46 protein-coding genes (2 of these 46 cut by a window edge) are annotated in these 57,671 nt (G+C 63.4%); 18 read left to right on the top strand and 28 right to left on the bottom strand.

Annotation, left to right across the window (positions count from 1 at the left end; all coding sequences use genetic code 11):
- The 4 genes from ACEN9T_RS06965 to ACEN9T_RS06950 form a co-directional block, all read right to left on the bottom strand.
- A protein-coding gene (locus tag ACEN9T_RS06965) for an ATP-binding protein (RefSeq protein ID WP_413705897.1) crosses the window boundary here: on the bottom strand, positions 1 to 274 show its 5' portion. The gene continues 1,451 nt to the left of window position 1, outside the view; 274 of the gene's 1,725 nt are visible here — the first part of the coding sequence; it begins with the start codon at positions 272 to 274; its stop codon lies beyond the left edge, outside the window.
- An 8-nt stretch (positions 275 to 282) separates the two neighbouring features.
- Entirely contained in the window at positions 283 to 1,542 is a 1,260-nt protein-coding gene (locus ACEN9T_RS06960) for a hypothetical protein (RefSeq protein ID WP_413705896.1), read from the bottom strand.
- Positions 1,543 to 1,630: 88 nt separating this feature from the next.
- Positions 1,631 to 3,478, bottom strand: a complete 1,848-nt coding sequence (locus tag ACEN9T_RS06955) for a DEAD/DEAH box helicase (RefSeq protein ID WP_413705895.1) — start codon at positions 3,476 to 3,478, stop codon at positions 1,631 to 1,633.
- Positions 3,450 to 3,797 (bottom strand): hypothetical protein, encoded by a 348-nt coding sequence (locus tag ACEN9T_RS06950; protein ID WP_413705894.1) that lies wholly within the window; start codon positions 3,795 to 3,797, stop codon positions 3,450 to 3,452. The genes ACEN9T_RS06955 and ACEN9T_RS06950 overlap by 29 nt, the downstream gene beginning before the upstream one ends.
- Before the next feature lie 500 nt (positions 3,798 to 4,297).
- Between ACEN9T_RS06950 and ACEN9T_RS06945 the strand changes: the two genes are divergently transcribed.
- Genes ACEN9T_RS06945 through ACEN9T_RS06930 form a run of 4 tightly spaced genes read left to right on the top strand, consistent with a single transcriptional unit; the run spans position 4,298 to position 7,649 of the window.
- Positions 4,298 to 5,671, top strand: a complete 1,374-nt coding sequence (locus tag ACEN9T_RS06945; RefSeq protein ID WP_413705893.1) for a hypothetical protein — start codon at positions 4,298 to 4,300, stop codon at positions 5,669 to 5,671.
- Between the two features lie 8 nt (positions 5,672 to 5,679).
- A complete protein-coding gene (locus tag ACEN9T_RS06940) occupies positions 5,680 to 6,426 on the top strand; it encodes a metallophosphoesterase family protein (protein WP_413705892.1) in 747 nt (248 codons plus the stop codon).
- 2 nt (positions 6,427 to 6,428) lie between these two features.
- Positions 6,429 to 6,701, top strand: a complete 273-nt coding sequence (locus ACEN9T_RS06935) for a hypothetical protein (RefSeq protein WP_413705891.1) — start codon at positions 6,429 to 6,431, stop codon at positions 6,699 to 6,701.
- A 24-nt stretch (positions 6,702 to 6,725) separates the two neighbouring features.
- Positions 6,726 to 7,649, top strand: a complete 924-nt coding sequence (locus ACEN9T_RS06930) for an ADP-ribosylglycohydrolase family protein (RefSeq protein WP_413705890.1) — start codon at positions 6,726 to 6,728, stop codon at positions 7,647 to 7,649.
- A 70-nt stretch (positions 7,650 to 7,719) separates the two neighbouring features.
- On the opposite strand, the gene ACEN9T_RS06925 is transcribed toward ACEN9T_RS06930, so the two are convergent.
- Positions 7,720 to 8,244: a hypothetical protein gene (locus tag ACEN9T_RS06925; protein ID WP_413705889.1), complete on the bottom strand. Its 525-nt coding sequence runs from the start codon at positions 8,242 to 8,244 to the stop codon at positions 7,720 to 7,722.
- Between the two features lie 375 nt (positions 8,245 to 8,619).
- Positions 8,620 to 10,950, bottom strand: a complete 2,331-nt coding sequence (locus tag ACEN9T_RS06920; RefSeq protein ID WP_413705888.1) for a dockerin — start codon at positions 10,948 to 10,950, stop codon at positions 8,620 to 8,622.
- 381 nt (positions 10,951 to 11,331) lie between these two features.
- Here ACEN9T_RS06920 and ACEN9T_RS06915 point away from each other — a divergent pair, with 381 nt between their 5' ends.
- Entirely contained in the window at positions 11,332 to 12,201 is an 870-nt protein-coding gene (locus ACEN9T_RS06915) for a DUF2242 domain-containing protein (RefSeq protein WP_413705887.1), read from the top strand.
- A 102-nt stretch (positions 12,202 to 12,303) separates the two neighbouring features.
- On the opposite strand, the gene ACEN9T_RS06910 is transcribed toward ACEN9T_RS06915, so the two are convergent.
- Positions 12,304 to 13,836, bottom strand: coding sequence for a PLP-dependent aminotransferase family protein (locus tag ACEN9T_RS06910; protein ID WP_413705886.1), 1,533 nt, complete (start codon positions 13,834 to 13,836; stop codon positions 12,304 to 12,306).
- Between the two features lie 188 nt (positions 13,837 to 14,024).
- Between ACEN9T_RS06910 and ACEN9T_RS06905 the strand changes: the two genes are divergently transcribed.
- The 4 genes from ACEN9T_RS06905 (at position 14,025) to ACEN9T_RS06890 (ending at position 16,821) form a co-directional block, all read left to right on the top strand.
- Positions 14,025 to 14,780 carry an SDR family oxidoreductase gene (locus ACEN9T_RS06905; RefSeq protein ID WP_092974741.1) on the top strand — a complete coding sequence of 252 codons (756 nt, stop codon included), beginning with the start codon at positions 14,025 to 14,027 and terminating at the stop codon, positions 14,778 to 14,780.
- Positions 14,781 to 14,869: 89 nt separating this feature from the next.
- The gene (locus ACEN9T_RS06900) at positions 14,870 to 15,349 is read left to right on the top strand and encodes a carboxymuconolactone decarboxylase family protein (RefSeq protein ID WP_092974738.1); all 480 of its coding nucleotides are present in this window, start codon (positions 14,870 to 14,872) and stop codon (positions 15,347 to 15,349) included.
- A 4-nt stretch (positions 15,350 to 15,353) separates the two neighbouring features.
- Entirely contained in the window at positions 15,354 to 15,758 is a 405-nt protein-coding gene (locus tag ACEN9T_RS06895) for a cupin domain-containing protein (RefSeq protein ID WP_092974735.1), read from the top strand.
- A 55-nt stretch (positions 15,759 to 15,813) separates the two neighbouring features.
- Positions 15,814 to 16,821, top strand: a complete 1,008-nt coding sequence (locus ACEN9T_RS06890; RefSeq protein ID WP_092974733.1) for a bestrophin family protein — start codon at positions 15,814 to 15,816, stop codon at positions 16,819 to 16,821.
- Positions 16,822 to 16,907: 86 nt separating this feature from the next.
- On the opposite strand, the gene ACEN9T_RS06885 is transcribed toward ACEN9T_RS06890, so the two are convergent.
- Positions 16,908 to 17,822, bottom strand: coding sequence for a LysR family transcriptional regulator (locus ACEN9T_RS06885; RefSeq protein WP_092974730.1), 915 nt, complete (start codon positions 17,820 to 17,822; stop codon positions 16,908 to 16,910).
- A gap of 150 nt (positions 17,823 to 17,972) precedes the next feature.
- Between ACEN9T_RS06885 and ACEN9T_RS06880 the strand changes: the two genes are divergently transcribed.
- Both ACEN9T_RS06880 and ACEN9T_RS06875 read left to right on the top strand, forming a co-directional pair.
- Positions 17,973 to 18,371, top strand: coding sequence for a RidA family protein (locus ACEN9T_RS06880; protein WP_027679525.1), 399 nt, complete (start codon positions 17,973 to 17,975; stop codon positions 18,369 to 18,371).
- A 160-nt stretch (positions 18,372 to 18,531) separates the two neighbouring features.
- A complete protein-coding gene (locus tag ACEN9T_RS06875) occupies positions 18,532 to 19,011 on the top strand; it encodes a VOC family protein (RefSeq protein ID WP_092974727.1) in 480 nt (159 codons plus the stop codon).
- A gap of 98 nt (positions 19,012 to 19,109) precedes the next feature.
- Here the strand turns inward: ACEN9T_RS06875 and ACEN9T_RS06870 are convergent, their stop codons facing one another.
- The 8 genes from ACEN9T_RS06870 to ACEN9T_RS06835 all read right to left on the bottom strand — a co-directional run bounded on the left by ACEN9T_RS06870 (position 19,110) and on the right by ACEN9T_RS06835 (position 33,459).
- Complete coding sequence (locus tag ACEN9T_RS06870; protein ID WP_413705885.1) at positions 19,110 to 19,583, bottom strand: DUF4019 domain-containing protein; 474 nt, start codon at positions 19,581 to 19,583, stop codon at positions 19,110 to 19,112.
- 27 nt (positions 19,584 to 19,610) lie between these two features.
- Positions 19,611 to 20,000 (bottom strand): outer membrane protein assembly factor BamE, encoded by a 390-nt coding sequence (locus ACEN9T_RS06865; protein WP_092974721.1) that lies wholly within the window; start codon positions 19,998 to 20,000, stop codon positions 19,611 to 19,613.
- Positions 20,001 to 20,052: 52 nt separating this feature from the next.
- Positions 20,053 to 25,338, bottom strand: a complete 5,286-nt coding sequence (locus ACEN9T_RS06860) for a YadA-like family protein (RefSeq protein ID WP_413705884.1) — start codon at positions 25,336 to 25,338, stop codon at positions 20,053 to 20,055.
- A gap of 908 nt (positions 25,339 to 26,246) precedes the next feature.
- The gene (locus tag ACEN9T_RS06855) at positions 26,247 to 27,557 is read right to left on the bottom strand and encodes a chloride channel protein (protein ID WP_413705883.1); all 1,311 of its coding nucleotides are present in this window, start codon (positions 27,555 to 27,557) and stop codon (positions 26,247 to 26,249) included.
- Between the two features lie 73 nt (positions 27,558 to 27,630).
- Positions 27,631 to 29,565 carry a flagellar hook-associated protein FlgK gene (gene flgK, locus ACEN9T_RS06850; protein ID WP_413705882.1) on the bottom strand — a complete coding sequence of 645 codons (1,935 nt, stop codon included), beginning with the start codon at positions 29,563 to 29,565 and terminating at the stop codon, positions 27,631 to 27,633.
- Between the two features lie 21 nt (positions 29,566 to 29,586).
- Positions 29,587 to 30,372: a flagellar basal-body rod protein FlgG gene (gene flgG / locus ACEN9T_RS06845; protein WP_413705881.1), complete on the bottom strand. Its 786-nt coding sequence runs from the start codon at positions 30,370 to 30,372 to the stop codon at positions 29,587 to 29,589.
- A gap of 40 nt (positions 30,373 to 30,412) precedes the next feature.
- A complete protein-coding gene (flgE, locus tag ACEN9T_RS06840; protein WP_413705880.1) occupies positions 30,413 to 31,624 on the bottom strand; it encodes a flagellar hook protein FlgE in 1,212 nt (403 codons plus the stop codon).
- Between the two features lie 290 nt (positions 31,625 to 31,914).
- The gene (locus ACEN9T_RS06835) at positions 31,915 to 33,459 is read right to left on the bottom strand and encodes an FAD-dependent oxidoreductase (RefSeq protein ID WP_413705879.1); all 1,545 of its coding nucleotides are present in this window, start codon (positions 33,457 to 33,459) and stop codon (positions 31,915 to 31,917) included.
- Positions 33,460 to 33,780: 321 nt separating this feature from the next.
- Between ACEN9T_RS06835 and ACEN9T_RS06830 the strand changes: the two genes are divergently transcribed.
- Positions 33,781 to 34,350, top strand: a complete 570-nt coding sequence (locus tag ACEN9T_RS06830) for an isochorismatase family cysteine hydrolase (protein ID WP_413705878.1) — start codon at positions 33,781 to 33,783, stop codon at positions 34,348 to 34,350.
- Between the two features lie 22 nt (positions 34,351 to 34,372).
- Here ACEN9T_RS06830 and ACEN9T_RS06825 read toward each other — a convergent pair whose 3' ends face one another.
- The 3 genes from ACEN9T_RS06825 to prpR form a co-directional block, all read right to left on the bottom strand.
- Positions 34,373 to 35,719, bottom strand: a complete 1,347-nt coding sequence (locus tag ACEN9T_RS06825) for a GGDEF domain-containing protein (RefSeq protein WP_092974697.1) — start codon at positions 35,717 to 35,719, stop codon at positions 34,373 to 34,375.
- A 239-nt stretch (positions 35,720 to 35,958) separates the two neighbouring features.
- Positions 35,959 to 36,654, bottom strand: a complete 696-nt coding sequence (locus ACEN9T_RS06820; protein ID WP_092975067.1) for an HD-GYP domain-containing protein — start codon at positions 36,652 to 36,654, stop codon at positions 35,959 to 35,961.
- Between the two features lie 113 nt (positions 36,655 to 36,767).
- Positions 36,768 to 38,714, bottom strand: a complete 1,947-nt coding sequence (gene prpR / locus ACEN9T_RS06815; protein WP_413705877.1) for a propionate catabolism operon regulatory protein PrpR — start codon at positions 38,712 to 38,714, stop codon at positions 36,768 to 36,770.
- Positions 38,715 to 38,907: 193 nt separating this feature from the next.
- Between prpR and prpB the strand changes: the two genes are divergently transcribed.
- The 4 genes from prpB to prpF all read left to right on the top strand — a co-directional run bounded on the left by prpB (position 38,908) and on the right by prpF (position 45,089).
- Positions 38,908 to 39,804 (top strand): methylisocitrate lyase, encoded by an 897-nt coding sequence (prpB, locus tag ACEN9T_RS06810; RefSeq protein WP_092974694.1) that lies wholly within the window; start codon positions 38,908 to 38,910, stop codon positions 39,802 to 39,804.
- A gap of 46 nt (positions 39,805 to 39,850) precedes the next feature.
- Positions 39,851 to 41,020 (top strand): 2-methylcitrate synthase, encoded by a 1,170-nt coding sequence (gene prpC / locus ACEN9T_RS06805; RefSeq protein ID WP_092974691.1) that lies wholly within the window; start codon positions 39,851 to 39,853, stop codon positions 41,018 to 41,020.
- A gap of 278 nt (positions 41,021 to 41,298) precedes the next feature.
- Entirely contained in the window at positions 41,299 to 43,896 is a 2,598-nt protein-coding gene (gene acnD / locus ACEN9T_RS06800) for a Fe/S-dependent 2-methylisocitrate dehydratase AcnD (protein WP_413705876.1), read from the top strand.
- Positions 43,893 to 45,089 carry a 2-methylaconitate cis-trans isomerase PrpF gene (prpF, locus tag ACEN9T_RS06795; RefSeq protein ID WP_413705875.1) on the top strand — a complete coding sequence of 399 codons (1,197 nt, stop codon included), beginning with the start codon at positions 43,893 to 43,895 and terminating at the stop codon, positions 45,087 to 45,089. Before acnD ends, prpF begins: the two co-directional genes overlap by 4 nt.
- Before the next feature lie 81 nt (positions 45,090 to 45,170).
- Here prpF and ACEN9T_RS06790 read toward each other — a convergent pair whose 3' ends face one another.
- The 8 genes from ACEN9T_RS06790 to ACEN9T_RS06755 all read right to left on the bottom strand — a co-directional run bounded on the left by ACEN9T_RS06790 (position 45,171) and on the right by ACEN9T_RS06755 (position 54,615).
- Positions 45,171 to 45,479 (bottom strand): putative quinol monooxygenase, encoded by a 309-nt coding sequence (locus tag ACEN9T_RS06790; RefSeq protein WP_092974682.1) that lies wholly within the window; start codon positions 45,477 to 45,479, stop codon positions 45,171 to 45,173.
- A gap of 138 nt (positions 45,480 to 45,617) precedes the next feature.
- Positions 45,618 to 46,754, bottom strand: coding sequence for a collagen-like triple helix repeat-containing protein (locus ACEN9T_RS06785; protein WP_413705874.1), 1,137 nt, complete (start codon positions 46,752 to 46,754; stop codon positions 45,618 to 45,620).
- Between the two features lie 303 nt (positions 46,755 to 47,057).
- Positions 47,058 to 48,620, bottom strand: a complete 1,563-nt coding sequence (locus tag ACEN9T_RS06780; RefSeq protein WP_413705873.1) for a SulP family inorganic anion transporter — start codon at positions 48,618 to 48,620, stop codon at positions 47,058 to 47,060.
- Between the two features lie 126 nt (positions 48,621 to 48,746).
- Positions 48,747 to 49,391, bottom strand: coding sequence for a carbonic anhydrase (locus ACEN9T_RS06775; RefSeq protein WP_413705872.1), 645 nt, complete (start codon positions 49,389 to 49,391; stop codon positions 48,747 to 48,749).
- 383 nt (positions 49,392 to 49,774) lie between these two features.
- The gene (locus ACEN9T_RS06770) at positions 49,775 to 51,808 is read right to left on the bottom strand and encodes a DUF3488 and DUF4129 domain-containing transglutaminase family protein (protein WP_413705871.1); all 2,034 of its coding nucleotides are present in this window, start codon (positions 51,806 to 51,808) and stop codon (positions 49,775 to 49,777) included.
- On the bottom strand, positions 51,805 to 52,887 hold the full coding sequence (locus ACEN9T_RS06765; protein WP_092974667.1) for a DUF58 domain-containing protein: 1,083 nt from the start codon (positions 52,885 to 52,887) through the stop codon (positions 51,805 to 51,807). Before ACEN9T_RS06765 ends, ACEN9T_RS06770 begins: the two co-directional genes overlap by 4 nt.
- 12 nt (positions 52,888 to 52,899) lie before the next feature.
- Positions 52,900 to 53,862 carry an AAA family ATPase gene (locus tag ACEN9T_RS06760; RefSeq protein WP_413705870.1) on the bottom strand — a complete coding sequence of 321 codons (963 nt, stop codon included), beginning with the start codon at positions 53,860 to 53,862 and terminating at the stop codon, positions 52,900 to 52,902.
- A 93-nt stretch (positions 53,863 to 53,955) separates the two neighbouring features.
- The gene (locus ACEN9T_RS06755; protein WP_413705869.1) at positions 53,956 to 54,615 is read right to left on the bottom strand and encodes a TetR/AcrR family transcriptional regulator; all 660 of its coding nucleotides are present in this window, start codon (positions 54,613 to 54,615) and stop codon (positions 53,956 to 53,958) included.
- Between the two features lie 179 nt (positions 54,616 to 54,794).
- Here ACEN9T_RS06755 and ACEN9T_RS06750 point away from each other — a divergent pair, with 179 nt between their 5' ends.
- The gene (locus ACEN9T_RS06750; protein WP_092974658.1) at positions 54,795 to 56,093 is read left to right on the top strand and encodes an MFS transporter; all 1,299 of its coding nucleotides are present in this window, start codon (positions 54,795 to 54,797) and stop codon (positions 56,091 to 56,093) included.
- Here the strand turns inward: ACEN9T_RS06750 and modA are convergent, their stop codons facing one another.
- On the bottom strand, positions 56,094 to 56,867 hold the full coding sequence (gene modA, locus ACEN9T_RS06745) for a molybdate ABC transporter substrate-binding protein (protein ID WP_413705868.1): 774 nt from the start codon (positions 56,865 to 56,867) through the stop codon (positions 56,094 to 56,096).
- 148 nt (positions 56,868 to 57,015) lie between these two features.
- Here modA and ACEN9T_RS06740 point away from each other — a divergent pair, with 148 nt between their 5' ends.
- A protein-coding gene (locus ACEN9T_RS06740) for a hypothetical protein (RefSeq protein ID WP_413705867.1) crosses the window boundary here: on the top strand, positions 57,016 to 57,671 show its 5' portion. Its footprint extends 304 nt past the window's final position; the window shows 656 of its 960 coding nt (coding positions 1-656); it begins with the start codon at positions 57,016 to 57,018; the stop codon falls past the right edge of the window.

Here is a 57,671-nt window from a genome sequence, read left to right as displayed (position 1 = left end):
CGCCCCCTCTCTTGAACTTTCCGTCTCGAAGGGTTCCCAGTGGAAACGCATCAATGATGTAACGACGTTCAAACCTCCCCTTTTCTGGCTCCCTCAACTCAATTGAGAAGCTTTCTATAACGCAAATCAATGAAACATTATCGTTATCGCATACCTTTAGGTACGAACCCACTCTCAATGACTCATCTGCGGCTTGGAAAGACTCCAACTTATCCACTGCGATGCGAACCTGATTCGGAAATACAGCTATCACTTCTGCATTGATGTCTGACATTATTTATCCTAGATAATATTCTGTATCCAGCTAAACGAACCAACCGGTATTTCCACGACATCTCCAGAGATAGCGATAGATTTCTCATCACTACCAGCGAACCGGTAGATAGCTGTCTTTGGATGACCCAACGCGAGCACCGCGTCGAGTTGCTCCACGCTATCCAGCAACGCAAAATTACTCCAACCTAATGATGTAGAGGGACCAATTGATGCCTTCGGATCAAATATCGCCCCGTGAAATTGAAAGCCATCGTTGAATGGAATATTTCTACTGACGAGGTTTCTCTTCACTTCCAGAACTACGCTTTCCGTCATGCCTGCAAGCAGAACAATTGGTACGCGCTTTTCATTTTCAGGTGTTCGCTTATTTTTAGCACGATTGTAATTGTTCGCAATTGCCTTAAGTGCATCCACCAAGTCCCCGATAATCCCACCTGCCTGATAGCAAATAACGAATACATAATGCACAGGCTCACGGTTTAATGCCGCAAAGTGACGCCTTCTCATGGCGGAGCAATACCGTCGCTCCCCGAACGCGTGAAGCAAAAGGCTATTGACCGCTGCTGGCGTTGGCCGCGACGCGGACAAAAGCTCCAGCCGTGTTGAAACGCGATCTTGCGCAGAGCGTCTCGCCGCAACACTAGCCACATGGTAGAGCGCCGCAGGATAGTGGATCTCTCGAACGGCTGATTCAGAAGCATCCAAGGTCGCCTGGAGTTGATTTACAACTAGAGAGCGGTGCGTTTCGAAATCCGAAACCGAGAAGACCTTAAATTTTCTGGCGAATTCGGAAATTAGTCCCATATCAAACCCTTCGTCTTCTGCAACGTTGACGGTTTGGCGTGGCTTTCCTTTCACCAACTTGTATGTTTGAAGTGCTTCGAGAATTTGCCCCTCTGATAACTGCGTCACATCCTGTGCAGGCTTGTTTTTGAAATGCCCGTAGAGCGAGAACTGCCATCTCGGCCTTTCCGGTGGCGCTACCTTCTTCAAACGACGAAGCATCGGAACCACTACCTCGCGCAGAACCTGCTTGGATAACTCAGTGCCCTCGTAGTATTTGCATTGCACACACTGAGTCCATCCGTTCGCGACTACATCAAAGTCTTCCACGCCTTCCACTCGAATAGGCGTGCTATCGCTGCAATCCAATATCGCGCGGATCGTGGCGTCGAATTGAAACAAATAGCCTTTGATCGTCGCGGAGGCGGAGCGCGCTTCATCGAACTCGGGAAGTCCGACTACCGGATCGAGATTGGAATTCACGCGTTTCTCCGTGGCGAATCCATGGCAGCGAAGCGGCGTAACCGATGCTGCATGTTTTGATTCTGGTTGCTATCGCCTGTGATCACTCTCACGCCACCAACCTCCTACAAGCCTCTCCCACCCGCACCCCGAACTCGGAATCCCTATCCGCCGTCATCACCAACTCATTCATCGCCCGCGTCATCCCCACATACAACACGCGCGCCTGTTCATTGGCGTCATGCTTCGCAAGCGGCAATTGCCCCAGCCCGGGAATCGCCACAAAGGGGAATTCCAACCCCTTGCTGCCATGTAGCGTGAGCACGTTCACGCTGTCCTTGTCGTGCTTGCTCAAGCCATTGCTCACAGGAATGTTGGCCGCCTGCAGATGGCTGACCACATCGGCACGCTGCGTCTTGAGGTACGTGAGCACAGCCATGTCGCGCCAGCGTGTGCCGGCTTCGTTTGCCGCGCGCAAACGGTCGGCCACGTAGTCCAGTTCTGCCTTGAAGGTTGGCAAGCGGATGAACTCTGGTGCGTTGCCGTGGCGCCCTGCCGTTTCCGGGGGGATGAGGGGTGCGCCGTCTTCTTCGGCCTCTTCGGCGGTCAACAAGTCATTGGCAAAGGCGTGGGCCACGGCCAGCACTTCGGCGCTGTTGCGATAGTTGAGCTTCAGGATAGTGGTGCGCCCGCGCGCCTGAATGCCGACGCTCGAAAAGCTGAACTTGAGCTTGCGAGACTTTTGATAGATGTCTTGTGCGCTGTCATACATCACCAGCACGGAATTGGTCTCCGGATCGACCATTTGCACGACCAGCCGCAACCATGCAGGGTCGAAGTCGTGGCCTTCGTCGAGCAATAGCGCGCTGTATTGTCCGGCGGGCACCTGACCTCGATTCACACCGTCAATCACGTTCTGAACGAGGACGGCATAGTCTTCGTCACGCCACAGGGTGGCAGGCTTGTCGAGCTGGTACGTCGTTGCCATGTCCGAGCACCAACTGTGGAAGGTGCGCACATGCACCTTTTGTGAAAGCCCCTTGTGCTCGATCCAACCGGTCAACTTCTGCGCAAGCGCGCGGTTGAAACACAGCACGAGCACAGGTTTGGCATGCGCCTGTGCCTGCGCAAGGTACTCGGCCCGATAGCCGAGGATCATCGTCTTACCCGAGCCCGCCACGCCGTGAATGACGCGATGCCCATCCCCCAGGCTGCGGGCAAGCTGCTCTTGCTGCAAATCCATGACACGGATGAGATCGGGAATGGCCGGGCGGGCAGCCTGCGTGGTCGGATCGTCATCAGCCTCGAACAGGCTGCCTTGCCGGCTGACGATGCGCACATCGGGAAACAGATGCCAGCGGATACGGTCGATCTGCGGCAGTTCAAGCAGGCAATGGAACGGCTGGGTGAACATGTCCCACAACCGCTTCTGGAAGGCTTCGGCATCAACCGATTCGGTCATCTCGTCTTTGCAGATGACGAGCCGACCAGGCATCACGTCTTGCATGCCGGAAATCTCAAATTCCTGGCGCGAGATATTGGGCAACACCAGCCCGTGGCCGTAAGGCATGCACAGCTTGCCCGCGTATTTGCTGGTTGCGGGCGCAACCAGTAGCGGATCACGCTTGAGCATGTCCACCGTGGCGGTCATGAACTCGCGCGATTTGAGCAGCGGGTTTACGTCCTTGACGAGCCGACCGTCAAAATCGGCTTCCACCAGCTGAGGGTCGAGCCGAATAATGCTGCCGATTTTCCAGTCCTTGACCTCCAGCGCCAGCAAACCCCGGAGCGGATTCAAGATCAGGAAATCCGGCCGTCTGCGCTTAATGCCGACCGTCACGTCGTACCAGCACAAATAATCGTTCTCAAGAAACGCTTCGAGCCGCCGGGCAAAACGCTTCTCGCCCGAGGTCATACGCCCCAGACAGCTATTCAGACTGGGGATGAGTGTCGCCATACCGGCCCTCTAGATCCTTTGGTTCAACCAATGTGTGTAGTCCGCTGACACCAGGGTCGCGGCGTCGCGCAGCCGATTCAGTGCGGCGCGGTCCATGCCGGTGCCGGGCATCGGCCTGCTGGCTGCGCTCCCGCAGGTACGACAGCACGGCAAAGAAGGCGAGCAGCAGCGCGGGCATCCAGGCCAGCCCGCGCGCCAGCATCCCCAGGCCGCTCAAGATGGGGTTGGCCGCAAACGCGGCTGGGAGGATGTTGTGAAAAATCAGGTAGCTGGCCGCCGAGCCAATCGCCAGCATCCACCACGGCAGCGCCAACAGCACATCGCTGGTGGATGCTTGTTTTCTCCTCCGCCCCATTTACTGCCCCCGGCCTAATGCTTTTAGATATTTAGGACTAGGCGCTTTCTCTGATAATCCGATTCAAATCAGGGCGCCGGTTTTTAATTGGGAAACAGCATAGGCGATGCATCGGGATTGCGCTGCCCCCGTTGGTGGGGTCTTTGGAGGTTTTTTGGGCAAGGGTTGATAAAGATCGAATGTGGGATGCTGATTTATGTTTGGCGAAAATCTGAATTAAGAGTTGGACATATCTGGGGTGCGGTGGTGGGCGGGGCTTCGTGGCCGGGGGTGCAGGGCGTTAAGGGGTATTCGGAGGGAGTGTTTCCTTTCAGATTGGGCTTTGGCGGCGTGGCGTTTTGTACTTACTCGCGCAAAAACTCTCGGGTACGATGCGGCACCGCATTTGTCCACAACGACCGGATGCGAGCAGGTAATCCGGCGCATCAACCAACCCACCCAATAAGAAGACGGCTCAAACGTTGATGAACCTCTACAAGAAATCTCTCCTGGCGCTGGTTTGCGCCATCTCTGTTTCGGCTTATGCCGCAGATAGCGCGCCTTCTGCCCCGGACGCACCATCGCCAAGCCCGGTAAAAAAGCGGAGCAAATGCGATTGCACCGCCATTCAGGAGAAGGCGGTCTCGTCGTTGGGGTTCGACCCGGCATCCGAGCAAGGTCAGATCATGCTGCGGTTTGTGAAGAAGGCAACGTCAAGCAACTCCAAGCTGAGCGAGCGGATACAGAGCTTCAATGAACCGTCCATGGCGGAGGAAAAGCTGTCAGCCGCCGAGCGGCTGCACACCTTGGCGTTGATGAGGACCATGCTCACGGCCACACCCACCGACTGCAAGGTGTATTTGGACGCCATCAAAGAAGAGGGCTCCACGGACTTCATGCACAAGATGTCGCCCCAAGCGTTGCAGGCCATGCTCGACACGATAGAGATCAGGGCGCTGCACGAGCCGTCCGATGACGAAACGGACACCGGAGGCACGATCGAAGAAAAGCTGGAAACCCATAAGTATTTGCGCACGGCGTTCAAGGTCGACGAAAACGGGGTGCGCACGCCTCCACCGACGCAATGCGAGCAGATTCCGTTGATGATCGACCACGTGCTGGCAACGCCGAAGCCGAAGCAGGACCGGGCATCGCTTGCCTTACTTCGCGTGTTGGACCTGCACCCCTCTGCACCGCGAATGGTGTTGCGCCAACCCGAGACGTATTTGAACGAAGCTTTTGACGAGCGCCTCCTGCCGGAATCGATTCGCAGCAGCCTGCCAGCGGATGGCAGCCGGCCGCTTCCGTTTAAACGTGCGGTGTTTGATTTGGAAGTCGTCAGCAAGGGAGAGACAACAACCTCGCAACGATTGACCAGCACGGTCATCAACCGGCGAAACAATGGCGTCTTGGCTGCATTTACGGTTCCCACTGTGGCGTCAGGTGACGTCGACTGGACCGAGCTTGGGCTCGGTTATGGCTTGGCAACACTGCGGTCGCACTTCGTGGAGTCGAGAATCAACGCATCTCAGGCTAACCAGCTGGAGCAAGCCGCGGTCGTGGCGGCAAACACGCCGCTCAAGGAAGGCATGACGCTGCGCGTCCCATTTCCTCAGCCGGACTTCCGGGGCGAAAAAGAGCGTGTGTGCACCGTCGGCAGCGAGAGACAAGCCTCGACCGTTTTTGCAAAGCTGACTGGCGCGGCCATTGACCTGCATTGCAAGATGACCTCTGCTAAAGGTGGGGTCACAGAACTCCATACCGTCTGGTTGACGGACTATCAGCTGGAATCCGTCCTTTCCGTTCAGAACCAATATGGCAAGAACGAGATCGTCATTCATGATGTGAAGTTCGAGTAGGGCATCCCATGAGAATCGCCGCCCTCTCCGATATTCACGGCAATCTGGCCGCGCTGGACGCGGTGCTGGAAGACATTCAGGCCCAGGGTGTCGATCTGATCGTGAACCTGGGCGATATTGCGTCTGGCCCGCTGCAACCGCGCGAAACGGTGGATCGGTTGATGGCACTGAACCTGCCGACCATTCGCGGCAATCACGAAAGGCAGGTTCTTGCGGGCGACCTGTCACGCATGGGCGCGTCGGATCAGTACGCGTTTGAGCAGTTGCGGCCGGATCAGCTCGCGTGGTTTGACAGCCTGCCCGTGCTTCGGTACATCGAAGACGATGTGCTGCTCGTTCACGGCTCTGCCCAGCACGACCAGACCTACTTTCTGGAATCGCTTTCTGAGAAAGGATGCCGCGCAGCCACGCACGATGAAGTGCTCTATCGCGCAGAAGATGCCGACGCCAAGCTCGTGCTGTGCGGCCACACTCATATGCCACGCGCGATGAAGCTGATGGACGGCCGCTTGATCGTCAACCCGGGCAGTGTCGGCCTGCAGGCTTACAGCGATGCCTATCCTTTCCCCCACACCATTGAAACCGGCAGCCCGCATGCGCGCTATGCCATCGTGACTGAACAGGCGGGTGAATGGACGGCCGAGTTCCGTGCAGTTGAATACGCGTGGGATGATGCGGCGGCAATTGCGGAGCAGCGGGGCCGGCCGGATTGGGCGGTTGCGTTGCGCACTGGCAAGGTGGACCCACGGGGCTAGACATGCTCAACGACCTATTGAAACCGTTGCCCGCGATGCCCAAGATGACGCGCGAGCAGTACACGGCGTATCGATGGCGCGTCGTGTGGATGCTGGTGGCGTGGGTCGTGTTTGCGTTCGCGTTCTACATGATCTGGGAACACACGGGCATTGTCGGCCGATGCATCCTTGGCATCATCGGGTATGTCTTCGTGCCGGACTTTGCCCTCATCGAAGACATTTTTACGTCGTATGAGACGTACGTAGCGCCGTACGAGAGGGCCGCAAAAAAGTAGGCCGTTACAAACCACAACAAGCACATGACAACCCCATCCCGCCAAGCCCGCCTGCGCGGCGGCCTGCTTGGCCTCCTGGTCGATGATGCGCTGGGCGTCCCGTACGAGTTTCACGACGCAGCCTCGATCCCGCCCGCCGCAGAGATCGATATGACGCCGCCAGCGGGCTTTAACCGCGCTCACGCGGGCGTACTGCCCGGCACGTGGAGCGACGACGGTGCTCAGGCACTCGCCCTGCTCGATGCCTTGGTTCGCGATCCAACGCTGGACCTCGACGCATTTGCGGCGAACCTGCTGAACTGGTTCCAGCAAGGGGCCTTCACACCCGACGGGAATGTCTTCGATATCGGCTTGCAAACGCGGCAGGCTTTCTACGCCATAGCGGCTGGCGCCAGCCCGTCCACGTCGGGGCCGAGCGGCGAACGCGACAACGGCAACGGATCACTGATGCGTTGCCTGCCCGTTGTCATGGTGGCCGCTTCTCGGGACGAGGCGATCCACCTTGCGCGCAAGCAGAGTCTGCCCACGCATGGCCACATCCGTTCTCAGCTCTGTTGCGCGCTCTACTGCCTGACTGCGATGGGCATTCTGGAAGGTCAGTCCGCAGCCGATGCGGTACGCGCCGCGGAGGACGAACTACTCGAACGCCATGCCGGCACCACGGAAGACACCGAACTGAAGATCGCACTGGACGGCCGCTTCGATGCACCGCAAGGGTCAGGCTATGTGGTGGACAGCTTCTGGTCGGCAATCCACTGCGTGCTGTCAACGCACAGCTATGAGGATTGCGTTAAGCGTGCGGTTGCGCTGGGCAACGATACGGACACCACGGCATGTATTGCCGGCGGGTTGGCTGGGCTGGTGTACGGGGAAGACGCGATTCCGAAGCGCTGGCGTTCGGCGTTGCACGGCAGAGCGATCGCTGAAACGTTGTTGGCGCAGCTCTGACAACAACTGCGCCAGACCCAGGGCCCAACGCATCCGGCACCCAGGGCGACCGACTCAATCAACGCCTTCTTCAGCCGCGCAAATGGCGCATGATGAATTCGTCGTGGGATGGGTAGGCATCGTCCTCGGAATCGGACTGCACCTCCCTCAGCAGTTGCCCGGCCTGCTTTGTTGATACATCGTGACCGGCCTTCTGCATTTCGTCGCGAAAGACTTTTGCGTTAGCGCCGGCTGGGCTTCGCTTCGAACCCAGCACGTACGCCGGGGGAATCGAGTCCCTGGTGCGCAGCGCCGGCCCCTCGGAGTAGGGGTCGCTCTCCAGATGGACGTTGTTTGCAACGCCAATAGTGCGCACGAGCGCGGGCCGATCCGGGTCGGCATACATGGCGAAGTCTTTCGCCATCTGACGGCTGCTTGATAGGTAGTGGTGTTCGCTGGAAGCGGTGACGCCGCCACTACTGAATCGCATCATGAAGTTGCCACCGCCGCCTTCCGTCGCTCCGTCGCTTTTGCGTTCCTTCTGGAAGCCGTTTTTGCGGATCGATGGCACGTGCTCGCGCTTGGTGCCGTGGTAAAGCGTGCTGTCTTCGTACACGCGTCTTGCCAACGGGACCAGGCCGCTCAGCGCTGCATCAGGACGCGAGCCCTGTGATGACGTGGCGCGGTTGTTTCGTGTTTCGACGTCCGATTCATATCCATCGGAACCGTATGTGACGGGACCGTGCGCCCCGCCCGTTTTAGAGATGCAGCCGCCCATAGTGATCGGAGTGTTTGGTTAGCGATGAACTCCATTGTTGTCGCGCGCTGGGGCAGGCATGGCAACCGTAGCGAAGGTATGGGCACGATCCCGAAGCGATTCTTCAAGCCGCCCATTCTCGATCGCTTATAAAAAAACCCGAAAGCCGACAACCAGCTTTCGGGTGACGTAATGACTGATCGACGGATCGTTGATCGACCAGTCCTCCCCACATCAATTGCTATAGATCAGCCCACGCGCGGCGCCATTGACGTAGATGCGGCCGTACGTGTTCCAGTCGCCCGCCATCACGCCGGAGCCGCCAAACTGGTGTGCGTCGTCGTTAAAGCGCGACCACGTTGCGCCGCCGTCGTCAGAGCGGTAGATGCCCCAGACGCCGTTGAGCGTGCCTTCTACGTAGATGGCAGCGGAGTACGGCGCGCCCGCTTGTGCCTTGCCCAAGGTGAGCACGGTGGCGCCCATCGTGCCGTTGGCCGGTGCAAAGGCGTTGAGCTTTGTCCACGTGGCGCCGGAATCCACCGAGTGGTACACGGCTGTGCCGTCAGCCAGCCAGATGTCGCCCTCGGCGTTGGGGTTGACTGCCATCGATGTATCCCACCACGAGTTCCAGGCCATGTTTGCGTTGACGGAGCCCTGGCTGAGCGTGAAGGTGTGGCCGCCATCGTTCGAGACGTAGACCTTGCCGCGCTGCCAGCTCCACGGTGCGCCGCCGGAGTCGTAGGCGTAGACCTTGTTCGGGTTCTTGCGGTCTGCGGCCAGGCGGTAGCCACGGGCATAGCCGCTCCAGGTGGCGCTGAACGCCGGCAGGTTGGTCGCCGTCCAGCTCGCGCCATTGTTGGTGGTGTACGACGGCACCGAGTCGGGCGGTGCCCAGGTCACGTTGTTGCGCGACGGCACGACCAGGTTGCCTACGTTGCTCTGGCTTGCGGCGGCGCCATTGGGCAGCGATGCAAACGTCGACCAGCTATTGCCGCTATCGCCAGACCAGAAGCCCTTGGTGACATGGCCGTTGGCGTTGTCCACGCCTGCGGCGGCAATGTACGTCGGGTCTGCCCACGACATGTCGGCGGAGTTGCCGCTGCTCCACGTGTTCAACGGGCCTTTGGTCGGCCGCGTCGTGAGGTCTGTATTGACCCACGTGCCGATGTCGCCTGCGCTGTTGATGAAGTTGTACGAAGCGCCGGGCGGTGCCGTCACGAGCGCGAGGGTGGCGGTCTCTTCAAGGTTGTCGACCTTGGCGCTCCAGGTGGGCGCTGGCGACGAGGCGTTCATGGTTTCGCAAACACCGCCACCGTGCACGTGCATGATGTGGTCGCGGTTGGCTGGGTCGATCACGACGCTCTCGACCCAGCCGGAGCAGCCACCCGAGGCAAGGCCGGTGTGCGGCATGCCGGCTTCGATTTCTCGCCAGGTGCTGCCGCCGTCGTCAGATAGCTGGATGGTCTTGCTGGTGTCGCTCCAGCCCGTCATGCCAAGGGCGATGCGGGCAGACGCGCCAAGACCAGAGACGGACACGCCGCCAAAGCCGTTGCTGGTGGAGCTTTTGAGCAGCGTCCAGTTGCTGTCGTTACTGCCCCCGAACTTGTAGAGGTAGCTCGGGCCGTTGATGCCCTGGCCAACGCCTGCGTTGAACACCACGTAGAAGTTGCCGTCAGACGTGCGTACCACGTGCGGGATGTAGTAGCCCGACACCGCCTGCGGAACGGACACCGGGCTCCACGAAAACCCGCCGTTGGTGGATCTGTACAGGGTGGACGTCAGGCCCGCCGCGTTGGCGTAGTCGGGCGCAACGGTGGCCCACATGATCCACGTCGGCTGGCCGCCGCCCTTGCCCGACGTATCAAAAATCACCTGCTCCACGCCAATAGGGGAGCTGCCGCCGTTGATAGTGGTGGAAGACAGGCCTGTGACTTGCGCCCAGGTGTGGCCGGAATCCGTGCTCTTCCACAGGCCGGCCGTGCGCGAGCCGTAGAACAGCGTTGTGGGGTTGTTCGGGTCCACCTGCAGGCGCTCGCCGGTGCCGCGTCCGTTGTCGTTGCCGCCCACCGGGAACGGCAGATCGTAGTGCGTCCAGGTGTTGCCGCGGTCGCTGGAGATATAGATGCGGCCGTTGTGACCCTGCGTCACGGTAATGCCCGTCATCATGTAGACGAGCTGGTCGTTGTTCGGGTCGAGCGCGATGCTTTCAACGCCGTGGAAATCGCCCTCGCCTGCGCCAAAACCGATGCCGTCTGTGATGGGCGTCCAGGTGGAGCTGGCCGTGTCCCAACGGTAAGCGCCGCCAACGTCGGTGCGTGCATACAGCAGGCCCGCGTTGCTCGGGTGGTAGATGAGGCCGGTGACATACCCGCCGCCGCCCCACTTGACGCTGGTCCAGGTGGTTCCCGGCTGGTTGCCGCTGGGCGAGACGACGGTGCCTGTTGTTGCGGTTGTGGCCGGTGTAGCCGTGCCGCCGCTACCGGCGACGCTGCTTCCGTCGCCGCCGCAGCCGGCCAGAAGAGCGGCCAGCAAGGCCGGGATGAGGACGTTGCAATTTCTATTCATCGGGGGTCTCAAGACTTCGATTGTTCGATTGATCGATAGGCCAGACGGACGGGCGAACTCTGCAGCGCTGCGGTAGCTCGTGCGTTTGGCTGAGAGCGCGGTCGCTGCTGGTGCTTGCCACCCCCTACTAAAGTGGGGTGTCGCGCACTGGGGGCGATAAGACACCGCGCGCCGGCATGGGTCAACGCAATATGAGTTTTCTTGAGAGTTGGGCCGGAACCGACTGATGGCGCTGGCTTTGCGTGCAGACTGGAGCGCCCTGGTGGTGCGCGCTGAATGGGCGCACGCTGCGGGTGACGTGTCACCAGACAAACTTATAATGTCGCCCGGCCACCCGCCTACGCCGCACCATCACCCGGCCGAGCCCTTTTGCCCAACGCCATGCCCTACCGCTTCCGTCCGTTGTCTGTTTTGTGCGCTGCTGCCAGCATCGCTGCCGCTTTGGCTGCGTGCAGCTCTGCGCCCACGCCGCTTTATCAGCAGGAGCAGTTTGATGCGGCGGCAAGCCCCTATGCGCGTACCTTCCACGCCAAGTCTGACGCGACGTGCGAGGCGGCACGCCGGGCGCTGCTGAGCCAGGGGTATGTGTCGAGCTCGCCCCGCCCCGACACGATCGACGGCAGCAAGAACTTCCAGCCGAGCAACGATTCGCACGTGGTGATCTCGTTCCACGTGGTGTGCGCAGAGGCCAATACCGAGGGCACGTCGAGCACGGCCTATGTGAACGCGGTGCAAGACCGCTACACGCTCAAGAAGACAAGCACGTCGGCAAGCGTGGGCTTGAGCATCCTGGGCTCGGTGTCGCTGCCCATCGGCTCGGGTGACGATTCGATGGTGAAGGTGGCAAGCGAGACGATTCCGGCCGGGGTGTTTTACGAGCGCTACTTCAACCTGGTTGACCACTTCCTGAAGATCGACCCCGCCCGCCATGACCGCAAGGTCGCCAAGGCGGCGGAGAAGGAACACGTGGCCCCGCTGCCCGAGCCCGCACCCACGCCGCAGGGCGAGCCGATGAAGATGACCACGCCGGTGGTGCCCACGCCCGCCGCGCCGCCTGTGCCGGTGGTGGCGCCGGCTTCGGCTCCGGCTGCTGCGCCGGCTTCCGCGCCTGCGGCGGCGCCTGTGGTTGCGCCGGCCTCGAAGGCGCCGGTTGAAGCTGCACCGGCATCGGCCCCGGCAGTAACGACCCCGGCGCCGAACACCGCGCCCGCGTCTGAACCGGCGAGTTCGACAACGGGCGGCGCAAGCTAAGCGCGATGCACGCGTCGATTGCGCTACATAAAAAGAAAGCCGCCTTTGGGGCGGCTTTTTTGTTGGGACGCTGTATTGGAGCGCTTCTGGATTCTGCGGGTGTCAGTCAGGCAAGCACGTGCGCAACGTTCGTGCGAGACGGGCCGCCTCACTCGCATCCGCAATGTTGGCGAAGCCGATCACAAGGCCGCGTGGCGCGTGCAACATTCGGGCATTTGCATACCAGATCGAAAGTGGCAGCACGGCGAGCCCTGCCTCACGGGCACGCGCGGCAACGGCAACATCGTTGACAGGGCCGTCTGCCCCTTCGGTGAACTGCACAGCGAACTGGACGCCACCGGGCGGCAACTCGACATGCAATCGGTCGCCAAACGCACGCTCCAGCGCGTGCGCGATCAGCATGCGCCGCTGCCCATACAACGCGCGCATGCGCTTTACGTGGCGCGCGAAATGTCCTTCGTCCATGAAGTCTGCAACCGCCGCCTGCAACAGCGTTGGCGAGCCGGCGTTCATGCTGCATGCCACCCGCGTGACGCGCTCGATGGCGCGCTCAGGCACGACCGCATACGCGAGCCGTAAACCCGGGAACATCATCTTGCTGAACGTGCCGCAATAGATGACGTGATCATGCCGGTCGAGGCTCTTCAACGCGGGCAACGGCCGCCCCTGATAGCGGAACTCGCTGTCGTAGTCGTCTTCGACGATCCAGCGAGACCCCTTCTCTGCCCAATCCAGAAGCGCCATGCGTCTTGCGAGCGAAAGTGTGTGCCCCAGCGGGCTCTGATGAGACGGCGTGACCAAGGCAAAGCGCGCCTGCGTATCCAGTTCGATACCGCGCTCGACGTTGAGCCCTTCTTCATCCACCGGCACCGGTACGAGCTGCATGCCCGTCTCGGCCAGAAAGCTGCGCGCGAGCAGGTAGCCCGGGTCTTCAAACCACACGTGGTCGTTCGGCTGGGCGAGGCTGCGCAAGACGAGTTCCAGCGTTGCGCGATAGCCGCCGGTTACAAACACCTGCTCCGGCAAACAGGTGACGCCGCGTGCCAGCCCGAGATAGGTGGCGATGTGTTCGCGCAGCGGCCGGTAGCCAGCCGGATCGGGGTACGCAAGCACGGCACGTTCGCCGCTGCGCGCGTGGCGCGAAATGAGCCGATTCCATACCTTGCGCGGAAAGGCGTCGAGGGCGGGCAGACCCGGCTGCAACGGCCGGGGCTCGCCGCTCATGGCTACGGCGATTGTCAACGGGCGCGCGGGGGTCGGCGGTATCCGATCTGATGTGTCCGAGGTCTTGTGTTCCCGCCTTTTCCCAGCGCCACGCTTGCTTCCTGCGGCTTCAGGCGCTTCCCGGCGCGACGAACGCACCACCGATGCCGGCAGCGACGGCGACACAAACGTGCCTGCCGCCCCGCGCATCTGCAGGTAGCCCTCATCCACAAGGATCGTGTAGGCCAGCTCGACGGTGCCGCGCGCCGTGTTCAGTTGCGCCGCCAGACCCCGCAATGCAGGCACCCGATCGCCGGGGCGCAGATGCCCGGCCGCGATGGCCGTTCTGAAACGCTCACAAATCTGCTGATAGATCGGCAATGCCTCTTGCCGGTCGATTTCGATGGTCAGTGCGGGTGTGGGGGCGGTCATGGCGGTCTCGTCGGCAAGAGAGGCGCAAACGACTTGGACTAGTCATTTCGACAATTCTTGGCCCTTATTTATAGGGCGTGATTGTTCCACACTGGTCTCAAGCGATGCGACGACAGCGACATGTTCAGACGGCGCCGCGCCCCTCCAGCACCTTGTGCATTCACTGACTCTCATTCGGAGAATCTGCCATGAAGATTGTCGTAATCGGTGGTTCGGGCCTGATCGGCTCACGTGTTGTCACGCTGCTAAGCGAAGCCGGTCATACGGTGCTTGCCGCCTCGCCGCGCAACGGTGTGAATTCCGTGACGGGCGAGGGCCTGAGCAATGCACTCACGGACGCTGATGTCGTTGTGGATGTGACGAATGCGCCGTCGTGGGAGCCGCAAGCGGTGCTCGAATTCTTCCGCAGCTCGGCGCGCAATCTTGGCAAGGCAGAGGTTGCCGCGGGGGTACGCCATCACGTCGCGCTGTCCATCGTCGGCACTGATCGGATGGCGGACAACGCCTATTTCACCGCCAAAGTTGCGCAGGAAGAGGCGATCGAAGCGGCCGGTGTGCCGTACACGATTGTGCGTGCAACTCAGTTCATGGAGTTCATCGGGGGCATTGCCGACTTCAGCACGGTCGCAGGCACGGTGCGCGTCGGTGACGGTTTGTTCCAGCCGATCGCGGCCGACGATATTGCGGCGATCCTCGCGCAGGTGGCAGTCGCGGCACCGCTGAACGGCACGATCGACATTGCCGGACCGGACCGCGCGCCCTTCGCCCAGATCATCGCGCGCTATTTGAAATCGATCGGCGATACGCGCCAGGTCGTGACGGATCCCGACGCACGGTACTACGGCGGCCTGGTCGAGGAACTGTCGCTCGTGCCGCTCGGCGACGCTCGAATCGGCCGCATCAGTCTCGACCAGTGGCTCGACGCACAGGCAAAAGGCCACTGACCACCGACTCACACATCCCACCAGGTCCGGGGCCGCGCATCACGCCGTTGCCGGGCACCGCCACGCGGTCATCTCATCAGGAGCGCATCATGACGCAACGCCTCAACTACTTTCAGCAATCTCCCGAACTGAGCAAGAAGCTCGTGGAGCTCAACACGCTGCTTCAGAAAACGACCATCGAGACGCACATCCGCGAGCTTGTCGAGCTTCGCGTGTCGCAAATCAATGGCTGCGCATTCTGCGTCGACATGCACGTCAAGATGGCGAAGATCCACGGCGAGCGTGAACTGCGCCTTTACCACGTGGCGATCTGGCGCGAATCGACGCTGTTCTCGCCGCGCGAACGCGCCGCGCTGGCATGGGCTGAGGTGCTGACCCAGATTCCCGCCTTGGGCGTGTCAGACGAAATCTACGACAGCGTGCGTGCCCAGTACTCCGAAAAAGAGCTGGCCGATCTGACGTTCCTTGTGGGCGCGATCAACAGCTGGAACCGCCTGAACGTGGCGTTCCGCATGGTGCCCGGGTCATCCGACAAGGCATTCGGGCTCGACAAGGCCCATCTGGAGTGATGCCATGAAAAATCCAGTGTCCTTTGCTGCAGCCGTGGTGTGCTCGTGCCTGCTGATGGCGCAGTTGGTCAAGGCTGCGCCGGAAGCGAGCGTGACGCCGCTGCGCACGGAATCGTTGCCGGAGTACGCAGGCAAAGAGGTTCAGATGATCGTCGTGGACTATCCGCCCGGCTCGGTCGACCCCGTGCATCGCCATGACGCGCACGCCTTTGTCTATGTGCTCGAAGGCAGCATCGTCATGAGTCTGAACGGCGGCAAGGAGGTCACACTCAAGGCTGGCGATACGTTCCACGAAGGCCCCAACGACGTCCATACCGTCGGGCGCAATGCCAGTGCGACGCAGCCGGCCAGGTTTGTGGTGTTCCTGATCAAGAAGAAAGGTGCGCCGGTCCTGACGCCGGTGAAGTAGCCGAGTCTTCTACGCAGGCATCGCCGTTCTGCCGCACCGTTGAGAGAGGCACACCATGCACCTGGGGAAATCGTACTCACTGTTCGAGTTCACGCTCTGGTCGAGACGGCAACTCTATGCCTCTCTGGCATGTGGTTCGCTGCCCGTTCTCCTCTACCAGTTCCTCGGGTTGAAATGGCTGTCGATTCCGGTGTCGGTTGTGGTGCTGCTGGGCACGGCCACGTCATTCATCGTCGGTTTCAGGAATGTGCAGACCTACGGCAGAGCCTTGGAAGCACAGCAAATCTGGACGGAAATCCTGAGCCTCAGCCGAGGCCTGGGTGTCATGGCGCGAGACTTTCCGGCAGCGCCAGCCGCCGGGCGAGAACTGGTTCTCCGGCATTGCGCATGGTTGACGGCACTTCGCTATCAATTGAGAAGCCCACGAGTGTGGGAAAACACCGGCAAGGCAGCCAACATGGAGTACCGGAAGTACTACCAGGTGCCCGAGTGGGAAACCTCATTGGAACAGGCGCTTTCACGATATCTGCCGCAAGCCGCTCTCGACTCGGTACTGCATGCCGAGAACAGGACAACCCGGTTGCTCGCGACGCAAGCGGCGGAATTCAAGCGGTTGCTTACCACCGACGAGATCAGCAATGCCTTCTACCTGGAGTTGGGAGGCGTGATACGAAGCCTGTTCGTGCAGCAAGGGCGGGCGGAGCGCGTCAAGGAGTACCCGTATCCCAGGCAATATGAGGTCATCAACAAGCTCTTTGTCAGTACCTTTTGTCTGCTGCTGCCTTTCGGCATTCTGACTGAGTTCGAAAAGCTCAATGCCAGCGTCACAGGTGTCATGCATGGCCACATGATCTGGCTCGTCATTCCCTTCAGCACGATGATCTCGTGGATGTACCTCGCGCTGGAGCAAGTGGGCGAAAGCACGGAGAACCCATTCGAAGGCAACCCGAATGACGTGCCCATGGCTCGGATCTGCAGGAAGATCGAACGCGAACTCATGGACATGCTTGGCGAAAAGAGCGATGTCGTTGAACCGGCAGCAGCGCACGGTATTGTCCTGTAGGCCGCGCAGAGCCATTGCACGGGCCAAAGGCACAGGAAGCTGACTTTTCGCCGCCGTATCTCATTCGGTTCTTGACCGAGCCGTACTCAACCCACCAACGGTGCATGGCGCGCCATCAGCTCATCGACCCACCCCATGAACGCACGCAGCTTTGCGCTGACATGCCGGTTGGGCGGAAACACCAGATACATCGGCATTGGGGTGAGGTGCCAATCAGTGAAAAGCGGCACCAGTTCGCCGCGCCCCACGTGCGGCTCGCCCATGTAGTGCGGCAACCAGATCACGCCCATCCCGGCCACGCCGGCCGCCAGGTAGGCATTGCCGTCATCCAGTGCAACCACATAGCGCGCCCTCACGTTGAAGGTTTCGTTGTCACGCTGCAGCGTGAGCGGCCGGAGCTTGCCGCTGAGCGTGCTCAGAAAACCGACGATGCGGTGGCGCGGGTCTTCCAACTCGCTGGGGTGCAGGGGCGTACCGGCCTGGTCCAGATAGCCCGGTGCCGCATATACGCCAAGCCGCAATGCGCCCACGCGGCGGGCCTGTAGGGAAGAGTCGGCAAGGTCGCCGCCGCGCAGCACGCAATCGACGTTGTCGCCAATCACGTCGACCATGCGGTCGCTCGCGCCAATGTGAAGCTGGATGTCGGGATACCGCGCGTGGAATTCGGGCAAGGCGGGGGCGAGGATCAACCTTGCAAACGGGGTGGGCACATCCACGCGCAGGCGCCCGCGCGGTGCGGCGGATGCGGTGGACAGGCTGGTGTCGGCGTCTTCAAGGTCAGCCAGCAAGCGCACGGCGCGCTCGTAATAGGCAGCGCCATCTTCGGTGACGTTGACCTGCCGCGTGGTGCGGTTCAGCAGCTTGACGCGCAACCGCGCCTCCAATTGCTGAACCAGTTGGGTGACGGTGGTCTTGCTGATCTGGAGGGTCTGCGCGGCCTTGGTAAAGCTGCCGGCCTCGACCACGCGAACGAAGGCCTGCAGTGCATCGAAACGGTCCACGTTGGCTCCTGCCCCGGGAAGATTGTTTGGCAACCACAAACAGTGATTGTAGGCATGGGCGGTTTATTCACGCGGTGGGAATGCTTACAGTGCCCTGGCTGCGCAGCCCAACTAGCCAACGCCCTATTCACCCCTGCAAGGAAGCGATTCATGTCTGCACGCGATGTTGTGTTTCCGGCCGCGCGCCAAGCCCTGTATGAGCAAAACCGCTATTCACCGGCCATCCGCTCCAACGGTTTTCTGTTTGTGTCGGGCCAGGTGGGCAGCCGGCCAGACGGTTCGCCCGAGCCCGATCTTCAGAAGCAGGTCAGGCTGGCTTTCGACAACCTGAACGCGATCCTGTCTGCTGCCGGGTGCACGTTCCAGGACGTGATTGATGTGACGGTCTTTATCGTGAACCCGGAAACGCAGTTCGAGCCCATCTGGAAGGTGGTCGGAGAGCATTGGGGTGAGGCGCCCTACCCCACGCTCACGGGCATTGGCGTGACGTGGCTCTACGGCTTTCAGTTCGAGATCAAGGTGATCGCGAAGCTGCCCGAGCCGGCATGACAGATGCGTCAAAACCTACGAGAAACAGTACCCGCTGCTGCCGGTGGAGTGTGAGAGAGTGCAAGCCACGGCAATGGCATCCACGTCACATCACGGGCACGCGCACGCAGTGGAATGCCTCGACCGCAAATGCCGATGCCCGCCCATTGAGGAGACATGCATGGTCAGCAAGAACACGATCTGTCTGTGGTACGACCGCGATGCGCTGGATGCGGCCAACTTCTACGCCAAGACCTTCCCAGACAGCAAAGTCACCGCCGTGCACCGCGCGCCCGGCAATTACCCCGCCGGCCAGGAAGGCGATGTGCTGACGGTGGAGTTCACCGTGGCGGGCATTCCGTGCCTGGGGCTGAACGGCGGCCCGCAGTTCAAGCACAGCGAGGCATTCTCGTTCCAGATTGCGACCGACGACCAGGCCGAAACCGATCGGCTGTGGAACGCCATCGTCAGCAACGGTGGGCAGGAAAGCGCCTGCGGCTGGTGCAAAGACAAATGGGGGCTGTCGTGGCAGATCACGCCACGCGCGCTCACCGCGGCCTTTACCGACCCGGACCGCGCAGCGGCCAAGCGCGCCTTTGACGCGATGATGACGATGGGCAAGATCGACATCGCCACGATCGAGGCGGCGCGGCGCGGCTAAGTTCACCGGTTGCCGCATCTGCATTGCCGAGCGCCAGCGACTCGGCATTGCAGACCAATGCGTTGATCAGGCCGCGCTGGTTTGGCAAAACCGCGCGGTCACTTCTGCGCCTGCGTGCCGGCCGCCTGGTTCTGGCGCGGATCGTACCCGGTGAAGTACCAATGCCCGTCTGCTCCTAGCTGGAAACTCACCTTCTCGTAGACAACGCGGCCATCGGTCAGCCGCGTCGCGAAGTCGACGTTTGCATACAGCCCATCTGGAACCTCCTTGACCTTCGTATAGGTGAGCCGCGTAACCGAAGCCCAGCCGCGCTCGCTGACAGCCCCCACAGATTTGCGCGCTTGCGTGAGCCCGCTGGCAAAGCGATCCGGCGTGTAGAACCCGCGTACGAAAGGCGCCGTCTGCTGCCAGAGCGCGGTGTAGTCGCCCGCGTCGATGCGCTTGAGCGCGAGCGCAGCGTTGCCGAGCAACTCATCTGCGGAGTCGCCCGCTTCTGCGCCGTGTGCCAGCACGGAAGCGGCGGCAAGGGCGCACGCCGCAACCACCTTGAATGCGCCGTTAAAACGTTTCATCAACCACTCTCCTTCGAATCTGTCTGGTTACTGCGCGGGCTTTGCCGGCGCAAAGGTTTCGCACTGCGGGTCGGCCCATCGCGTCTTGGTCACGCGGTTGTCGTCGTCAAACTGGATCTGGTACTGACACGCGACTGGCTTGTCTGCGCTGCGGAAGTGGAACAGGTAGTTCCACACGCGCACGCGAAACACGCTCTCATGAAAATGCGGCACACCGATCAGGTCATAGACCTGGCCCTTCGTCATGCCGGGCTCGACCATGCGCAGGTGGTCAACGTTGGGGAACGAACCCTCGGGCGTCATCGCCGTGTCCAGTGTTGGAAACGCGGTATCGGTGGGGCCAGGGCCCGCGCATGCCGCAAGGGCGAAGATGCACGAGAGCGTTGCGATGCAGGCTGGGATTGAGCGCTTGTTCATATCAGGAATCCGAAAGTGTCACGTTGCGGTGGTTGCTGTGCTGCGGCTGGCCTCACCACTGATACCCGGCACCAACCACGGCGCCATACGTGCCGCGCGTGTTGGTGGAGACGGCGGCCTTGTAGATCCAGCGGTTGTTTTCCGACACCGTTGAGATACCGAGCGCCTGCCCCGATTGGCCGTTGTAAACACTGCCTGCCACCGCGACCATGCTCTTGCCGGGGCCCGTGGGTTGCGGCAGGCCCGCCATGGCCATGGCCATGGCGGTGCCGCCTTCAGCATCGCGCCGATACGAATCGATGCTGTTGCGCAAGCCCGCGACCTGGTTGTCGGTGTAGTTGTTGGCTTGCGTCACGGCGTTGTTCAGCTGTGACACGTTGACGGCATCGGTGGGTGCCGTGCCGGCGGCCACGTTGATGACCTGCCGCGACAAGGTGGAGGAGCCCACCGAGACGACATCCGTGCGGCCGCCGTCATTGCTGCCTGCGCCAATGGCGGTTGATCCGCTGCCCGTGGCCACTGCGCCGGTACCAACGGCGGTGGTGTTGTTGCCGGTTGCCTGTGAGCTGTTGCCCAGCGCCGTGCTATTGCTGCCCGACGCCACCGAACCCGTGCCCCCCGCCGAGGAGTTCGGCCCCGGCGTGGTCGGCGGCGTGTTGTTGGTGGTGCCGTTGGGCGAGGTCGAGGTGAACGGGCCACCGTTGTTGCTGATGATCGTTGAGAGCTGCTGCTGGACGGCCTGCAACTGCGACACGTTCACCGCATCCGTACCCAGGCGACCGGCAGCCACGCCCGTGATCTGGCGGTTGCCGACGTTCAGCTCACCCGACGACGTTTGCGGCGCCGTCAGCCCGAATGCCATGTAGTTGGTCAACGCGCCCACGGAGGTGAGCGAACCGGCGCCCAGCGCAACGCTGTTGGCAAAGGTGGCGTTGGCGCCAGAGCCCAGGGCCACTGCATCCACCGCGTTGCTCTTCGCACCGGAGCCAATGGCGATGCCACCCGCCAATGCGGCATTTGCGTTGGCACCTTGCGCGATGGACTGCGCACCGTTGGCCGTCGATCCGCTGCCCAACGCAATGGCATCGGCTTGGCCGGAAGTCGATGCCTGGCCAATGGCGATACCGCCAGGCGCGGTTTGCTGGACGATCGCGCCGTTGCCGATGCCGACACCGTTGTCACCGTTGACCACCGTCGTCGGCCCAACGGCCACCGACTGCGAGCCGACTGCGAGCGAATCGGCCGCTGTCGAGTTGGCGTGGAAGTACAGCGTGGGCGTGACCGCGAAGGATTGCAGCGCGCCGGTCAACTGGCGGATCGTTGCTGCATCGTGCTGGCCCGTGCCGTCGGCCACGTTGGTCAACTGGCGGTACGTATTGCCTGCCGCGCTACCAAACGACACGGCGCCCAGCAGTGTCCCGTCGGACGTGTTGAACGGCACGGCCTGACTCCCTGCGGGAATCGACCCGATACCAGAAGCAATGGGGCGGTCAGAGATCGCGCCAGAGCCGATCGCAACACCGCCTGCCACCGACACCGTCGACAGCGAACCGAGCGCGAGCGCGTTGGCCGTTTGCGCCTGCGCGCCATTGCCCGCTGCAAGGCTCGTGGCGCCGGTTGCAACCGCCAGCGGCCCAATGGCCACGCTGTCGGTGCCGGTGGCCTGGCTGTCAGCCGCCGTTGAGTTGGCGTGGAAGTACTTGATGCCGCCGCCGTTCTGGATATTGGTGATCGAGTTGCCCAGGTTCGTGACGTTCTGGTTGGTGGCGAAGAGCTGCGAGCCATTCACCGCATCCGCGCTGGTGGCATTCAACGCGCCCGGTGCAACGTTGGTGATGATGTTCGGGCCCGTGCCGCCGTGGTTGGCACTGAAGGCGCCCGTGCCGCCGTTGGCGGTCGGGTCCCACAGCAGCGCGTCGTTCTTCGTCTGCGTCAGCTCGGTTTGCACCGACTGCAACTGGCTCACGTTCACGGCATCCGTTGCCGCCGAGCCTGCAGCCACGTTGGTGATGCGGCGCTCGTTGCCGGCCGAACCCACCGAGACCTCGCCCACCGGCGAGGTGCCTGCCAGCGCTGCCGTGCCGGGGTTGTACGCGGCGGCGCCCAGGTCGGCGGTGGTGGTGGAATTGGCGCCGAGTGCGACGGAGTTGGCGGCCGTTGCCTGTGCGCCATTGCCCATGGCCACGCTGTTCGCACCGCTGGCCACCGCGAGCGGCCCCACGGCCACGCTGTCCGTGCCGGTGGCCTGGCTATCCGCCGCCGTGGAATTGGCGTGGAAGTACTTGATGCCCCCGCCGTTCTGGATGTTGTTGACCGTGGTGAAGATGCCGTCCACCGCCTGGTTGGTCGCGAAGAGTTGCGAGCCGTTGACGGCATCGGTGCTCGAATTGTTCAGGCGCCCGGCCGCGACGTTCGTGATCTGACGCTCTGCGCCCAACGCACCGACGCTCACAACGCTGGTCGGGTTGGTCCCTGCGAAATTGCGCGTGGCGCCGGCAACCACCGCGCTCGCTGTTGGGTTGGATGCAGCCGTCACAGAGCCGGAGCCGAGTGCAACGTCGCCGGCATTGGTTGCACGTGCAGTCGCACCCAGCGCAAGCGCGTTGGCGGCCTGGGCCTGTGCTCCATTGCCGGTGGCAACGCTGTTCGCCCCACTGGCGACCGCGAGTGGCCCGACGGCGACGCTATCCGTGCCGGTAGCTTGGCTATCTGCCGCCGTGGAGTTGGCGTGGAAGTACTTGATGCCCGCGCCGCTCTGGATGTTGTTGACGGTGGTGGAGATACCGTCCACCGCCTGGTTGGTCGCGAAGAGTTGCGAGCCGTTGACGGCATCGGTGCTCGAATTGCTCAGGCGCCCGGCGGCGACGTTGGTGATCTGGCGTTCTGCGCCGAGCGCGCCGACGCTCACAACGCTGGTCGGGTTGGTACCCGCAAAGTTGCGCGTGGCGCCGGCAACCACCGCGCTCGCTGTCGGGTTGGATGCGGCGGTAACGGAGCCGGAGCCGAGTGCCACATCCCCTGCGTTGGTTGCCCGTGCAGTCGCGCCGAGTGCCAGCGCGCTGGCGGCCTGCGCTTGCGCACCGTTGCCGGCTGCCACGCTGTTCACCCCGGTGGCAACCGCGAGCGGCCCCACGGCCACGCTGTCCGTGCCGGTGGCTTGGCTATCCGCCGCCGTCGAGTTGGCGTGGAAGTATTTGATACCCGCGCCGCTCTGGATGTTGTTGACGGTGGTGGAAACACCATCGATAGCTTGGTTGGTCGCAAAGAGTTGCGAGCCGTTGACGGCATCGGTGCTCGAATTACTCAGGCGCCCGGCCGCGACGTTGGTGATCTGACGCTCTGCGCCGAGCGCACCGACGCTCACGACGCTGGTCGGGGTCGCACCCGCAAAGTTGCGCGTGACACCGGCAACCACCGCGCTCCCTGTCGGGTTGGATGCGGCGGTAACGGAGCCGGAGCCCAGTGCCACATCTCCTGCATTGGTTGCACGTGCAGTGGCGCCGAGTGCCAGCGCGTTGGCGGCCTGCGCCTGGGCTCCGTTACCCGTCGCAACGCTGTTCGCCCCACTGGCGACCGCGAGCGGGCCCACGGCGACGCTGTCCGTGCCGGTGGCCTGACTATCCGCCGCTGTGGAGTTGGCGTGGAAGTACTTGATGCCGGCGCCGTTCTGGATGTTGTTGACCGTGGTGGAGACGCCATTCACCGCTTGGTTGGTCGCAAACAACTGCGAGCCGTTGACCGCGTCGGTCGAGCTGCTGCTAAGCCGTCCGGCTGCGACATTCTGGATCTGCCGCGGCGCGGCAGCCGAGCCCACACTGACGACATCGCCCGCCGCCGGCGCACCGCCCGCGAACGTATAGGTCGTCCCTGCGATCACGGCGTTTGGCGTCTGCACGGCGGCCGACACCGTCGACGCATTACCGAGGACGACCGCGCCGTCCAGACCGCCGGCTACCGTCACGCCGTTGCCCACGACGAACGCGTTGTTCGCATTGATCGTGTTGTTGTTACCGAGCGAATACGAACCCGAGCCCGTGATGGTGCTCGGATCGCCGATGGCGCCTGAGTTCGCACCGCTGACGACGTTGTTTGTGCCGATGCTCACGCTGTTGGTGGCCGTAGCCCGCGCGCCCAGACCCATCGCCACGGCGTTCGTGCCGGAGGCCACCGCGTTGTTTCCGATGGCCGTGCCTGATACACCGGACGCTGTTGCGCCGCTGCCCACGGCAGTTGCGCCGCTTTGCGAAGCCACCGACGCGTTGCCCACCGCCACGCCAAAACCGCCCGCGGCCGTCGACTGAACGCCGATAGCGATCGATCCGGTGGCGGATGCTTTGGCGTTCAGGCCGACCGAGGTGGTGCCGTTTGCTGTCACGCCGATGCCCGCGTTCGTGCCGATCGCGACGTTGTCGTTGCCGGATACCAAGTTACCTGCGGAAGCGGCCAACGTACCGTCATACGTGACCGTGCCGTCGCCCGTGCCAAACGCGACGTTGCGCGTGCCTGTGACGCCAGACCCCGCGCCGCGCATCGCGCTCGCGATACCGCCGCCGACTGCGGTGTTCTGCGCGCCACTCACGAGCGTGCCGGTGGCGATACCGACGGACACCGAGCCGGTGTTGCCCGTGGTCGAGCCCGCGCCGGCGCCCTGACCCGCCGCAACGGTGCCGTCGCCGATGGCGAGCGCCTGTCCGCCGATTGCAAGTGCCGTGTTGCCGCTGGCTTTAGCGCCGTTACCGACAGCGGTGGCAGCGGCATTCGTCGCCTGGGCATTTGCGCCAAGCGCGACGGCGTTGTCTGCGGTTGCCTTTGCCAAAGAACCGACGGCCGTCGCCAAGTTGCCGCTGGCAACGCTTTGGACGCCAATACCAATGCCCGCCGTGCCGCTGGCAGTGACGTCCGTACCGATACCGATCGTCGAATCGGCAGTTGCACCCGTGCCCGGGGCGGTGCGCGCACCCACATTGATGGAATTGGTCCCGGAGGCAACAGCTTGAAAGCCGACTGCTATTGCGTTAAGCCCAGTACTGTTGGCGCCATAACCGACCGCCGTCGCCCCGCCTTGCGTGGCGATCGACATGAAACCGACGCACGTCGTGCTACCGCTGTAAAAGTTGTACGGCGCCGTGGAGCAGTTCACCTGCGCATATGCCTGCCCAGGAAGAACAGAACCCAGGAGCGCCACGGCCGCTGCAACCAAGGTCATCGCGCCGCCGGCCGAGTTATGGCAAGCGCGCCGGACGACCGTGCCGCCCTTTCCTTTTGCCCGGTCCAGCTCCGACGCCGCCACCCAAGCGCCCAGCGCCTCATTCCAAATCGTTTTATATGATTTGTTCATATTGATTCCATCGTGCTCGCCGTGAGCTCAAGAAAAGAAATAGAAAAAACGGGGTGAGCCATCGCGCGGCGCAAACCATAAGGACGAGCGCGCCCTTGGCACCCGCAAGGCAGCGGGTTCCCGATTGATTGGAACTACCAGAAAATCAATGGACGATGACCACGCGGCTTTAAAACGGACGCAGCAACTCAGCGCTCCCTTTGGAAGCGTCTTCAATACAACACGAGTTGGGTGTTGGTCCGCCGAGCCTAACGTTTAGTGGTCAACGGCTTGGCCCGTGAAGGGCACAGGAAATCAGGGAGGATCAAAGGGCCACTTGATAGCGACATGAATGGCGTGGGCTGGGCATGGATCGACACGTCGCAGGTGCCTTGTATTTGCCCAAACGTTTGCCCTGACCGTGTAGCTCGTCGTATTCATTGCTACCGTACCCCCGGCAGTGCGGCTTTCTTATTGACGAAGGAGCGCTATCTCGTGCACAGACCCGTCTTGATGTGCAGGGGCTGAGATAGGCGCAGAGGGAAAAACTTCAAATACCGAAGAAAAATAGTCGAGTTTGAATATTGTGTCTAGATATTTAGTACTAAGAAACGCGGGGTTTTTACAATTCGAACCACCACCCATGCGCATTTCTGCGTATGCGTTGGTTTAGACATACTTAGTCATGCGCCATTGTTAACGTATTGAAATATTCTGCCGATATCGACGACTAAATCCACGCTCACGCAGTGGTTAATATCGACGGTTTCACTTCAAAGAAAACGTTGCGCAAAGAACGAAAAAAAGCGGCTCGCCTCATATCGGGGCGTGCCGCTTTTTTATCGCGCACACATTAGGGGATTTGGACTGCCGCTGCACCGGCGGCGTGCGTTTGATGCATTTGTGCCGTTAGACGAGTGTTTTCACTTTCACTGCGCGGCTGGGCGCGGCATTGATGCACGAAACCGATGCGCAAGCGTGTGATAGAACGACGGCGTCAGCGCCTTGGACACCTGGCTGGACAACAACGCCACCGCCATGAGCGGCAAGACCATCTCGTGGCCGTCGATCATCTCCATCACGATTACAAACGACGTGATGGGCGATTGCGTGACCGCCGCCAGGTAGCCGACCATGCAGAGCGCGGCAAGACTGGGCAGCGGTATCGCCGATGTTACGAGCGACATGACGTTGCCCAGCCCCGCGCCAATTGCCAGCGACGGCGCGAAGATGCCGCCCGGAATACCGGACAGATACGACGCGATCAGCGCGCAAAACTTGAGCACCGCATAGAACGGCGAAAGCGCCTGATGGGTCTCCAGCAAGCCCCGCGCTTCTGCATACCCGCTGCCGAACGTGGTGCCGCCTGAAACCAGGCCAATCAGCGCGATGGCGACACCGCACAGAAAAGCGAACCACACCGGTTGCGCTTGTCGGATATCAACCAGCCGCGCGGGCATCCAGCGGGGTATGTTAAGCAGCAGCCAGCAGAACGCGCCGCCGGCCACGCCCGAGATGACGCTCGCGGCAATCACCACAGGCACCAACGCCAGATGAAACTGCCCAATGGCCTGGATACGCCCGAAGTACAGGTAGTTGCCTTGCAGGCCCAGGGCGACCACGCCGGAAAAAATGATGGCCGTAATGAGCGTGCCGCTGTTGCGGGCCACGAAACTGCGCGTCAGCTCTTCAATGGCAAACACGACGCCTGCCAGCGGCGTATTGAATGCAGCCGCAAGCCCCGCCGCTGCGCCCGCGAGCGCGAGTTGTCGCTCGATGTGCGTGCTGCTTCGACGATAGCCCCGCCGCATGGCGTACATGAGCGATGCCCCGATCTGCACCGTCGGCCCCTCCCGGCCGATCGTGAAGCCACAGAGGATGCCCAGGAACGAGACCACGATCTTGCCGAACATGATGCGCACGGAGAGCAGCGCACTGGATAGCCGCCCGTCTTCCAGCGTCGCAATGACCTGCGGAATGCCACTGCCCTCGGCACCACGAAAAAACTGGCGCGTCAGCCAGATGGCAAGCGCCGCACCAACCGGTGTAATGATGATCGGCAGCCAGAACGCGTGCGACACCATGCCTCGAAAAAGCTCGAAGCCAACATCGATGAGCTTGGCGTAAGCGACGGATACCAGACCCACGAGAACGGCACCAAGCCAGAAGATGCCGTAGTTTGCCCAGAGTCTCCTGGCTCGACGCGCTGATCGATCGGCGATGTGGAGAGGAGAAAACATGGAGGTTTGGGCGTCGAGTCCGTGAAGCGGAGATTATAGGACCCGACGCGAGACGGCCTCCGTGCGGTTACCGCTAACGCCCTGCAATCGACAGCAGCGAATCGAACAAGCTGTTTGCTGCCTGCATCACCTTGGCTGATGCCTGGTAGGCCTGCTGATACCGCATCAGGTTCATTGCTTCTTCATCGAGGCTCACGCCCGACACCGATTGCTGCTGCCGCGTTGAGCCTGCCAGCAGCGCCGTCTGCGAGGTGAGGTTGCCGCTGGCCTGGTGGGTCTGCACGCCCACCTGCGTGACGAGGTTGTTCCATGCCGAGGCCATCGACGTGGTACCGCCATCGAGCAGCGTGGCATTGCGCAGCTTGGCAAATGCGCTGGCGTTGCCGTTGTCGGTGCTGTTGGCAACGTTGGGCGAGAGCTTGAAGGTATCGCCGTTGGCGGGTGTGCCCGTCATCGTCATCTGCACGCCGTTGAACGCGTACGTTGCACCCCGGGCGTAGGGCGCCGTGCCGGTGTACGTAGTCGACGTGCCGTTGACGGTGACAGTCACGCTGCCCGGAAAGCCCGAGAGCGAACCGCCGCTCGCGGCGTTGTAGCTGAGCGTGACGGGTGCTGCGAGCGGCGCACTCGCATAGCCCGCGTTCACGCCCACGGCCGTAACCGCCCCGCTGCCCTTGTTGTTGCTGCCCACGTCTGCCACCACGGGCGATGCGGCGGCAATGGCGCGCGGATCGCTCGTCAGCGTCTTCATGCTCGACGCGGCATCGGCCGTCGGACGCACGAGGAACGAATCACCGTTGTTCATCGTGCCGCTCAGGTTGAGCGTGACGCCATCCACGGTGGTCGGCCAGCTCGTTACCGTGACCGCGCCGCTGCCGTCCGGATAGCGCGACACCGTATAAGCGCCGCCCTGAAACTTCACCTGATAGTCGTAACCCTGCCCCGCATTGGCGTTGGTGATGCTGGCGGTGAGCGCGCCGCTGCCGGTGTTGCTGGTGCTGGGTGCGACGCTGGGTCCGGCCACGGAGAACACATCTGCACCCAGCTTGCCGTTGGCGTCCATGCCAAGCCTGTTCTGTGCATTCACACTGGCCGACACGGCGGCCGCCAGACGCCCCAGGCTGTTCTGCGCAGGGATAAGCGTGTTGCGGCGAAACTCCATCAGGCCACCCAGCGCGCCGCCGCCGAGCTGGCTGTCGTCCATGCTGACCGTGCCGGCAGGGCTCTTGTAGCCCACCGACAGTTGCGTCGGATCATACGGCGACGAGACCGCCGTCAATTCGAAACTCTGGTTGCCCTGCACCAGGGCCTGCCCGTTGCCGACGTAGACGTTGTACTGGCCGTCGCTCGTCTGCACTGCACTGGCCTTGATCGACTTGTTGAGCGTCTGCACAAGCTGGTCGCGCTGGTCACGCAAGTCATTCGCTGGCTGGCCGGTGGCGCTTTCTGCCTTGGCGATCTGCTCGTTGAGTGCGGCGAGCTGTTTGGCTGCGCTGTTGACGGTGCTGATGTGCATCTGCACCTGCGTGTTGACCTGGTTCGTCAGCGCCGTCATCTGCCCCGCCACCGCATTGAAGCGGCTTTGCAGGCCCGAGACGGCGTTCATAAAGACCTGCCGCGCGGTGGTATCCGACGGTTTGGAAGCCAAGCCATCCGCGGCGTTGAAGAAACCCGTGAGCGCTGAACTCAGCCCGCTGTTCGGATCTGCCAGATATTTGTCCAGACCCGTGAGCAGGCTGCTGAGCTGGCTTGCGGCGCTGGTGGCCGCCTGGCCGTTCTGCACCTGCGTGGTCAGAAACTGGTCATAGATACGCTTGACGGTGGCCACGTTGGCGCCCTGGCCCAGAAAGCCGACGCCCGTTTGCAGCGGAATGTTCTGCGCCTGCACCGCTTCCTGGCGCGAGTACCCGGGCGTGTTGGCGTTGGCGATATTGTTGCCCGTCACCTGCAGGTGAATGCCCGCCGTGCGCAAGCCCGATGCGCCAATGTTCAGAAGAGAGGAACTCATATGTGCACCTGCATCACCTCATTACTTGAGTTGCGCAATCTTCTCCAGCATGCGGTCGGCTGTCTGCACGGCCTTGCTGTTGATCTCATACGCGCGCTGCGTCTGGATCATGTTGACCATTTCTTCCACCACGTTCACGTTGGACGTTTCAACGTAGTTCTGATTGAGCGCGCCCACGCCGTTCGAGCCCGGGTTGGCCAGGTTGGCCGTGCCCGACGCTTCGGTTTCGGCGTAGAGGTTTTCGCCCATGCTGCGCAGGCCGGCCGGGTTGATGAAGTTGGCCAGCTGGAACGTGCCCACCTGCGTGTTGTTGACCGTGCCCGGCGTAGTGACCGTCACAACGCCGTCCTTGCCGATGGTCAGGCTGGTGGCGTTCTGCGGCACCGTCACGGCCGGCTGGACCGGGTAGCCGCTCGAGGTCACAAGCTGGCCCTGCGCGTTGATCTGGAAGCTGCCGTCACGCGTATAGGCCAGCGTGCCGTCGGGCATCTGCACCTGGAAGAAGCCGTTGCCGTTGATGGCCACGTCGGTCGAATTTCCGGTTTTGGTCAGGTTGCCCTGCGTGTGCAGACGCTCGGTGGCGACGATGCGCGTGCCGGTGCCGATCTGCATGCCCGAAGGCAGCGTGGTCTGTTGCGACGACTGGGCGCCCGGCTCACGCACGTTCTGATACAGCAAGTCTTCGAACACGGCGCGCGAACGCTTGAAGCCCGTCGTGTTGACGTTCGCCAGGTTGTTGGACACGACGTCCAGCTGTGTTTGCTGGGCGTCCATCCCGGTCTTGGAAATCCACAGGGAGCGGATCAATTGGTGGCCTCGTCAGAGTCAGAATCAGCAACGTGGGCGATCAACGCAGGCTGACCAGCGTCTGCAGGATCGTGTCCTGCGTCTTGATGGTCTGTGCGTTGGCCTGATACGAGCGTTGCGCAACGATCATGTTGACCAGCTCGGCAGACAGATCCACGTTCGACTGCTCCGCAGATTGCGATTGCAACAAGCCGAATGACCCCATGCCCGGCGTACCGAGATTGGCCGCGCCCGAATCGACCGTCTCCACCCACTGGTTACCGCCGATGTTCTGCAGGCCGTCCGGGGCCTTGAAGTTGGCCATCGCAAACTGGCCCAGCACGGCCGTGCGGCCGTTGGAGTAACGCGCCATCACCGTGCCATCGTTGCCCACGGCGTAGCTGGCAAGGCGCCCGGTGGCGTAGCCATCCTGCGAGACGCCCGGCGCAGTGTCGTTATAGCCACCGCCGTATTGCGTGGTGCCAGTCATGTCGATACTGCCGATGCTCATGCCGGCAAACGCCACGTTGACCTTGGCAGGCGTGGAGGTCAATTGCCCGCTGCCGTTGAAGGTGAGCGTACTGATCGGGTTGCCGCCTGTGGGTGCCGCACCATCCACCATGGCGTGAACGTCCCACCCCGTGGCGGTGCGCACGTAGTAATTGGTGAGCGTATGAGCTTTGCCCGTGCCGTCGTACACCTGCTGCGACACCGAGTGGTTGAACGTGGCCGAGTTGGTGGCCGAGAACGGCGTGGTGGCGGGCACCTTGGCACCCGCATCCAGATTGACGCCAAACACGGTGCTGGTGGTGGCCAGCGGCGCCAGATCGTTCACGGGAATCTGCAGGTTGACCAGCGCAGCCGTGTTGACCTTGCCCGTTGCATCCACGCCGTAGCCGGTCAGGTTCTGGCCCGTGGCGGAGACGATGTAGCCGTTCTTGTCGGTATGAAACTGGCCGTTGCGCGTGAATGAAACCTGCCCGCTGCTCGGGTCCACCATGCGGTAAAACCCCGTGCCATTAATAGCGATGTCCAGCGGATTGCCCGTCCGCGTGACATTGCCCTGGGTGAAAGACTGCGACACGCGGGTCACGTTCACGCCCTGCCCGATCTGGTTGTCCGACGCGCCCACCAGCGAGCGTGCATACACGTCGCCAAACACGGTGGTCGCTTTCTTGTAGCCGACGGTGTTGGCATTGGCGATGTTGCTGCCGATGGTGTCTAGCGATTTGGACGCGGCATTCAGGCCGCTCAGCCCTTGTTGGAATCCCATGATGTTCTCGCTTGGAAAGTTGTACCGCCGTTCTGCGGGCCAGCCAGTTGAAACGGCCTGCTTGCGTTAAAGACTTCGGAGTCGACCTCACGGCATCGCCATCCGCTCATCGACCATGATGTTTTCGTCTTTAACCTGCGTGTTGCTTTTCCCTTGCGAACACCTTATTCAGCCTGTTTTTAAAGCGTTTTCTTACGATTCTTACGAGATTCTGATGTCGAAACTTTGAATTAAAAGGCTAAAAGCACCGCATCATTTTGAATTGAATCTGGGTGTTTCATGATGCATGGTCAGACAGGCTCGCCAAACCAGCGCATGGCGGCTTGAGCCAACTCCGCCTGGCTCACTGCTCCCTCGGCCGCCCACGCGACGATGCCGTCTGGTCGCACCAGCACAGCGCTCAGGCCCTGCGCGTCGGTTGCGTCGCCAGCGACATAGACGAGGCGATCATTCCACCCGTCTGCCAGCGTTTGCAGCGACGCGCATGCGGTGAAGTCCAGCAACAGGCCTCTGCCATTGCGCAGGCGCTCGCCAAGGCGGGTGCCGTCGGCCAGCGCAAAGTCGGGCGCGCTGCGGCCAGCCAGCGGGTGGCCGTCGCCCAGGTCATAACGCAGCGAGAGACCCCAGACGCGGCTTGCAAAATAGGTCGCCCCGTCGCGCGTCTCGATCAGGTCTCGGATGATCGCTGCGAGCGCGCGCGTGCTGGGGCTTGGCCGCATGAGCGCAACCTGCGCGCGCGACCAATCGAGAATCTGCGCGCCCACGGGGTGCCGTTCCAACGTGTAGCTGTCGAGCAAGCCGTCGGGCGCGTCGCCACGAATGGTGGCAGCGAGCTTCCACCCAAGATTCATGGCATCGCCCAGGCCGAGGTTCAGCCCCTGGCCACCCAGCGGTGAATGCGTGTGCGCTGCATCGCCAGCGAGCAGCACGCGCCCGTTGCGGTAGCTGGTCGCTTGAAACGCGCGGTCCGTCCAGGTGGTCACAAGCTTGAGCGCCGCGACGGTGACATCCGCGCCGGAAACCCGCCGTAACACCGCTTGCACGTGTTCCAGCGTGACCGGCTGCGTGCGATGAAACGCGCCGCCATCAAAGTCGACCATGGCGATGGTGCCGGGCGGTTGGTAAGTGAACATGCCGGTCGGCGTGTAGTGACGGCCGGGTGCGAGCGTATGCGGCGCTGCCAGTTCAACTTCAGCGGAATAACCGGTGAACTCCGGGTCCGTGCCGGCAAATTCGAAACCACCCGCTTTGCGTACCGTGCTGCGGCCGCCATCGCATCCGACCAGCCAGCGTGCACGGCAGGTCTCACCGCCCGCATGGATGGTCACAGCGTCGCCGGTCTGCTCGAAGCCGGTCACACCGGCGCCACGCCGGATCTCTGCGCCCATTGCGTTGGCGCGCGCGGCCAGCACGGATTCGATGTGTGCCATGTCGCTGGCCATATGGGTGTCGGCCGGACTTGGTAAGCGATACGGCCAGCGCGCGCTATCGATATCGATCTTGTCGTGGAAAAACTGGATGCCCGCAAAGTGGCCGCCTGGGCGGCGCTGGTGTTGCATCCAATGCGCGGTCGACGCGTTGCGGCGGCTATGCGCATCTTGCGCGCGAGGCTGCGCCGCAATGTCGGCCAGCAAACCGCGACGGTAGAACGCTTCGATGGAGGGAGATGACAGCCCGCGCATCCCGAACGGGAGCTGCTTCAAGGGTGAGTGCGGGGTTTCGGCTTGCTCAAGCACCAGCACCGAGAGACGGGCGAGGCGCAGCTCGCAGGCGAGGAACAAACCAACCGGGCCGGCACCGGCAATGACAACGTCGTAGACAGTTGCGTCGTGCATGAACTACTCCTGTGTGGTCGTTCGACCGGAGCGGCTCGTCGTGTCTCCATCTAGAACCGCACGGACGAACAATGGCGCCGGAATGGCGTCCGATGTTCGTCGGGGGACTAGTGCACGCGGCACGGCCAGAGCTTCCGCTGCGCGCAATGCAAGTGCAGGGAAGGACTTGGGCTTACCAAACCAAGTCTGCCTTTTTCGACAAGGTCGTAATGTAGCGCTGCGGCTGGCGGGCAGCAATGGGAGGCACGCTCGGCTGTGCCCAATTGACACAGGTGCGCATGATAGAGTCGACCGCCATCCCGTCCCTGATCGTGTAGCCCTATGTCGACATTCGCGCTTGTCCCCAAGCAAACGGCGTTGTTGGTCATGCACTACCAGACCGACATCATGGCGTTGTTTCCATCGGTCGCGCCCACGCTGCTCTCCAACACCCGCACGCTGTGCGACGCTGCGCGAGCCAAGGGCGTCAGCGTCTATTTTGCGAAGTTCCACTTCAGCCCCGGCTATCCGGAAGTCAGCCCGTTGAACAAGAACGGGCAAGGCGTCAAGCAACTGGGGCTGTTCGTTGAAGATCGCATCTCGCCGGAACTCGGCCGGCAGCCTGATGAGCCGGTCATCATCGCGCACCGCGCCAGCGTGTTCTACGGCACCGATCTGCAGGTGCGGTTATCCGCCAGGGGCATCGATACCTTGATCATGGTGGGCGTTGCGTCGACGGGCGTGATGCTGTCGTCCATTGCTCACGCGAGCGATGCGGACTACCGCCTGTTCACCGTGAAGGATTGCTGCTACGACCCGGATCCGATCGTGCATGACCATCTTTTTGCGACGGCGTTTGAATCGCGCACGACGGTGCTTTCGCTGGCAGATGCGTTGTCGCTGCTGGAGTAATCACAGCGTTTTTTAGCGTGCCTCAGGTGCTGACCACCTTGTTCTTGCCGGCGCGCTTGGCCTGATACATGCCGCGGTCGGCGCGGTGGATGGCCGCCATGGGTGGTTCGTCCTTGCCGACTTCCGCCACGCCGGCAGAGAAGGTGATGAACAGCCGCGTGTCACCCGCCGCAAAGAAGCGCTGCGTGAGCGCCCGCTGCAGACGGACGATGGTCTGCACGCCCTCTTCCAGCGGCGTGTCCGGCATCAGGATCACGAACTCCTCGCCGCCAAATCGGGCGAGCGTGTCTTGCGGGCGCATCGACTCGCGGGCCACCTGGGCCAGGTGCGACAGCGCATCGTCGCCAAAGCTGTGGCCGTGCGTGTCGTTGATCGACTTGAAGTCGTCGATGTCGAGAAACGCAATGGAGAGTGTGGTGTTCTGGCGCGCGGCCCGGGCAACTTCGCGCTCCAGCGCCTCTTCCAGACCTTTGCGGTTGAGCGCGCCGGTCAGCAGGTCGTGGCGCGCTGAAGCCGATGCCATGTCGAGCGCCTTGCGCAGTTGCGCCACCTCGGCGGCGGCCTCTTCGGCCTTGACCTTCATCGCCGACAGCACATCGCGATTGCGAGCCGACTCCACCGACATCCAGCGGGTGGCCGACAGCGCATCCTGAATGGCCGGCGCGATCTCTGCGATGCTGTTGGCCGATTCGATCTTCTTGGCGCAGGCTTCCATCTGGCGGTGGTGCTCGCCCGAGGTTTCGGCGGCGGCCGACAGGCGCTCCATGAAGGCGGCCAGCAGCCGCTTCATTTCTTCCTGGGCTTCGATCGATTTCGACTTCAGCGAGCTTTGCTTCTGGATCACCTCCATGAGGCGGCGCCGCAGGTCATCCAGCCGGCGCAGGCTCACGGGGGCTTCGCTGGCTTTCATCAGGGCTTCGATCTGGCCGCGCAGCCAGCGGTCGTCCAATGACAGCTCGCCGATGTTCTCGAACACCAGTTGCAGCAGGCCCAGCAACGCCCGACGGATCTCGCTCTGGTCTTCGGCCGCGAGCGACAGCCGGTGGTTGAACGTCGAGAGCTTGGCGGTCAGGTTGGCCAGGCTTTCGAATTCGGAGCGGCAGGCCCGGATCAGCGCCCAGGCGGCGGGGCCGATGCTGGCATCGTCTTCACCGAGCACCGGAAGGCAACATTCCACCGTGCGCGCGAGCTGTTCGCACAACTCCCGTACCAGCGCCATTCGTTCGGCGTCCGAGGCGTCTCCGTTTGGCTTGCTGCCGGCGATCTCGTAATAGATCGAGGCAAAGTTGTCTGGCGTGGGCGCCAACCTGCGTGAGGCCAGCAGCCTGAGGGCATGCCGGGCAGTCTCCGAGGGATTGTTTTCTGTCATTCCGAACTACAGGTTGGCGAGCAGGGTTGGAGCGCGATTCTCCACGGTTCCGGCCCGACCGAAAAGCCGTCCAAAGGGTTATGTGGGCTTTGCGCTGCACGGCTAAAGCTCGCCAAATTGGGTGTCGCGGCAAGCATCTACGCGAAGAGCGTGATCCCGTTTGGCAGGATCGCCACGCACGGCGTTTAGTCACCCGGGCGTGCGCCGCCAGCAATGATGCCCTGCGCCCCGCGCCGCCATCAAAGCGTCTGGATATGCCTCAGGAATGCGGGGGATTTATCTCGTGCGCCGTAGAACCGGATGACGCCCGACACGTCGCCGTACCGCCGTATCAGGCCTTCTGCAGCAGCACGAACGCGTCGAACCTCTGGCACCTTGTTCAGAAAGCGCTCCACCAGCGTCGGGTCAAAGTATTGGCCGCTTCGGTCTGCCAGCGCATCGAGTGCGTCGTCTTCCGGCATCGCTCGGCGGTAGACGCGCGGCTCCAGCATGGCGTCGAACGCGTCTGCGATGGCCACGATGCGGGCGGCAAGCGGGACATCTTCGCCCGCAAGGCCGGCGGGATACCCGCTGCCGTCAAAGTGCTCGTGGTGATGGCGCGCAACGCTCGCCGCCATTTGCAGGATCGGGTCGGGCGTTCCGGCAAGCAGGTCGGCACCGATGTCCGAGTGCCGTTGCATGATCTCGTGCTCTGCATCGGTCAGGGATGCGGGCTTGAGCAGCACGTCATCCGGAATGCCCAACTTGCCGATGTCGTGCACGGGAGCCACAAGGTAGATGTGCCGCTGCTCGACGTCGTCGAGCTCCAAAACGTTTGCCAGATACGCCGCAACAGCGGCCGTCCGGAGCAGATGGCCCAGAGCCGACGGATAGCGCGACCCGCCAGCAAGCGTCAGGCTGGCGAGGATGATGTGGGGGCGGCTTTGTTGTGCCATGGTGTTGACTTTCTTGGTAGCGCGCTGGTCGGCGCGCGGTGAGGCCCGATGGAGCATTGCACGATAGTCAGGGCGCCAGTCGACCGCAACCACCCACCCCGGACATTTTTGATCTACCCCATCTGCAACCGCCGCCACAACGTCGTCTTGCTGATGCCCAATGCTGCACATACGGCGTCGCGATCGCCGCCGTGGGCCGCCAGCGCCACGCGTATCTCTTCGGCTTCCACGCCCCGGCTGCGCTCGCGCAGCGTCAATGCCGCCGGCTTGCCTGGCGTGGCGTGGGAAAACACTTCCGGCGCAATCAGCCGCAACACGTCGTGTGTGACGGCGCTGGCGTCTTCGGTGTATGCCAGCTCCACGGCGATCCGTTCGACCACGCTCTGCAATTCGCGCACGTTGCCGGCCCAGGCGTAGCGCCGCAGCGGCTCGGCAACGCCGGCCAGCACGCGGGCTGCCTCCTCGGTATCAGCAATGCGCAGCAGCAGGCGCGGTTCGCGGCGCGCGGCTTGCACGAGCAGTTCAGCGGCCAGGGGCATCACATCGTCGGGCCGTTCGCGCAGCGGGGGCAGCGCAATGCTGAGGATGTTGAGTCGGTAGTAAAGGTCTGCGCGGAAAGTGCCGCCCTCTACCGCGTCCGTCAGCGCGCGGTGCGTGGCGGCCATCACGCGGATGTCGACGCGTGTGGGCTCCGTGGAGCCCAGTCGCACCACCTCGCGCTCCTGCAGCACGCGCAGCAAGCGGCTTTGCAGCGGCAGCGGCATCTCGCCGATTTCATCGAGGAACAGCGTGCCGCGGTGCGCGGCTTCAATCAGCCCGGTCTTGCCGCCCTTGCGCGCGCCCGTGAAAGCGCCCTCCTCGTAGCCGAACAGTTCACTCTCCAGCAGCGCCTCGGGAAATGCGCCGCAGTTGATGGCGACAAATGGAAAATCGCGCCGCGCGCTGAGCTGATGCATGCCCTGCGCGACCATCTCCTTGCCCGTGCCGGATTCGCCCAACACGAGCACGGTGGCGTCGGATTTGGCATAGCGACGCACCAGCGTGCGCACGCGCTCCATCGGCAGCGACTCGCCCACGAGGTCTTCCAGCCGGTAGCGCGCGCTGAACTGCTGCGGGCGCTGGCGTGAGCGCAACGTGCGGTCCAGCCGCTCCACCGCGCGGGATTCCTGGAAGGTGAAGACCGTGCCTTCGGCGGCGCCCGCGCCGGCGCTCGCCAGAGGACCGCGGTGGATGACGTAGTTCACGCCCCGCACCGTGCCCAGCGTGTCGCCATCACTATCGGGCAGCAGGCCCAGCAGGTTGGGGGCGATGCTGAGCAGCGGTTGCCCGATGGCCTGCTTGGCCTCGATGCCCAACGCCGTGGCCAGCCGCTGGTTGATGGCCTCCACGCGGCCCTGCGCATCCAGCGCGACCACACCGTCACGCAAATGCTGCAACAGGTTGTCCAGCCGCTGGCGGCGCAGCGTTTCGCGGCGCGTGGCCTGCACGACTTCCAGCGCGGTATCGAACGCGGCACGCACGGAGTCACGCGAATACAGGAACACGGCGTTCATGCCCGCCTGCGTTGCCAGGTCCGTCACCAGGCCGGGGCCGACCACCACGCCAACGCCACGGTCGCGCAGGTCCAGCACGCAGCTCTCCGCGCCCTGGCGCGAGGTGTACGAAGCAAACACCACATCCATGCCATAGGCGGCGACAAAGCGGCGCACTTCCTCGGGCGTGTCGCCGTGGGTGACGAGCGCCACCGATTCCGCATCGCGCCGGGCGCGGGCCAGCGCGTGCATCACGTCAAAACCCGTCGGATTGATGACGACCACGGGCAGCGACAAGCGCGGTTTGAGATACGCGCCGTTGGACCCGCCCGCCACCACCACGTCGGGTCGCTCGGTGCCTGCGGCCTCGATCTCGCGCACGATGTCTTCAAAGCCGCGCGTGATGACCCGCAGCTCGGCGCGGTCGTTGTACTCGGCAGCAATGTCGAGGAAGAGATCGCTCAAGCGGCTGATGCCGCAGGCCCAGATGCGGGGGCGGTCGGCTGGGTCGGTTGCAGTGGGGCTCATGGTGCGGTGCGGCCAGGAAAACAGCAGTCTCGACATTATGCGCCGAGCGTTTCCATATTGAAATTGCAAATTTCATTTCTGAAACAGAGTGCACGCGGACGGCAACGTCACATCCATAAGAATCAAGGGGTTACGTCGCTTCGCACGGGTGGCCCGCTTCCTGCTCTTTTAGGCCGTTCTTTCTGGAGCCCTCATGAGCACAACCCAACGAAAACCCGCCAGCGCCGGCGCTAAATTCCGTGCCGCCGTGGCTGAATCCCAACCGCTGCAAGTGGTGGGCGCCATCACCGCCTACGCTGCCAAGATGGCCGAGCAGACCGGCTTCAAAGCCGTGTACCTGTCGGGCGGCGGCGTGGCTGCCAACTCGCTGGGCATTCCGGATCTGGGCATCAGCACGATGGAAGACGTGCTGATCGACGCCCGCCGCATCACCGATGCCGTACAGATTCCGCTGATGGTCGACATCGACACGGGCTGGGGCGGCGCCTTCAACATCGCACGTACCATTCGTTCGTTCATCAAGGCCGGTGTGGCCGCCGTGCACCTCGAAGACCAGGTCGGCCAGAAGCGCTGCGGCCATCGCCCGGGCAAGGAAGTCGTTTCCACCGACGAGATGGTCGACCGCGTGAAGGCCGCCGTGGATGCCCGCACCGATGATGATTTCGTCATCATGGCCCGCACCGACGCAGCCGCCTCCGAAGGCATCGACGCTGCCATCGAGCGCGCCGTCGCGTACGTGGAAGCGGGCGCCGACATGATCTTTCCAGAGGCGATGAAGACGCTGGACGACTACCGCCGCTTCAAGGCCGCCGTGAAGGTGCCCATCCTGGCCAACCTGACCGAGTTCGGCAGCACACCGCTCTTTACCACCGACGAACTGCGCAGCGCCAACGTGGATATCGCGCTGTACTGCTGCGGCGCCTATCGTGCGATGAACGCAGCGGCGCTCAACTTCTATCAGACCGTGATGCGTGACGGCACGCAGAAGGCAGCCGTGGAAACCATGCAGTCGCGCGCCGATCTGTACCAATATCTCGGCTACCACGCGTACGAAGACAAGCTCGACGCGCTGTTTGCCGCACAGAAATAACGCCTCCGCATCCAAACCAATTCAACGCATCCAAGGAGACCACACCATGAGCGAAGCCGATAACAGCACGCCGAACGCTGGCGCTTTCAAGCCGAAGAAATCCGTGGCGCTGTCGGGCGTCACCGCCGGCAACACCGCGCTGTGTACCGTTGGCCGCACTGGCAATGACCTGCACTACCGCGGCTACGACATCCTCGACCTGGCCGGCGCGTGCGAGTTTGAAGAAGTCGCCCACCTGCTGGTGCACGGCAAGCTGCCCAACAAGGCTGAGCTGGCTGCCTACAAGACCAAGCTGAAGGCGCTGCGCGGCCTGCCCGCCAACGTGAAGGCCGCCCTGGAGTGGGTGCCCGCCTCCGCCCACCCGATGGACGTGATGCGCACGGGTGTGTCGGTGCTGGGCACCGTGCTGCCCGAGAAGGACGACCACGCCACCCCCGGTGCACGCGACATCGCCGACCGCCTGATGGCATCGCTCGGCTCGATGCTGCTGTATTGGTATCACTACAGCCACAACGGCAAGCGCATCGAAGTGGAAACGGACGACGACTCCATCGGCGGCCACTTCCTGCACCTGCTGCACGGTGTGGAGCCGCCGAAGTCGTGGGTTGACGCCATGCACGTCTCGCTCAACCTGTATGCCGAGCACGAGTTCAACGCATCGACGTTTACCGGCCGCGTGATTGCCGGCACGGGCTCGGACATCTACTCGGCCATCACCGGCGCGATCGGCGCGCTGCGCGGCCCGAAGCACGGCGGCGCCAATGAAGTCGCCTTCGAAATCCAGAAACGCTACGACACGCCGGACGAGGCCGAAGCCGACATCCGCCGCCGCGTGGAGGCCAAGGAAGTCGTGATCGGTTTCGGCCACCCGGTGTACACCGTGTCAGACCCGCGCAATAAGGTCATCAAGGAAGTGGCGCGCAAGCTGTCGAAGGAAGCCAGCAACACCAAGATGTTCGACATTGCCGAGCGCCTGGAAACCGTGATGTGGGACATCAAGAAGATGTTCCCGAACCTGGACTGGTTCAGCGCCGTGTCGTACCACATGATGGGCGTGCCGACCGCGATGTTCACCCCCCTATTCGTGATCGCGCGTACGTCCGGCTGGGCAGCGCACATCATCGAGCAACGCATCGACAACAAGATCATCCGCCCGAGCGCCAACTACACCGGCCCCGACGACCTGAAGTTCGTACCCATCGGCAAGCGTCCGTAAGAAGTAGGAAAGAAGAAAGGAACGTCAACACAAACCCACCGACGGTGTGGCCGTTGACGTTCCTGCCCTAGATGGCGCCTTGAATTTCTGTAAGCGGGCGGAAAAAAGACGGGAAACTGTCTGAGCGAAGCGAGTTTTTCCCGTCTCCGCCCGGTTACAGAAATTCAAGGGGAAGTCGCCATCTCGGGCGCGCCTTTCTTTTGCTTACTTTTCTTTGGCAAGACAAAGAAAAGTAAGTCAGCCCCGGCAGGGGATGAAACAAGGGATGGACCCACACCATGAACACAGCACACCGCAAACCCCTCCCCGGCACGTCACTCGACTACTTCGACGCGAGAGAAGCCGTCGAAGCCATCCAAGCCGGCGCCTACGACAAGCTCCCGTACACCTCCCGCGTCCTCGCCGAGAATCTGGTACGCCGCTGCGACCCTGCCACGCTCACCGATTCTCTCAAGCAACTCATCGAACGCAAGCGCGACCTGGATTTCCCCTGGTTCCCGGCGCGCGTGGTGTGCCATGACATCCTGGGCCAGACCGCGCTGGTCGATCTCGCCGGCCTGCGCGACGCCATTGCCGACCAGGGCGGCGACCCCGCCAAGGTCAACCCGGTGGTGCCGGTGCAGTTGATCGTCGACCACTCGCTGGCGGTGGAATGCGGTGGCTTCGACCCCGACGCTTTCGCCAAGAACCGCGCCATTGAAGACCGCCGCAACGAAGACCGCTTCCACTTCATCGACTGGACGAAGCTTGCGTTCAAGAACGTAGACGTGATCCCGGCGGGCAACGGCATCATGCACCAGATCAACCTGGAGAAGATGTCGCCCGTCATCCAGGCGCACGACGGCGTGGCCTACCCCGACACCTGCGTCGGCACCGACAGCCACACGCCCCACGTCGACGCACTCGGCGTGATCGCCATCGGCGTGGGCGGCCTGGAAGCCGAGAATGTGATGCTCGGGCGTGCCTCGTGGATGCGCCTGCCGGACATCGTTGGCGTGGAACTGACCGGCCAGCGCCAACCCGGCATCACCGCCACCGACATCGTGCTGGCACTGACCGAATTCCTGCGCAAGCAGAAGGTGGTGGGCGCCTACCTCGAGTTCTACGGCGAAGGCGCATCCAAGCTGACGCTGGGCGACCGCGCCACCATCTCGAACATGGCCCCCGAGTACGGCGCCACCGCCGCCATGTTCTCGATCGACGACAACACGCTCGACTACCTGCGCCTCACCGGCCGCACCGACGAGCAGGTCAAGCTGGTCGAAACGTATGCCAGGACCGCGGGCCTGTGGTCCGACACGCTCAAGAACGCCGAATACGAACGCGTGCTGCGCTTCGACCTGTCGAGCGTGGTGCGCAACATGGCCGGCCCGTCCAACCCGCACGCACGTGTGGCAACGACCGACCTGGCCGCCAAGGGCATCGCCGCCAAGTGGGAAGAAACGCCGGGCCAGATGCCCGATGGCGCGGTCATCATCGCGGCCATCACGAGCTGCACGAACACCAGCAACCCGCGCAACGTGATTGCCGCGGCGCTGCTGGCGCGCAATGCCAATCGCCTGGGCCTGACCCGCAAGCCGTGGGTGAAAAGCTCGCTGGCGCCGGGCTCCAAGGCCGTTGAGCTGTATCTGGAAGAAGCCGGCCTCAAGCACGAACTGGAGAAGCTCGGCTTCGGCATCGTCGCGTTTGCCTGCACCACCTGCAACGGCATGAGCGGCGCGCTGGACCCGAAGATCCAGCAAGAGATCATCGACCGCGACCTGTACGCCACGGCCGTGCTGTCGGGCAACCGCAACTTTGACGGCCGCATTCACCCGTATGCCAAGCAGGCGTTCCTCGCATCGCCGCCGCTGGTGGTGGCCTATGCGATTGCCGGCACCGTGCGTTTCGATATCGAACGCGACAGCTTCGGCACGGATGCCAACGGCAAGCCGATCCTGCTGAAAGACCTGTGGCCGACCGACGAAGAGATCGACGCCATCGTGCGTGCGTCGGTCAAGCCGGAACAGTTCCGCAAGGTGTACATCCCGATGTTCGAGCAGCGCAGCGCGTCGGTTGCCAATGTGAGCCCGCTGTACGAATGGCGCCCGCAGAGCACCTACATCCGCCGCCCGCCATATTGGGAAGGTGCGCTGGCCGGCGAGCGCACGCTCCAGGGCCTGCGCCCGCTGGCCGTGCTGGGCGACAACATCACGACCGATCACCTCTCGCCTTCCAACGCCATTCTGGCCAGCAGTGCTGCGGGTGAATACCTGGCCAAGATGGGCCTGCCGGAAGAGGACTTCAACTCGTACGCCACGCACCGCGGCGACCACCTGACCGCACAACGCGCGACGTTTGCCAACCCGACGCTCATCAACGAGATGGCCGTGGTCGATGGCACCGTGAAGAAGGGATCGCTCACGCGCATCGAGCCGGAAGGCAAGGTCACGCGCATGTGGGAAGCCATCGAAACCTACATGGACCGCAAGCAACCGCTGATCGTGATTGCCGGCGCCGACTACGGCCAGGGCAGCTCGCGCGACTGGGCCGCCAAGGGCGTGCGCCTGGCGGGCGTGGAAGCCATCGTGGCCGAAGGCTTCGAACGCATCCACCGCACGAACCTGATCGGCATGGGCGTGCTGCCGCTGGAGTTCAAGCCGGGCACCACGCGCCTCACGCTCGGCATTGACGGCACCGAAACCTTTGACGTGATCGGCGAGCGCAAACCGCGCGCGGACCTCACGCTCGTCATCCACCGCAAGAACGGCGAACGCGTGGAAGTGCCCGTCACGTGCCGCCTGGACAGCGATGAGGAAGTGTCGATCTACGAAGCCGGCGGCGTGCTGCAGCGCTTTGCGCAGGACTTTTTGGAATCGAACAAGGAGGCGGCATGAGCCATCCCGCTCAAATCAAAATACCCGCCACCTACATCCGTGGCGGCACCAGCAAGGGCGTGTTCTTCCGTCTGCAAGACTTGCCGCTGCCCGCGCAGGAGCCGGGAGCCGCGCGCGATGCGCTGCTGATGCGCGTGATCGGCAGCCCCGACCCGTACGGCAAGCAGATCGACGGCATGGGCGCCGCCACGTCGAGCACCAGCAAAACGGTGATCCTCAGCAAAAGCACGCGCCCGGACCATGACGTGGACTACCTGTTTGGCCAGGTCTCCATCGACAAGCCGTTTGTCGACTGGTCGGGCAACTGCGGCAACCTCTCTGCAGCGGTTGGGCCGTTCGCCATCAGCAATGGGCTGGTCGATGCGAGCCGGGTGCCGCAAAACGGCGTCGCCCTCATCCGCATCTGGCAGGCCAACATCGGCAAGACCATCATCGCGCACGTGCCCATCACCAACGGCGCGGTGCAGGAGACGGGCGACTTTGAACTCGACGGCGTGACGTTTCCGGCGGCGGAAGTGCAGCTCGAATTCCTCGATCCCGCAGCCGAGGAAGACGGTGACGGCGGCGGCGCGATGTTCCCCACCGGCAACCTCGTCGACGACCTGGATGTGCCCGGCGTGGGCACGCTCAAGGCGACGATGATCAACGCGGGCATCCCGACGATCTTCATCAACGCAGAGGCCATCGGCTACACCGGCGCCGAGCTGCAGGACGCCATCAACGGCGATGCGAAAGCGCTGGCGATGTTCGAGACCATTCGCGCGCACGGCGCGGTGCGCATGGGCCTGATCAAGAGCATCGATGAAGCCGCCACACGACAGCACACGCCCAAGGTGGCATTCGTTGCGCCGCCAAGGGACTATGTTGCGTCGAGCGGCAAGAAGGTCGGCGCGGGCGATGTGGATCTGCTCGTGCGCGCGCTGTCGATGGGCAAGCTGCACCACGCCATGATGGGCACGGCAGCGGTCGCCATCGGCACGGCAGCGGCCATTCCGGGCACGCTCGTCAACCTGGCAGCCGGTGGCGGAGAACGTGGTGCGGCGCCTAATGCTGTGCGATTTGGGCATCCGTCCGGCACGCTGCGCGTGGGCGCGGAGGCCAAGCTCGTTGACGGCGAATGGACGGTCACCAAGGCCATCATGAGCCGCAGCGCGCGCGTGTTGATGGAAGGCTGGGTGCGCGTGCCGGGCTGACCCGCCGACGGCGCACGCAAAGCAAAACCGCCGCATCCGGCTGACGGCTGGATGCGGCGGTTTCTTTTTTTCTCGCGAAACTCAGCTTGCGCCGGTGTTCTTCATGCCGAGCACCTCGATCGGTGCAATCTCAGGCGGTGAGGCCAGCAACTCGGCCGCATTCGCCATGAGCGCCTTGGCAATCGGGCCGTCGAGATGCGTCTGGCGATCCTGCTCGCTGGCAAAGGCGTCGAAGATGCCGAATACGTTGGGCGCAATGCGCAGCGCAAACCAGATTGGCGTGGTGGCTTCCTGGTTGGCCATTTGCAGGCCGGCCGAAAGAAAATCGGCCACTGCCTGCTCCTTGCCCGGTTTGGCAATGAGCCGGGCAAATAATGCGTGCTTGATCATTTCGGTCTCCTGATACCGCGCTGAAGGGGCATGCGCGGTCAGGCGTACTGTATGCCGAAAGCGGCGGGCCGCCTCATACGAACACGCGTACGAGCCGTTCCGCACGCAACGGGAACGGCTCGATGACGGGTCATGCGCTCAATGGTGCAGCGCCCCGCCCACGGTGGTCAGTGCGCCACCCACAGCACCTGTGACGGGCGCAAGCGGCGTCGTCGCCCCCGTGGACGTGAGCGACGTGCCGACGCTGGTGACGAGCGAACCAACCGGCGCCGTCGCGCCCGTAGCCGACGTGCCGCCGCCGGTCGCACCGCCCAAAGCACCCGTCACCGCACCAAGCGGATTGCTGCCGCCCGTGGCGCCGCCCAGCGCGCCGGTAATCGGCCCCAGCGGATTTGCCGAAGTCGCCCCGCCCGGCGTGGAGGTCACGCCGCCCAACGCGGCCACCGTGTTGCCCGTGGCCGTCACCACACCACCCAGGCCGGACACGACTGGCGCGTTCGTCGCAGTCAGCGAGGTACCCACATTCGCCACCCCGTCGCCCACGGTCTGCAGCAGATTGGTTGCCGGAGCGCCCAGGCCTGTTGTGTTACCCAGCGTCTGCGTGGCGGTGGTCACCTGCGAGGTCAGCGGCACCACAGCAGAACTGACCTGCTGCGTGACCTGCTCCACCGGCCCGGTCGACAAGGCCGTGCCGAGCGTGCCGCCCGCGCCCGCCACCGCCTGCCCAACCTGCGAGACCGCGCCGCCCACCGGTGACGTGACCGGCGACAGCGGCTGCAGCGGTCCTGTGCCCAGACTGCTCACAAGGCCACCTGTTGCGTCGACGGTGTTCCCGACCTGCGTCACCACGTTGCCGGTGCTCGATACCGTGGTGCCGATCGGGTTCGGGTTGGTGCCGATGCTGCCCAGGCCGGACTGCACGCCCGTGCCGAGGGCCGACACTGTGTTGCCTACGTTGTCGACCACATTGCCCAGCGCCGATGCGCCTGGCAGATTGCTCCCGCCGATGGTCGAACCGAGCCCGCTGACGGCACCGCCCGTGGCCGTCAGTACGCCGCCGCTCTTGTTCGCCACTTCGCCGGTGGGCGTGGTGGATGCGGTGGTGGTCGTGCCGCCCGAGCCGTTGGAACCGGAGCCACCACCGTTGTTGGCGGAGCTGCCGTCGCTGCCGGACGTACCGCTCATGTCGCCCGAGCCGGAGCTGGCACAACCGCCCAGCACAAGCAGGCCGACCAAGGCCGCCGAAACCAGGGTCCCTCGTTGCAATGTCTTCATGTCTGCCTCCCGTTTAAAAATGCGCTTGATAATGCGCACTTTTGCCTGATTCGATACTTTATCGGTGCGCCATCCGAATCACTCGATAACGCGTTCAAATTCAGTCTATTAACCGAGTCGATGGCAATTGCAAACATTGTCAAACGCCGGCAACGCCCGTCATCACGCCAACCGGACCCAGGACATCACCACCAGACGAAGTGCCACCGTGGCGCAAACGTTCACCCTCCGACAAGCTTTCGGGATTATGTTTGGAGGGAACACTCAAAATTACCCAAAATGGGTTAAACCTCCAGACGCACGTTATCTGGTGGCCGTCCGCACAAATGGCAGGCGTGGCATGCGTAGCCCTGGAGCGCGCTGTGGCACCGACGCATCAAAGTGATGGCGCTCGATCACGATGCCGCGCGCCGGCGCCCCCTCGATGAAGTGCTCGACCATCTCGCGCACGTCGGGGTCGATGTAATCCGCTCGGGCGCCGTCGACGATGAGCGTGGCGTGGTCCGGCACCTGTGCCAGATAGCGCTTGAGTGGCACCTTGCCCATGAACGACACGTCCTTGCGGAACGACAGCAGGAAGTGGTCGTGATGGCGCGCCATGACAATCGTGCGGCGCAGGTTGGCGCGGATCGCCAGCGCGATGCTCAGCGCAATGCCGATCACGATGCCAATCAGCAAGTCCGTCAGCAGCACCCCGACGATGGTGGCGATGAAGGGTGCAAAGCGATCCCACCCCTGCCGCGCCACCGCCAGGAACAGCGACGGCTTGGCCAGCTTGTAGCCGGTGAAGATCAGGATGGTGGCCAGGCACGCCAGCGGAATCAGATTGACGATGGCGGTGAGCGCAAACACGCTCGCCAGCAGCAGCACGCCATGCACGACGGCCGACCAGCGGCTCTGCGCGCCGGCGTGCACGTTGGCCGAGCTGCGCACGATGACGGAGGTGATGGGAAGCCCGCCCAGCAGGCCCGCCACCAAATTGCCCACGCCTTGCGCCTTCAGCTCGCGATCCGGCGATGCGGCACGTTTCTTTGGGTCGATCTGCTCGACGGCCTCCAGGCACAGCAGCGTCTCGAGACTGGCGACGATGGCCAGCGCCATCGCTACGCGCCAGACATCCGGATTGCCCAGAGCCCCGAGCGTGGGCGACTCAAGCGCATCGAGAAACGCCCCGAACGACGCGAGCGACGGCAGACCAACACGATGCTCAGCCGGCACTGCAATGCCCGGTGCCACCACCTCAAGGAGCAAGGTCACGCCAATGCCGAGTGCCACCACAACAAGCGGCGAAGGCAGCGCGCGGACCAGCATGAATCGTCGCAGCATCGGCGTATCCCAGCCGATGAGCACGGCGGCGGAGAGCAGCGTCACCAGCATCGCCGTGACCGAGAACGCGCCAAACGGTGTGGCGAGCGTGCCGGCGCCGGCAGCGGCATCTCCGCTTGCCATCCCAAGCGCGAGCGGCACCTGCTTGATGATCAGCAGCAGCCCGATCGCCGCGAGCATGCCCTTGATGACGGACGACGGTACATATGCCGCAAAGCGACCGGCGCGGAGCATGCCGAACACAAACTGCAGTGCGCCCGCCAGCGCCACGGCCACCAGAAATGCCGGGAAACCGCCCAGCTTGGCAATGCCGTCCACGACGATCACGACGAGGCCCGCCGCCGGGCCGCTCACGCTCAGTTGCGAGCCGCTGAGCAGCGCGACCACCAGGCCACCGATCATGCCGGAGAGCAGCCCGGCAAGCGGGTCAACGCCCGATGCATTGGCAATACCCAGGCACAGCGGCAGGGCGACAAAGAACACGATGACCCCGGCGAGCATGTCGCGCGGGAAGAAAGCCGGTGAGGTTGGTGTCTGCATGGTTGTTGGAGTTGTATGAACTGCGCACGCGCGAACGCCTGCCTGCGGGCGGGGGCACCGCCGGCATGCGTGAGGAGAGAAAACGTCGGGAAACGGCAGCAGCCACAAACGCCGCCGCCGATCGGGTTAAGCGATGGCCTCGGCGGGCACCAGGATGTCGCCGCGGGTGGCGTGTTCCGCATCCGGATCGCCCGAAGCCAGCACGCGGATGTGTCCATCGGCCAGGCCGAATATCCAGCCGTGCACGTGCGGCGGGCGTTCTGCCTCGCGCACGATAGGGCTCTCGCGCAGGCAGCGCACCTGCTCGAGCACGTTGAGTTCGGCCAGTCGATTGACGCGTGCATCCAGATCGGACACGGCATCGAGTTCTGTACGGTGGCGGCCGGCCAGCGCGCACAGCGGCGCAATGCGGCGCGCGACGTGCGGCAAACCGTCGGGCGGTGGCAGCAACGACGCGCGCACGCCACCACAACCGTCATGCCCGCACACGATCACGTGCGCGACCTTGAGCACGCGCACCGCATATTCCAGCACGCTCATCGTGTTGTCGTCCGCCGGGCAAACAAGATTGGCGATATTGCGATGGACGAATAAATCGCCCGGGTTGGAATGTGTAATGGTTTCAGCGGGCACGCGGCTATCTGCACAGCCGATCCATAACACCTGGGGTTGTTGGCCTTGGGCCAAACGCGAAAAGAATCCGGGATCCCGTGCGGCAGTTTCATGCGCCCACGCGACATTCTCGACAAGCATGCGTTTCGGTCGATGCATTGGTATGGCTCCTGCGGAATCTGCGAGACCGCTGCAGGCCGAAACCCCAGTTGGGCGGGTGTTCTCGGCAACATTGCAGTGCAGCGGAAACGTTACGAAAACCATCGTATGAGAAAGGTTCCCGCTGTGCCAGTGAAGGTATCGACGCCAAATCGGATCAAATATGCACCGATAATGCGCACGCCCTGCGTAACTGTGTCGCACCCATTATCTGCAATCGGGAAACTGCGTGCAGTTATTGCATTGCCCGAGTTATCTATCCGAAATATTTAAACCCTGGATCGGAAAATATTCCATCACAGGTGAATGACTCGCGCGCTGGATCAACCGCGCGGGCGCCCGCATTTGGGGCACGTTTTCTAAGCCGATCAACAGCTTGCGCGTTAACCCAGGCGAACTTGCGCAACCGCTTCGCGCCATTGCGTGAACCGCTGGGCACGCGCTTGCGCATCGCCATCCTCGCGTCCGTAGCGCAGGGCAACGTAGCCGGCGGCTGCATTGCGCAACGCCTGCGCCGCGTGCGGAAACTGCGCGGCGGCACGCTCGGCATACGCCATCGGGCCCTCTGCCGGGCCCCGCGTGCAACCATGTCGCGCCAGCCGGTCACACAACCGCTGCCACAGGGCCTGCACCGGGTCAGGTTTGGGCTTGCGTTGCTGCCAGAGGAGCGGCAGCGCAGCGAGCAGGAACAAACCCGACACACCCCACAGCACCGCGCGAGGGTCTGCTGCATCCAGCCCCAGCCACGCGAACAGGCGCGCTTGGCGGCTGCGGTCGTAGCCAAGCACCCAACTGTTCCAGCCGCTGATGAGGCCATCGAGCCCCCAGCGCACGCTGCGCAGCCAGCCAGGTTCTTCTGCACGGCGCGAGCGGAATTCACTGGCGGGCACGGCGGCGGCCAGGCCACGTTCGACACGTTGCGGCGCGACGGCGGCGGTTGGGTCCACACGCACCCAGCCGCGTTCGTCGAGCCACACCTCAGCCCAGGCGTGTGCATCGGACTGGCGCACGATGATGTCGCCGCTCATGGCGTTCACCTCGCCGCCGAGGTAGCCCACCACCACACGCGCCGGCACGCCTGCCGCGCGCATCAAAAAGACGAAGCTGCCCGCGTAGTGCTCGCAGAAGCCACGGTGCGTGCGGAAAAGAAAATCGTCGATCTGCTGATCCTGCAGCGGTTCCGGTTCAAGCGTGTAGGCAAACGGTGCGCGGCCAAACAGCTTGAGCGCCGCCGATACGCGCTCAGGCGGCGGCAGCTCTGCCCATTGCGCTGCCAGCGCACGCGCTTGGCCGTTGCCCGCCGGCAACGCCAGCGCCATCTGCTGCGTAAGTGGGTCGAGCGGGCGAGCGTCGTCCGCGCGATTGCGCTCTGGCAGCCGCGAGCGCGCGTGATACCGCACGCGCTGCTCGAGCGGTTGCGTGCTGATGAATTCGCCGTCGATGCTGCGGCCGGTGCCGTCTCGCGCCTCGATCGACTGGCCGCGATCAAGCGCAAACAGCCAGCGCTGGCGCGTCGGTTCCAGTGTGATGTTGTAATCGAATACGCCCGGCGCGCCGCTAATTGCGTCCGCAGAATTGGGTACGCTTTCCGCTGCGGGACGTTGCCGCATCGACGCGGCCGTCCACGTCTGGCCATCGAAACGCCACAGCACCATGCCGCGCCAGTAGAGCGTATCGAGCGGTGGCGGCACGCCGGCAAAATCGACGCGGAAGGCCAGATCGTCGGAGAGGATCAACTGGCCGACGGAGCCGGGCGCCATGCGGTCGGACAGGCCGCTGACGGCGGTGTCGGCGGTTTGCGGCAGGCGCCACAGCGGATGATCCAGCCGCGGAAACAACAGGAACAGCACCGCCGCGCACGGCAACCCCATGAGCACCAAACGCGCCAGCACACGCGCGGGGGATACGCGCACACGCGCCTGCGGATGCAGCAGCAACAGCCAATTGCGCAACAGCAGCGCCACGGTCGCCAGCATGGTGGCGGCCAGCCAGGGCGGCTGGTCGAACAGCCCCTGCGAGAGCAGCAGAAAACAGCACAACTGCGTGACGAGCACGCCGTTGCGCACGGTGTGCGATTCCATCAGCTTGAGCACGAGAAACGCGCCAAGCAGCGCGACCGACAAGTCCCGCCCGATGTTTCCGCCGGTGCGCATGGCGAGTGCCAGCGTCACGATAAGCGTGGCCACGCCCGTCAGCCCCAGCAGCCACTTGCCGGGCAACGGCGCGCGCCGCACCCACAGCAGCGCGCGCCAGAGCAGCAGCACGCCGAACACAGCGCACGTCACCAGCGGCAGCGCACGCAGCAGCGGCGCGAGCACGACGGCAAGCTGTGCGATCAGCCAGCCATGTTCGCGGTGCGTCAGGGCCCGGGCCGAGCCGAAGGCGGCCGCTTCGGTGCCGATGGTGGCAGTGGTCATGTGGCTTCGCCTTCCGCTTCCGGCATCGCAGGCTTACCCCACAACGCTAATGCACGCAGACATGCGTCCCGATGCGCAACACCCCGCGCCGGGCCAATGACAGTGCCCGGCAGGCTCAGCGTGTATTCGGGTTCATCGCCGGCGGGGGCGTGCTCGGCGGCCAGCACCCAGGCGCACAGGCGCGACAGGCGTTGTTCCACGTTCATCGAGGGCGGCAGCGCTTCCCACGCGAGCACACATTGCGCGTGGCGCACTTGCTGGCCGGTGCGGCTCATCCACGTGTCGAGCCGCGCGCTGTGCTTCCAGGCAATGCTGCGCAGTGCGTCGCCGGGGCGGTAGGTGCGCAGTTGGTCTGCGGCTTCTTCGACATGGGTGCGGGCGGCGCGCGTGTCGTCTTCTTCGCCAGGTTCGGGGGCAAAGCTGGCGGGCAGCGGCGGCGCGGAGGGTTCCGGTGCCGGATAGACGAGCAATGTCAGCGGCGCATCGGCGTAGCTCCACGCGCGAAACAGGCCGAGCGGGAAACGCGTCGACACCGTCAGGCGCGGCAACTTGAACCAACCGCGCGGCTGATCGGCGAAAGACAACGCGGCCACGATGGCGTCCTGCGCGTCGAGCGAGGTTTCCACGGCAGCGGCTTGCGCGGCGCTCACATCCACACCCACACGCGCCCATGGTGTGACATTGGCCAATGCCACGCCAACATTCAACGCATGCCCGGCAAACACGGCATCGCCCGCCGCGCCGCGTACTTCCAGATCAACGAGGTTGCGATGTGTTTGCCACATGGCGGACGCTGCCACGCCGGCCAGCACGAAGGTCAGCAGAAAGCCCAGGCTGACGTTGTAGTTGAGCGAGGTGAGCAGCATCACTAACAGCAGCAGCGCAAAGCCGGCACCGGCTGCGGTGGGCAGGATGTAGACGTGGTTGCGGTCCAGGCGGATGCGGCCTTCGCGCGGCGTGCGCGGCCGTTGCAGAAAGCGTTGCACACGCGCCCGTGCAAAGCGCACGCCGGGCAGCATCGCCAGGCCCGCACCGAGCAGACGCAATGGCGCGAGCAGCAGAGAACGCAATCGCGCCATGGCGCTGCCTACTTAGGGAATGGCGACCGTGTCGAGCAGCCGCTGCGCCAGCGCGGTCGCCGACAGCGTGCCGCCCGTCGGCAGCAGGCGATGCGCCGCCACGGCCTTGAACACGGCTTGCACGTCTTCGGGCAGCACGGCATCGCGGCCGTCGATGAGTGCCCAGGCGCGCGCCGCGGCCAGCAATGCCAGCCCCGCGCGCGGCGACAGGCCCATCTGCACCTGCGCATCTGTGCGCGTGGCATTCACCAGCGCGAGCACGTAGTCGACGAGCGCTGGCGCCACGTGCACGGCATCCGCAGCAGTCTGCAAGGCAACCACTTGCGCGGCGGTCAGCACCGCTTCAATGTCTTGCGGCGCACCGCCCCCAAGGTACAACGCACGTTCGGAGCTTTGATCGGGATAGCCCAGCGACAGCCGCATCGTGAAGCGATCCAGCTGCGATTCCGGCAGCGGATGCGTGCCGATCTGGTTCAGCGGGTTCTGCGTGGCGATCACGAAGAACGGCTCCGGTAGCGGATACGTCGCCCCGTCATGCGTGACCTGCCCTTCGGCCATGGCTTCGAGCAGTGCGCTTTGCGCCTTGGGCGTGGCGCGGTTGATCTCGTCCGCCAGCACAACCTGCGCGAACAGCGGCCCCGAGTGGAATTCGAAGGCGCCCTTTTCTTTCACGTAGATCGACACGCCGATCAGGTCAGTCGGCAGCAAGTCGCTCGTGAACTGCACGCGCTGATATTGCAGGCCGAGCGTGCGGGCCAGCGCATGCGCCAGCGTGGTCTTGCCCACGCCCGGCAGGTCTTCCAGCAGCAGATGCCCGCGGGCCAGCAGACACGCCAGCGCCAGGCGGATCTGCAGCGGCTTGCCGAGCACGATGCGATCGAGCGCGCGTTGCGCCTGCGACAACGCGGCCGGCAAGGTCAGCGGCGTAGCGGGCGCTGTACGAACGGGAGAAAGCGGGACTTGGTTGGGCGTCATCAAGGTGCGGCCGAAGCAACAATGCCAGCGAGTGTAGCGGCATCGCACGACACCCGCGCGCCCATGTTTCGTGTGCGTGAGTGCGCTACAACATCAGTCCGGTTTGCGCGCGGGGATAGCCGAGTCGAGCAACACGCGTGCCGTGCGCGGCAGGCTCTTGATGAGGCGCGGTGCATCGGTGCCGAAGGTCTGGCTGGCGGTGTAGGCGCCTTCGATCAGGAAGGCCAAGTCGTCGGCCAGCGCATCGGGATCGGTCGCACCAGCGGCTTGGGCGCGGTCACGCAGGCGGGTGAGCAGCAGCGCCTTGTTGCGCTGGACAAACTGCCGCGCCGGATGCGTCGGGTCCGGGAACTCCGCCGCCACATTCACAAACGGGCAGCCCCGGTAGCCGGGGCGCGAAGCGCGTTCGGAGACATCGATGAAGAACTGCAGCAGTTGCGCGCGCGCGTCGTCCGGGTGCTTGGCCACGCTCGCGTTGAAGTAGCCCCAGAAGCTCTCGTCGCTGCGCTCCAGGTAAGCGATGACGAGATCGTCCTTCGACTTGAACTGGCGGTACAGGCTCATCTTGTTGACGCCCGCCTTCTCCACCACGGCCTCGACGCCCACGGCCCGCACGCCTTCGTAGTAAAACAGTTGACGAGCTGCCTCGAGCAGGCTCGCGTGGGCATCCTCGCCGCTGATGCGACGCGGCGTCGGCTTGGGTTGATCAACGGTGGACAGCGCGCGCGGGCCGCGGCGGTTAAGAGTGGCCATGGTGTTGCTCCTGCAAGCGCGGTGGGGGCACAAACCCCCAGCCACGCCGGTGTCATTCGAAGGCTGCTTGACATGTTACCGATCGGTACCTACTATCGCAACCACGTTGTTACCGACCGGTAACGAATGCGATATTGTCGCCCCAACAAGAATCAAGAATCGAAAGAATCGGACAGCCCATGCAGCGACTTGCCCGCCTCATCGCCCCACGTTTCCACTACAGCTGGCTTGCGCTGGCGGTGGTGTTCCTGATCCTGCTATGCGCGGCCGGCACGCGCGCCACGCCCAGCGTGATGATGCTGCCGCTCGAGCACGAATTCGGCTGGAGCCGCAGCACGATCTCGCTGGCCATCTCGATCGGTATTGCCCTGTATGGGCTGACGGGGCCGTTTGCAGCGGCGTCGATGCAGTATTTCGGCATCCGCCCCACGGTGCTCGGTGCGCTGGCGGTGCTGGTGTCGGGCACGGCACTCTCGGCGATGATGCACGAGCCGTGGCAGATGGTGCTGCTGTGGGGCGTGATGGTGGGCGGCGGCACGGGTGTGGCCGCCATCACGCTGGGCGCAACGGTGGTCAATCGCTGGTTCACCTCGCATCGCGGGCTGGCCATGGGCATCTTGACGGCCAGTTCGGCCACGGGGCAGCTTGTGTTCCTGCCGATGATGGCCGCAGTGGTCGAGAGCTACGGCTGGCGCCCGGTGGTGCTGATCGTGGCCGGCGCGCTGGCGCTGCTGTTGCCGGTCGTGTGGCTGCTGCTGCCGGAATCGCCCAAGAGCGTCGGTCTGCGCACCTATGGCGAACCCGCCGATGCGCCGGAAGTCGATCAAGGCCCCCGCGCCAACCCCATCGTCCTCGCCATGCGAACGCTCGTGCAGGCCGCACGCAAGCGCGATTTCTGGTTGCTGTTTGCCAGCTTCTTCATCTGCGGTGCGAGCACCAACGGCTACATCGGCACGCACTTCATCGCCATGTGCGCAGACCACGGGTTCTCTGAAGTGAAGGGCGCGAGCCTGCTTGCCGCGATGGGGATTTTCGATCTGGTGGGCACCACGCTGTCGGGTTGGCTGTCCGACCGCTACAACAGCCGCGTGCTCCTGTTTTGGTACTACGGCCTGCGCGGGCTGTCGCTGATCTACCTGCCGTATGCGTTCGGCTTCGAGTTCTTCGGCCTGCCGGTGTTCGCGATCTTCTACGGTCTGGATTGGATTGCCACCGTGCCGCCCACCGTGCGCCTGACCAACGACGTGTTTGGCAAGGCCGCAGCGCCCATCGTGTTCGGCTGGATCGTCGCGGGGCATCAATTGGGCGCGGCATTCGCCACGCTGGGTGCGGGCATGATGCGCGCCTCGCTGGGCAACTACACGCTCGCTTCCATGATTTCGGGCGGGCTGTGCGTGGCTGGCGCCTTCCTCGTGCTGCGCATTCACCGCACGCCCAAGCAGGATGCCGAGCGCGCGGGCCAACCGGCTACCGCGTAATCAAGGTTTCAGAAAACCGTACTTGGCCAGCACCGCCTGGCCGGGGGGCGACAACACATACGCCGCGAAGTCGGCCGCCGGTTGCGGCTGCTTCGTGCCCGAGGTCACAGCGATCGGGTACGTGAGCGGTACATTCAGCGGCACGGGGCTCGCCACCTTCACCTTGTCGGCGGCGATGGCGGCATCGGTGGAGAACACCAGGCCGGCCTCAACCTCGCCGCGCGACACATAGTCCAGCGCCTGCCGCACGTTCTGCGCCAGCACCGCCTTGGCCTCCACCGGCTCCCACAGTTTGGCCGCTTCCAGCGCACGCTTGGCATAGCGGCCCACCGGCACCGACGCCGGATTCCCGATCGCCACACGCTTCACGTCGGGCCTCATGAGATCGGCCAACGCATGCACGGGCACCGTGCCCGTGGCGGGCACGATCAGCACGAGCTGGTTGGCAACAAAGTCGTGGCGCGTCTCGGCCTTGATGACTTTCTCGGCCACGGCCTTGTTCATCGCCTCCTGATCGGCGGAGGCAAACACGTCAGCGGGGGCGCCCTTCACGATCTGCTGCATCAGCACGTCCGACGCGCCGAAGTTGAGCACGACCTTGGTATCCGGGTGCAGCACTTCGTACTGCTGCGCGATCGTCTTGAAGGCGTTGGTCAGGCTGGCGGCCGCCGAAACAACCAGGTCCGCCGCATGAACGGGCGCGGCCAAACCCAGCGCCAGCGCAGCGGCCAGACCAATGGCGCGCACGTGCGCGCGTAGCGAGAAGCGTTGCATGAAGAACCCGGGAAAAGTGGATGAATGACCGGTCGTAATATACGAGTCGATATAACGCTCGGTCAATGCGCCATGACATATGTCCGGTATCACCGAGGCCGAACCGAGTCTTGCCACCTCGCTACCGCCCCGGACGCATCAGCGATTCATGAGCAAAACTCAAGATTCCTCAGGCTTGCGCAAAGGCGGCAATGACGATGCTAGCCTCTCGCTCACCGATAGACGGGCGCCAGAACAGCGCCGGAATCGAGACGCAAACAACAGCAGGCAGCGCACCAGTGGCTTGAACAAGCCCCGGCATGCATGCCGCACTCCACGCAGAAGTACCGAGCAATGCGCCGGCCGTTCTCGTGGTTCGGGATATCTGGATTGGGGGGGAACAGGCATGGAGCCGCTCGCACCGGGCCACGCGCGCGTGGATCACCGACGTGGCCGCATCTCATTGCAGCATCTTGATGAAGGTCTGCAGCGCCGGCTGCGCGCGGGAATCAACGCGCTTGTCGGCCGCTCGCTTTATCAATGGGATGAAGCCCTGCCCGACCAGGCCGATGTTGTGGTGCTCGCTTCCGGGTCAGTCGATGCTGCCGCTGCAGCCCCCATCAAGATCTGGCTCGACGAGACACCACAATCCAGCCACGGCGACGACGCGTTCCACTTGCCATTTGCCTTCAGCATGCACGACCTCTGGGTGATCCTGGATCGCGTCGCGCTGCGCCTGATGGACAAACCCGCGCGTCCGAGCCCCGCACCCGTCCAATCCCTCCCCGCGCGAATAACCGATGCGAGCCCCGAGCCGACCTACCG

This window comes from Ralstonia sp. Ralssp110, assembly GCF_047325135.1.
In the GTDB taxonomy this organism is placed as follows: domain Bacteria; phylum Pseudomonadota; class Gammaproteobacteria; order Burkholderiales; family Burkholderiaceae; genus Ralstonia; species Ralstonia mojiangensis.
Note: the sequence above shows the minus strand (reverse complement) of the source record. Positions and strands in the feature narration are given on the sequence as shown.

Coding starts and splice junctions, on each gene's coding strand:
- ACEN9T_RS06955 (WP_413705895.1), bottom strand. CDS start 3,478: ATGGCGACACTCATCCCCAGTCTGAATAGCTGTCTGGGGCGTATGACC.
- ACEN9T_RS06945 (WP_413705893.1), top strand. CDS start 4,298: ATGAACCTCTACAAGAAATCTCTCCTGGCGCTGGTTTGCGCCATCTCT.
- ACEN9T_RS06940 (WP_413705892.1), top strand. CDS start 5,680: ATGAGAATCGCCGCCCTCTCCGATATTCACGGCAATCTGGCCGCGCTG.
- ACEN9T_RS06935 (WP_413705891.1), top strand. CDS start 6,429: ATGCTCAACGACCTATTGAAACCGTTGCCCGCGATGCCCAAGATGACG.
- ACEN9T_RS06930 (WP_413705890.1), top strand. CDS start 6,726: ATGACAACCCCATCCCGCCAAGCCCGCCTGCGCGGCGGCCTGCTTGGC.
- ACEN9T_RS06920 (WP_413705888.1), bottom strand. CDS start 10,950: ATGAATAGAAATTGCAACGTCCTCATCCCGGCCTTGCTGGCCGCTCTT.
- ACEN9T_RS06915 (WP_413705887.1), top strand. CDS start 11,332: ATGCCCTACCGCTTCCGTCCGTTGTCTGTTTTGTGCGCTGCTGCCAGC.
- ACEN9T_RS06910 (WP_413705886.1), bottom strand. CDS start 13,836: ATGACCGCCCCCACACCCGCACTGACCATCGAAATCGACCGGCAAGAG.
- ACEN9T_RS06905 (WP_092974741.1), top strand. CDS start 14,025: ATGAAGATTGTCGTAATCGGTGGTTCGGGCCTGATCGGCTCACGTGTT.
- ACEN9T_RS06900 (WP_092974738.1), top strand. CDS start 14,870: ATGACGCAACGCCTCAACTACTTTCAGCAATCTCCCGAACTGAGCAAG.
- ACEN9T_RS06895 (WP_092974735.1), top strand. CDS start 15,354: ATGAAAAATCCAGTGTCCTTTGCTGCAGCCGTGGTGTGCTCGTGCCTG.
- ACEN9T_RS06890 (WP_092974733.1), top strand. CDS start 15,814: ATGCACCTGGGGAAATCGTACTCACTGTTCGAGTTCACGCTCTGGTCG.
- ACEN9T_RS06880 (WP_027679525.1), top strand. CDS start 17,973: ATGTCTGCACGCGATGTTGTGTTTCCGGCCGCGCGCCAAGCCCTGTAT.
- ACEN9T_RS06875 (WP_092974727.1), top strand. CDS start 18,532: ATGGTCAGCAAGAACACGATCTGTCTGTGGTACGACCGCGATGCGCTG.
- ACEN9T_RS06870 (WP_413705885.1), bottom strand. CDS start 19,583: ATGAAACGTTTTAACGGCGCATTCAAGGTGGTTGCGGCGTGCGCCCTT.
- ACEN9T_RS06865 (WP_092974721.1), bottom strand. CDS start 20,000: ATGAACAAGCGCTCAATCCCAGCCTGCATCGCAACGCTCTCGTGCATC.
- ACEN9T_RS06860 (WP_413705884.1), bottom strand. CDS start 25,338: ATGAACAAATCATATAAAACGATTTGGAATGAGGCGCTGGGCGCTTGG.
- ACEN9T_RS06855 (WP_413705883.1), bottom strand. CDS start 27,557: ATGTTTTCTCCTCTCCACATCGCCGATCGATCAGCGCGTCGAGCCAGG.
- flgK (WP_413705882.1), bottom strand. CDS start 29,565: ATGAGTTCCTCTCTTCTGAACATTGGCGCATCGGGCTTGCGCACGGCG.
- flgE (WP_413705880.1), bottom strand. CDS start 31,624: ATGGGATTCCAACAAGGGCTGAGCGGCCTGAATGCCGCGTCCAAATCG.
- ACEN9T_RS06835 (WP_413705879.1), bottom strand. CDS start 33,459: ATGCACGACGCAACTGTCTACGACGTTGTCATTGCCGGTGCCGGCCCG.
- ACEN9T_RS06830 (WP_413705878.1), top strand. CDS start 33,781: ATGTCGACATTCGCGCTTGTCCCCAAGCAAACGGCGTTGTTGGTCATG.
- ACEN9T_RS06825 (WP_092974697.1), bottom strand. CDS start 35,719: ATGACAGAAAACAATCCCTCGGAGACTGCCCGGCATGCCCTCAGGCTG.
- ACEN9T_RS06820 (WP_092975067.1), bottom strand. CDS start 36,654: ATGGCACAACAAAGCCGCCCCCACATCATCCTCGCCAGCCTGACGCTT.
- prpR (WP_413705877.1), bottom strand. CDS start 38,714: ATGAGCCCCACTGCAACCGACCCAGCCGACCGCCCCCGCATCTGGGCC.
- prpB (WP_092974694.1), top strand. CDS start 38,908: ATGAGCACAACCCAACGAAAACCCGCCAGCGCCGGCGCTAAATTCCGT.
- prpC (WP_092974691.1), top strand. CDS start 39,851: ATGAGCGAAGCCGATAACAGCACGCCGAACGCTGGCGCTTTCAAGCCG.
- acnD (WP_413705876.1), top strand. CDS start 41,299: ATGAACACAGCACACCGCAAACCCCTCCCCGGCACGTCACTCGACTAC.
- prpF (WP_413705875.1), top strand. CDS start 43,893: ATGAGCCATCCCGCTCAAATCAAAATACCCGCCACCTACATCCGTGGC.
- ACEN9T_RS06790 (WP_092974682.1), bottom strand. CDS start 45,479: ATGATCAAGCACGCATTATTTGCCCGGCTCATTGCCAAACCGGGCAAG.
- ACEN9T_RS06785 (WP_413705874.1), bottom strand. CDS start 46,754: ATGAAGACATTGCAACGAGGGACCCTGGTTTCGGCGGCCTTGGTCGGC.
- ACEN9T_RS06780 (WP_413705873.1), bottom strand. CDS start 48,620: ATGCAGACACCAACCTCACCGGCTTTCTTCCCGCGCGACATGCTCGCC.
- ACEN9T_RS06775 (WP_413705872.1), bottom strand. CDS start 49,391: ATGCATCGACCGAAACGCATGCTTGTCGAGAATGTCGCGTGGGCGCAT.
- ACEN9T_RS06770 (WP_413705871.1), bottom strand. CDS start 51,808: ATGACCACTGCCACCATCGGCACCGAAGCGGCCGCCTTCGGCTCGGCC.
- ACEN9T_RS06765 (WP_092974667.1), bottom strand. CDS start 52,887: ATGGCGCGATTGCGTTCTCTGCTGCTCGCGCCATTGCGTCTGCTCGGT.
- ACEN9T_RS06760 (WP_413705870.1), bottom strand. CDS start 53,862: ATGACGCCCAACCAAGTCCCGCTTTCTCCCGTTCGTACAGCGCCCGCT.
- ACEN9T_RS06755 (WP_413705869.1), bottom strand. CDS start 54,615: ATGGCCACTCTTAACCGCCGCGGCCCGCGCGCGCTGTCCACCGTTGAT.
- ACEN9T_RS06750 (WP_092974658.1), top strand. CDS start 54,795: ATGCAGCGACTTGCCCGCCTCATCGCCCCACGTTTCCACTACAGCTGG.
- modA (WP_413705868.1), bottom strand. CDS start 56,867: ATGCAACGCTTCTCGCTACGCGCGCACGTGCGCGCCATTGGTCTGGCC.